Source organism: Streptomyces sp. NPDC043878 (assembly GCF_056435735.1).
On the sequence record NZ_JBWKDW010000036.1, the window covers coordinates 1 to 56,752 of the forward strand.

Sequence of the window (56,752 nt, forward strand, 5' to 3'; positions counted from 1 at the left end):
CCTCTCTCCCCCCACACCCTCTTTCCGGGGTGGGGGGGGGGGGGAGGGGGCCCGGGGGGTGTCGGGGGGGGGGGGCCCCGCCGGGCGCGGCCCCCCCCCCCCCCCCCCCCCCCCACTCGGGGGAGACCGGCCCCTTCACCGCGGGCTGGGACCGCGCCCGTGGAGTGCGTACTGTGGCGGTCGATGCCGTGGGGCTTCGAATGTCACCGTTTCGTCGCAGCGCGCTCGGTGCTACAACCGCGTGGGCCGGTGACCGGTCTAGGTGACAGAGGTCGCAGACCGGACCAACAGCGTCGTATGAAGGGAAATGACCCACCATGGGGGACATACGCAGGCGGGGAGCCGTCGTACTGGGGATCACCGGACTGGTGGCACCGCTCACTCTCGCGCTCGGCACGGCTCCGGCCCAGGCCGCGAGCTGCACCACGGCGGCCGGGCCGTACCAGAAGCAGGTGGAGAAGTTCCTCGGCCGGCCGGTCGACGGAAAGCAGTCCGCCGCCGACTGCACCGCCATCCGTGCCTTCCAGAACAAGCACGGCATCACGCCGAACATCGGCTACGCGGGTCCGGTCACCTGGGGCGTGATGGACCTGATGAACAAGCAGAAGGCCGTCGGGAACAACCCGAACAGAGACGGCAAGTGCCCGGTCAACAAGGGCCGGATCGCCTGCGTCAACCTGACGCTCCAGCTCAGCTGGATCCAGGACGGCAGCCGGCTCGTCTACGGCCCGGTGCCGGTGCGCACCGGCCGCGACGGCTACGAGACCCGTACCGGCCTGAAGAAGATCTACTGGCGTGACATCGACCACGTCTCGGACATCTACAACGTGCCGATGCCCTACAGCCAGTTCTTCGACGGCGGTCAGGCCTTCCACTCGGTCGGCCTCAGCATGTGGAACCCGCCCGGCTCGCACGGCTGCGTCAACATGACCACCACCACCGCCAAGAAGTACTGGTCGCTCCTGAAGAACGGCGACGACGTCTTCGTGTACGGCCGCAAGCCGGGCACCTGAGAGGGCTGAGGCACCCGGCCCGCCGGGTCACGCCGTGGGCGCGTCCCCGAAGTCCGGGATCCGCAGCCTCGCCCCGCCCTGCCGTGCCGAGTCGTGCGCGACGATGCCCGGCAGGGTGTAGCGGGCGGCCACCCACGCGTTGACGGACGGCAGCGTCCGGGTGGTGACGGCGGTCACGAAGTCGTCCACCAGGAAGTGGTGGCTTCCCTCGTGACCGTTGTGCAGCTCGTCGAACTCGCGGGGCAGCCGCGCCCGGTCGTGCACCGGCGCCGAGCCGGACGTGAAGGCCGCCCGCAGTTCCGGCGCGATGTGCTGGAGCGAGGGGTCGGACGGCGACATCGTGGGCTTGGGTTCGAGGAGTTCGCTGATGTCCTTCACCCCCTTCTTGTCCTGCCACAGCGCCACCGTGGCCAGCTGCTCCATGCTCGCCTCCGTGCCGAAGAAGCGGAAGCGGGACTCCCGGATGTGGGAGGGGTAGCCGACCCGCCGGAACTCGTTGGTGCGGAACGAGCCGCCGCCGGCGACCTCGAACAGCGCGCTCGCGTTGGAGAAGTCGTTGCCGAACTGGCTGACGTCCTTGTCGAAGACGCCGTCACCGCGCTCGTCGACCACCCCGATCGCCGACACGCTCACCGCGTGCGTCTGCCAGGCGCCGAGCACCCCGCCCACCGAGTGCGTCGGGTAGAGCAGCGGGGGATAGCTGGCGGTCGCCTTCCAGTTCTCGCCGCCGCTGTACTGGTAGGCGTCGTAGAAGCCCAGGTCCATGTCGTGGACGTAGTCGCCCTCGGCGTAGAAGATCCGCCCGAAGGCGCCCTCGGCGATCTGGTTGCGGGCGTGCACGGTCGCCGGGTTGTACTGGCTGGTCTCGCCCATCATGTACGTCAGTCCGGTCGCCCGGACCTTGTCGATGATCGCCGCGATCTCCTCCGTGGTGATCGCCATGGGGACCGCGGAGTAGACGTGCTTGCCGGCGTCGAGCCCCTGGAGCACCAGCGGCCCGTGCGTCCAGCGCTGGGTGAAGATCGCCACCGCGTCGACCGCGTCGGACGCCAGCATGTCCTCGTACGACGGAAACGTTCCTGCGAGTCCCTGGGCGGCGGCGAGCCGTTCGGCCCGTTCCGGCAGCAGGTCGGTGACGTACACCTCGCCCACGCCGGGGTGGGCCTGGAACAGGGTGGCGAACTGTCCGGAGAACTGGCCGGCGCCGACGATGCCGAGTGTGAATGTCATGGAACGCGAGTCCTTCTGTGGTCGAGTACCGGGAACGCGGCCGGTGCGGCCGCGATGCCGTCGGGCGTGGCCGGGAGGGCGATGCCGCCCACTTACTTTTGTTGCGGAACAATCCAGCCGTCAAGAGGGCGGCACAACTCTTCTCGGACGGGTTTCCGTCCTGAGGAGTGGCACGGTTCCTTTCACGGTGAAAGAAAACATGTGGGAGTCTGACCTCCATGACCGCAGCCGCCGCCAGCTGGCTTCCGCTGAGCCGACAGGAGCGCTCCGTGGCGATCGAGGTGCTCGTCCACGGGCCGCTGTCGCGCACCGACCTCGCCCGCCGACTGCTCCTCTCGCCGGGCAGCCTCACCCGGCTGACCAAACCACTGATCGAGTCCGGCCTGCTGGTCGAGGTCCCGGAAGCGGGCACCACCCCGGCGGAGACCCGCCAGGGCCGCCCCTCGCAGCCGCTCGACGTCGTCGCCGACTCCCGCTCCTTCATCGGCTTCAAGATCACCCAGGACACGGTCTACGGCGTCGTCACCACCCTCAGGAGCGACATCGTCGCCCGGCACGACCGGCCGCTCTCCACCCACGACCCGGCCCGGGTCGCCGACCTGCTCGCGGAGATGGCCGCCGAACTCGCCGCCGCCCACCCGCGCTTGGCCGGTATCGGCATCGGGGTCGGCGGCCTGGTCGAGGACCGTGCCGTCGTGGGGGAGTCACCGTTCCTGCTGTGGCGGGACGTGCCCCTGGCCGAACTGGTCGAGGAGCGCACCGGTCTGCCCGTCGTCGTGGAGAACGACGTCGCGGCCTTCGTGGAGGCCGAGACCTGGTTCGGCGCAGGCCGCGGACTCGACCGCTTCGTCGTCCTCACCATCGGCGCCGGACTCGGCTACGGACTCGTGCTGGGCGGCCGGCGGGTGCCCTGCGCCGAGGAGGACCGGGGCTTCGGCCGGCACTGGATCCTGCGGCCCGACGGACCCCTCACCCCCGACGGCGAGCGGGGCAGCGCCGTCTCCCTGCTGACCATCCCCAGCATCCGCTACCAGATCCGGGCCGCCACCGGCCGCGACCTGAGCTACGAGGAGATCCTCGCGCACGCCGCCGACGGTGAGCCCATGTCCGCCCGCGTGGTGGAGGAGGCGGCCCGGGCGCTGGGCATCCTGGTCGCCCACATCGCCAACTTCGCCATGCCGCAGAAGATCCTGCTGGCCGGAGAAGGGGTCGGTCTGATGGACGTGGCAGGCGGGACGGTGGCCGACACCCTGCGCTCCCACCGCCACCCCATGGCGGCCCCGGTCGACCTGGAGACCAAGGTCTCCGACTTCCACGACTGGGCCCGCGGCGCCGCCGTACTGGCCATCCGTGTCCTGGTCCTCGGTCACACCGAGGTGTGAACCGCGTTACATACCTTGACAGATGACGTGATCAGCAACACGGTCCGAAATGTCTGTATCGCTCCTACTTACTCACATCGCCTTCACCCGTCTCGCCGTATGCTTCACGGCATGTCCACCACTGTTGAACCCGCCTCCGATCGCTCGGCTGACGAGGTCAACGAGGAGATCAGGGCCCTGTGGCGCCGGTCGGGCGGGACACTGAGCGGCGAGCAGCGTGAGGAATACCGACGCCTCGTCCTGGAGTGGGCCGCCGCCGTCCACCGGCCGGTGCACGCGGCCTGAACGACCCGGAGCCCACCGGCTTCCGGCCCGCCCCGGTGCCCGCCACCGGACCGGTCGTCTCCTCGCACCGACCTCCGTCCCCGCGACACACAGACCGTCGGCCTCGCCGGCGGTCTTCGTCATGTCCGGTCACGGGGGGGCCGTCCCGCTCAGCCCCAATTCGTCGAGTAGTGGCGGCGGTAGGCCTTGCGGTCCTGCTCCGCGCGGATGAACCGGGTGGCCACCAGGGCGACCAGACTGCCCGCGAGGACCAGCAGACCCGGCCCGATGTTCCGGGGGTCGGTGAGCCGCGACAGCAGCGTCGACGTCTCCGCGCCGCCGGTCACCGTCGCCGACGAGCCGGGCGAGGCGGCACCGGGAGCGATGGCGCTGTGCGTCGCGGACGCCGCAGGCGCCGGAGCGGCGCTCTGGCCGGCCGCCGACCCGGCCTGCGCCGACACGATCATCCGGACCCCGAGCGCGGACAGCGCCTTCGTCACCGGCTGGAAGAACGTCGTGCCGCCGGTCGTGCAGTCGCCGCTGCCGCCGGAGGTGACCCCGAGGGCGACCCCCTCGGAGAACATCGGGCCGCCGCTGTCGCCGGGTTCGGCACACACGTTCGTCTCGATCAGGCCGGTGACCGTGCCCTCCGGGTAGTTCACCGTCGCGTTGAGACCCGTCACCTGGCCGTTGCGCAGCCCGCTCGTGCTGCCGCTGCGGAACACCCGCTGGCCCACCGTCGGGTCGGCCACGCCCGTGATCCGCACGCCCTTGCCGCCGCCGACCGCGACCACGTCGGCGCCGTCGCCCGCCTTGCCGCTCGCGTACTGCACCAGGGACCAGTCGTTGCCGGGGAAGCTCTGCTGGACCGTCCTGCCGATCTGCTGGGTGCCCTGGTTGTCCGCGAACCAGATCGAACCGGAGGGCCCGCAGTGCCCGGCGGTGAGGATGAAGTCGGACTGCCCGTTCGTCACGTTGAACCCCGCCGAGCAGCGTCCGCCGGTCGACAGGATCGGCTGCGCGCCGTTCACCCGGGTCGTGAAGGAGCCCTTGACGCGTTCCGTGCGGACGAAGCTGCCGATGCCGTCCGCGACCCGGGTCATGCCGGACCAGTCCGAGGCCGAGACGGAACTGTCCGCCTGGACCACCACCCGATTGTTCCGGTAGTCCATGACCCACGCCGTGCCGGCCACCCGGGGCGCGGAACGCAGCGTCGAGGCAGCCGACTTGAGCTCGTTCATGCTGTGGGAGACCAGCTTCGCCCGGGCGCCCGCGCGGCGGACCTCGGCAGCCGCGCCCTGGTCGGTGACCGCCACGACCGGCCGCCCGTCGGCGCCGAGCCAGGTGCCCGCGGTGCGGGAGGTGCCGAGCTTCGAGACGAGACCGGTGCCCATGGCCGCCGAGGACTGCGCGAAGGTGCGGGGCGCGGTGGTGGCGGACGGTTCGCTCGCCACGGCCCGTGTGACCATGGCTCCTCCGAGAAGGAGTCCGCCGACGGCCGCCAGCCGTGTCACTCGCCGGACGGCCCGTCGTCGTGCGTGCCTCATGCATGGCTCCCGAACCCGAACGCGCGGTGTCAACACCGCGGGGCCCTCCGGTCGTTGAGTGCCCTCCTCCCATACGCGGCAGGGGGCGCCCGCGTTCAGCGTGCGGGTGATCTCCTCGCCTCCGGCCGGGCATCGCGTCGTACGAGAGCGCGGCGGGGTGCGGTGCCCGGCCCGGCGGGCCCGTCCCGATCCGGGCGACACTAGACTGGTCGTCATGGACGGCACCCAGCTGGAGCGGCTCGGCGCGGGCAAGTACCTGCTGATCACCAGCTACCGCAAGAACGGCACCCCGGTCTCCACCCCGGTGTGGGTGGTGCGCGACGGCGACACCCTGGGCGTGTGGACCGTCGCGGACTCCGGCAAGGTCAAGCGGATCAGGGCCCGCGGCGACGTCCTCGCGGGGCCATGTGACGTGCGGGGCAATCCGACCGGCGACCAGTTGCCGGCGACCGCCGAGCTCGTCGACCAGGCCACCGCCGACCGCTACCGCCGGCTCCTCGCCGCCAAGTACGGCGTCACCGGCCGCCTGATCCTGTTCGGCAGCAGGCTGCGCCGGGGCAGGAAGGGAACCGTGGGTCTCCGGGTGGCCCTCACGCCCTGAGCGGGGGGAGCGGCAACCGCGCGGCCCGGCCGGCGGCCGGTCAGGTCCAGGCCCGGTAGGGCTCGTCGAGGAGCTGGAAGACCGGCTCGCCCCGGACCGGGTCCTTCGCGGTGGACAGGCGGACCCGGTCCCCGCTGTGGATGCCGATGGGCGGGCCGATGACCCGGCCGCGCACGACGAAGCCCTCGGTCATCTCGATCAGGGACACGTTGCGGGCGGCGGGGGTGTTGCGGTGCACCACGGTCGAGTGCCGGACCGTGCCGGTGCCCTCGCTGCGCTCGGTGCGCAGTTCGCTGCCCTGACAGACCGGGCACAGCAGCCGGTGGTACATCGCGGTCCCGCACCAGGCGCAGCGCTGGAAGAGCATCGCGTCCGAGTCGGTGGTCCTGGGGTCCAGCAGGGCCGCCGCGAAGCCGGCCGTCTCCCGGACAACGCTTCCTGAGTGGTGGTACACGCTGGTCAACTCCCTGCGCTCGGCCCGGAATCCCGTGTGCGTGCCGCAGCGGCGCACGCACGTGCCCGGCTCACCGTGCAACCGTGCACGCCCACAGGGTATGGCACTCAGTGTCATGCGTAAAGGCACTCCGTACCCCGAAAATTCCGTGAGACGGTCCGTACCCGGCCTCCGGCCGGCCGGCCGGAGGCCGTCGGGTTCAGTCGCGTCCGAGCGTGGTCTCGATCTCCTGGACGACCCGCCACAGCGGGGCGCCGCGCCGGGAGACGACCACCACGACGTCCTCCGGCTGCTCGGCGGGCGCCGGTGCGGGCGCGGGCGCGGGCGTCGGCGGGGTGCCGCCGAAAGCGGCCTGCACGTATCCCAGCGCGTGGTCCACCGTGAGGGTCGCGTCGTCCTGTCCGTCCGAGCGGAGCCAGGACCGCAGCGCGTTGTTGTGCGCCGCGACCACTGCCGCGGCGATCACGTCGGCCTGGAGGGTCCCGTCACGCCGGTCCGCGAAGCGGCCGCGCAGGTAGTGGGCGAGGGCCCGCTCGTAGCGCCACACCACCGACAGCTCGTAGGCCCGCAGGCCCGGCACCTTCTTGGTGAGCCGGTAGCGCTGCACGGAGAAGGTGGGGTTCTCGGCGTACATGCCGAGAACCAGCCGGGCCGCTTCGCAGACCCGCCGCACCGGTTCGTGCGTGTCGTCGCCGGCGGACAGGAAGGCCGTCATGTCGGCCAGGCATCGCTCGTGGTCGGGGAAGACCACGTCCTCCTTGGACGGGAAGTAGCGGAAGAACGACCGCCGTCCGACCCCGGCGAGCGCCACGATGTCGTCCACCGTGGTCTGCTCGTAGCCACGTTCCGGGAACAACTGGAAGGCCGCCGCCACCAGGGCGTCCCGCATGGGCGGCTTGGTGGCCGCGGCCCGTGCCTTCCGGCCGTCGCGTGGGGTCGCGCTGCTGGAGCTCATGCCCCGGAACGTAGCACCCGGCCGGAACCGATGGCACTCGGTGCGCTCCTCGGAGGGAACTGAGTGCGCTCGGCCCGTCGGCGGGCACCCCTACCGGGCGTTTGCTGACGTGGGGCCGCCGCATACGATCGGCGTCCCGCCGCCGAGGAGAGCCGCATGCCGTCCGTACGACCCCGTCTCCTGTACGTCACCGACCTCGCGTACCCGGCGCGCGGCCGCCGCTACGGCGACGAGGACGTCTTCCTGACCGCCCGCCTCCGCGAGGACTTCGACCTCGCGCTGTGCCATCCGCGGGACACGGTGGCTCTGATGGACGCCTTCGACGCCGTCGTGGTCCGCAACAGCGGCCCCGTCCTCGGCTACCAGGCCGCCTACGACGCCTTCCGCGCGCGTGCCGCCGAGCGCGGCACGCGCGTCTACAACCCGCTGACCGGCCGGGCCGACATGGCCGGCAAGCAGTACCTGCTGGAGCTGAGCGCCGCCGGACACCCCGTCATCCCCACCGTGGACCGTCCGCAGGACGTGCGCCTGCTGCCCGGCGCGGACGCCTACGTCGTCAAGCCGAAGCTCGGCGCGGACTCGGCCGGCCTGCGGATCGTGTCCGCCGGCCGGGCACGCGAGCTGGCCGACGGAACCGTCCTGGTGCAGCCGCGCGTCGACTTCCTCCACGAGGTCTCCCTCTTCTTCGTCGACCACGACTTCCAGTACGCCCTGTACGCCCCGCGCCCCGACCGGCGCTGGCAGCTGGAGCCGTACGAACCCTCCCGCGCCGACCTGGAGTTCGCCCGCGGGTTCATCGACTGGAACGGCCTCGGCCACGGCATCCAGCGCGTCGACGCCTGCCGGACCCCGGACGGGCGGCTCCTGCTGGTCGAGCTGGAGGACCTCAACCCGTACCTGTCCCTGGACGCGCTGGACGAGCCGCGCCGGGACGCGTTCGTCGACGCGCTGAGGGCGTCCCTGCACCGGTTCCTGACGGGTCCGGCCGTGGGCTGAACCCCGCCGGCGCCGGCCACGTATCTCTCCCCGGGGGACCACGCAGACCCTGCGCACGGGGTCGGAAGGAGACCAGCGTGCCGACACGTCCCGACCGGGAGCAGCCACCGGACAACCCCGTGCTCGAACCGATCCGCGTGCTGCGCCCGCGCCGCACCGACGCCCTGGCCGAGTTGTTCCGGGAGTTCGAGCAGGACGGCCTCACCTACGAGTCGGTGCCGCTGGACCCGCCGTCGCCGGGGGCCGAGGACGCCACACAGGAACTGCCGCCCGTCACCGCCGGGCGCGGGCGCCCCGCGCGGACCGGCCGCTCGACCGGCCGGGTCCGGGGCCGGCCGTACACCGCCGCCGTGGCCGTGGTGGGCGCGGCGGCGGTGATCGGCTTCGGCTGCGCGCTGCTGCTGCCCGGCCGCGGTGCCGCCTCGGCCGCCCGGCCGCCGGCGGTCTCCGCGGTGCCCAGCCCGGCCGTCACGACCGCCCCGGCTGCCTCCGCCGCGGCCGACCCCGACGGCGCCGGCACCCTGCGCGAGGGGGACAGCGGCCCCGAGGTGAGCGACCTCCAGCAGCGTCTGCTGCGCATCCCGGACGTGTACAAGGACGGCGCCACCGACGGCCGTTACGACACCGTCCTGACCGAGGCGGTGGCCCGCTTCCAGCTCTGGTACGGCATCCGGGGCGACGAGAACGGCGTGTACGGCGACGACACCCGCCTCGCACTGGAGTCCCGCACCCAGGGCGACGGCTGAGACGGCCCGGCCCTCGCCGCGGTGCGGAGGCGACGCGGGCCCGCGGCGTGCTCGTCGTGGCGTCACTCGGCATGCAGCCCCGACTGGGCGGGCGGATAGGCGACTTCGACGCGCAGTCCGGCCGGCAGCACCGGCCGGGTGGGCAGCGGAAGCAGCGCGTGCTGCAACCGGGCGGCCACGCCCCGCTCGGCGGTCAGTGGGGACACGCCCGGCCCCCCGCGGTCAGTGCTCCGGCGGTCCGTGGTCCGGCGACCCGTGCGGCCACTGCCGGTACAGGCCGCTGAGCCGGGGCGTGACCAGGTGCGGCGGGCGGCGCGGGTCACGCCCGCCGCGGCTGCGGACGGCGGTGCCGGACGGGGTGACGGCGCGGGGTCAGCGTCCCTGGTTGTGTTCGGCCAGCGCCCGGCTCACCGCGCGGACGCTGCGGGCGATGTGCTGCAACTGGAGGACCTCGGCCGCGTACAGCTTGATGGTGTGCTCGATGACCGACTCCGGCAGACCGAGCCCGGGCAGATCCGCCCGCGCCGTCTGCAGGGCGGTACGCGCGACCCGGATCTCCTGCTGCACCTGGAGCTGCGCGTGCCGGGCGAGGAGCACGGGGTGGCGGATCAGGGCCGGGTAGCCGGCGTAACGGGCCGGTACCAGCTCGCGCAGCCACTTGGCGGCCGAGCGCTCCCAGTCGTAGCTGCCGGGAATCTTGACCTGGCAGGGCCAGTCCTGGGTGATGCGCGTGGTCGTCAGGGGCATGGTCATCGCTTCCGGGGTGTACGGCGTCGAGCGGGGTGGTCCGACGGGGCTGGGCGGCCCCGGTCTAGGGGATGACCGGGGCCGCCATGGGCGCTCGCGCAGGCGAGGCCCGACCGAACGCCCTGGGCGCCGACGCGGGTAGGAGACGGCGGCTTCGGGTGTTCGTACAGGAGCCCGGGAGGGGTGACGGGGCCCGCGCGGCGGTGGGAGCTTTCGTGCGCATGGGCGGACCGTCGGCTTTCTCCGGGCGGATGCGGGGTGTGAGGACGGGGGTGCGGAACGTGTCCCGGAGCGGCCGGGGCGTGATCCGTGAGCAGTATTTATATATGCCGAGCCGTTTGCAAGGCGTATGAAAACATTCATGCGTGATTGATGATGCCTTGTCCCCGCGTGAACCGTTTGGCCGAACCGGTCAGTCGCGCAGGAAGAACTGGTGTTCCTCGGAGATCTGCTCGTAGTCCTCCAGCCGTGCCTGGGTGCGCTCCGGATCGGCGTCGGTCATGGCCTGCAGCAGCGCGGCGGCCATCACCCCGGGCGCGGCGTAGGAGTCGAAGACCAGCCGGGACCCGGTGCCGGTGGCGAAGACGACGTCCGCCTCGTCGGCGACCGCGCCGAGCGCCAGGTCGGTGATCAGGGCCACGCGCAGTCCGGCGCCGCGCGCCACCCGCAGCGCGGTGAGGGTCTCCTGCGCGTGCCGGGGCATGGAGAACGCCAGCACCCAGGTGCCGCCGGCCTCGCGCGACTGGAGCAGGGCGTCGTAGGCGACACTGCCGCCCCGCGTCACCAGCCGTACGTCGGGGTGGATCCGGCGGGCCGCGTAGGCGAAGTACTCGGCGAGGGAGACGGAGATGCGCAGCCCGAGGACGGTCAGCGGGGTCGACAGGGACAACTGGCGGCCGGTGTCGATGACCTGGTCGGGGTCGGCGAAGTCCCGCCGCAGGTTCTCCAGGTTCTCCATCTCGGCGTCCACCGCCGCCTGGAGCTCGTTACTGCCGTTCTCCTCGGTCGCCCCGGGGCCGCCCGCGAGGGTGCCGAGCGCGATGGACTGGAGCTTCTCCCGCAGCGCGGGGTAACCGCTGAAGCCGACGGCCGCGGCGAACCGGGTCACCGAGGGCTGGCTGACACCGACGCGCTCCGCGAGATCGGTGATCGACAGGAAGGCCGCCTCGGTGATGTGCTCGATCAGGTACTGCGCGATGCGCCGCTGGCCCGGCGACAGCCGCGGCCGGTCGAAGAGCGTCCTGAGCTGGGAGGCAGGAGCGGCCTCCGCCTCCGGCGCGGTCTTTCCCGAGGTGATCGATGACGCCTGTGCGCGTGCCTGTTGCGACGATGGCACCGACGCGCCTCCTTTGTCTCCCACGGGAAGTCAACATAGCCCACGCCACCGGCGTGACCAGGGGTTGTGGCGGATCGTCCGACGACCCGCGCCGGGCGTGGATATCCGCCCGCCGACCGGGAACCCGCCTCTGCGGCGACGGGGACGCCGTCCGGAGCGTCCCGGCACACGACACCAGATCTCTCGGCAGGTGAGACGGAATGAACGCACTGAGCGCGCTGGAACAGGCTCTCGAACGACGGTGGGACTCGCTGTGGGCGCGGGTCTGCGGCAAGGGACCCGTGGAACTCGTCGACGCCCTGCGGCGGGAGTGCGACAGCCACGCCGTCGTGTGCAGCGGGAGCCTGGTCGTGGTGCCCAACGCCTACGACGTCGAACTCGCCGACGAGGTGCACGACGAACTCACGCGCCACGACAGCCGGGTGGGTCAGGCCCTCACCGACAGCCTGGCCCGGCACGGCGAACGCAAGGGCTACGAGTGGGCCGGCCCGCTCACCGTGCACCTCACCAGGTCCGCTCACGTGCCCAACGGCCGCTACCGGGTGGCCAGCACCGTGATGGCGAACGTGAGCGCGCGGGCGTTCCAGCAGGCCACGCGGTAACGGGCGGCCTGCCGGGCATCCGGGCGACCGAGCGGACACCCGTGTCACCTGCGGTAGATGGTGATGGAGTGGCCGACCTCGTCGACCGGCCGGCTGCCGGCGATCAGTTCCCTGAACCGCCCCTGGGCCTTGGCCACCGCCGAGTCGGACACCACCAGCAGTCCGCGCACCTCGGCCGCGGGCACCCGGCGCGGGTCGGACGCCTCGATACCGTAGTAGGACGGCACCCCGCTGCCCTTGTACACGAGCCAGACCCGCTCTCCCGGATATCTCTCGCGCAGCCGGTCGGCGAGCCGGCCCAGGTCCTGGCCCCAGTCGACGTTGGAGTCGTGCAGCCGCAGGTGCGTCGTGCCCGGGCCGCCGAACGCCTCGTTGGAGTACGGCAGGTAGTAGGGGTACGCCAGCAGCGAGCTGACCGCGACGAACAGGGCGAGCGCCCCCGTCACGACCGTCGCCCACCGCCGCCGTACCGTCAGGACGCAGCCGGCCGCCACCGCGAGGAACATCGGCAGGAAGACCACGTAGCGGGTGCCGAAGTCGCGTGAGCCGTCCATGGCCGCGGCCAGCAGCACACCGGAGGGGACCAGCAGATACGGCGCCGCGGGCCGCAGCCGCCGCACCGCCACCACCGCGACGGCGCCCGCCGTCCACAGTACGAGCAGGCCGAGCGGGGTCTTCACCAGCAGCGCGGCCGGCAGGTAGTACCAGAGCGACCCCGTGTACAGCCGGCCGAAGAGGAAGCCCTGCCACGGGTAGTTCTCCAGGGCGAACTGCACCCGCATCCCGTCCCGGTACGCCTCCGGGAACGGCAGCAGGTCCACGAGCAGCCCGCGCAGCCCGTGCACGGCGGGTACCGGCTGCTGCGGCGACCACCGCAGCCGCGGGTCCACCACGAGATACGTCGCCCATACGACGGCGACGGCGGCCAGCGCCACCACGCACGCTCCGGCGGCCGCCCGCAGCAGCCGTCCGCGCCGCTCTCCCGGAACCGCGCACCACACGGACACCGCGGCCAGCGCCGTCAGGACCGGCAGCGCGGGCAGCGCGCTCATCTTCGTGGCCAGCGCCGCCCCCAGGGCCGCTCCGGCCAGCGGCACATGGAGGCGGGGCCGCCGCCGGGCCCGCCACACCAGCCACACCGACGTCAGCAGGAACCCGGCGGTCGGCACGTCGAGCGTGGCGAGGGAACCGTGGGCGATGAGGTCGGGGGAGAAGGCGTACAGCGCGAGGGCGGCCACCGCGCCGAGCGGTCCGGCCAGGTCACGGGCGAAGGCGAAGACGACCAGACCGAACAGCAGCGTCAGCACGATCACCGGGAGGCGGGCCCACAGCATCAGGCGCCACGGGTCGTTGCCCGACTCGTACAGCAGATGCCGGCCCAGCGCGCCCTGGTCGCCCTCGAAGGACGGGTCCACGTGCGGACCGGCCAGGGCCACCCCGGCGGCGATCACCAGTTTGCCCAGCGGAGGATGCTCCGGGTTGTAGCGCACCTCGTGCGCGTGCAGGTAGTCCGCGGCCGTGCCCACGTAGACGGGCTCGTCGATGGTCGGCGTCTGCCGGACAGCCGTGGTCACCATCGCGAAGGCCATCTGCCCGAGCAGCAGGAACACCAGCAGCGCCACCGGCCATCGCCGGGCGGCGCGGCGGCCCGGCCCGGGGGCGGCCGCCGGCGGCGGCGCGCCGCCGCCGGGCGTCGCGGGGTCGAGGACCGAGTGCAGTTCGCGCGTCATCTTCCGCACCGCGGTGACACCCGCCGCGTAGCGGCGGAGGCGGCGCGGAGGACACCCCGGGGGTTTCCGCGCCGGCTTCCGCCGCTCCGGGCGTCACCGCTTCAGGAGTCGTACCGACAGACCTTCCGCCGTACAGACGGGTACGGCCCGCAGCCGGTCGGAGTTCAGCTCGACGCGGTCGAACTGGCCGCGCAGCACCGGCGCGCTCACGACGCGTACCGTGCTGCCCGCCGCCGGCGGCTTGTCGGGGTCCAGCCGCAGCGACAGTACGCTGCCCTGCCCGAGGACCGCGCGCCGGGTGACCTCCAGGGCCGGCTCGTGGCCCGCGCGCAGGGTCACCTCCAGCCCGGCGGACTGCTGGGTGTACGTGCCGTGCACCCGGACCGGCCGCGCGACCCGCAGCGTTCCGCCGGTCACCCGCACGTCGCCGTGGCCCAGGGCGTGCGGGGAACCGGCGACGAGGACACCGTCCGCGACGAGCGTGCCGCCCGTGTAGCGGTTGTGGCCGGTGAGGGCCAGCGTGCCGGTGCCCCGCTTGGTCAGTCCGCCGTCGCCCTCGATGTCGTTGCGCCAGCTGTCGGCGGCACCGAAGCCGCCGGCCGCCGCGTCGAGGGTGACCGTCACGTCCGCGTCGAACGCGGCGTAGCCGTCCGCCGCGGCGAACAGGTTCAGCCGCCCCCACTGCTCGAAGCCGTCCAGCAGGACGTACCCGGAGGGCAGCGCCGTCGTCCGCAGCACCTCGCGCCGCTGCGCCGCGTCCAGGTACGGCAGCCGGGTCTCCAGGAGCACCTCCGCGCCCTTCGGCGCGGTCAGGGGCTCGCTGCTGCCGCGCCGGGTCAGCACGTACGTCAACCTCGGCGCCACCGCACGGGCGTTGGCCTCGCGGTCGGCGTACGGGTCGGTGCCCGGGCCGGCCGCGTGGGCGTACGCGTACAGGGTGTCGGCCGTGGTTCCGGTCTGCTGCTGGAAGTAGGCCAGGGCCTGGGCGCGGGCGGCGGCCTTGAGGGCCGCGTTCGCGGGGTCGGCCAGAGTGGCGGCGGCCAGGGCGGTGGCCATGATCCGGCCGCCGAGGACGTCGACCGTGGAGTGCATGCCGGCCATGATCCGCGTGTGGCTCAGTTCCAGGGCGCGCGTCACCAGCTCCTGGAAGCGCTCGGGAACCGCGTACGCGTAGGCCAGTGCCGCCAGGTGGAAGGCGTTGGTGTGGCCGCTGGGGAAGCCTCCGTCGTCCACCGGGGACATGCTGCGCTGGCGCAGCAGTTGCGGCGCGACGACCACCCGCGAGTCGTAGACCGGGTAGCCGAGGGAGTCGGTCCTCCCGGTGTCGACGACCTCGCTGTCCTCGTTCATGCGCCACGGGCGCGGGTACTGGAAGGCGTACTTGCCCGGGTTGCCGGAGGCGTAGGGGCCGCGCACGGTGTCGACCAGCCTGGCGACCTGGCCGAGCGCCGAGTCGTAGGAGCCGGCGCCGAGCGCGGAGCCGGCGGGCGCGTCGGCCGGGACGGCGTCGCTGACGGTGGTGGCCGGGGTGGAGTCGGGCGCGGTGGTGATCGAGGTGACCGCCCTGGCGCCGGACCGGTACAGGTCGGCCAGCGGGCCGAGGCCGGCGATCATCGCGTAGCTCTGGTGCTGGCGGTCGTAGACGAACGCCTCCTTCGCCTGCGCGTCCGTGCGCGCGGAGGTGAGGCGGGCGCAGTAGCGCATGTTGGCGCGCAGGACGTCGGGGCGCAGGGGCGTGCCCGTGTTCCAGGCGGCGCCGGTCCGCCACACCTGGGCCATGCCGCCGAGGGCGCGGACCACGGCGTTGGTCTCGGGCGTCAGGTTGGTGGCGACGTTGGACCTGTAGTCGTCGACGAACGCGGCGAGGCCGGTGGCGGCCTTCGCGTCCGCGGCGGCGAGCCAGGTCACGAGGGTGGGGGCGGCCAGTACACCGGCCGAGGCGCCCAGTGACGTCTTGAGGAACCCCCTTCTGTCGACGGCGCGTTCACGGACCGGCGCGGGGGAGTGGTGCCCGGCTGGAGACGGCATGCGTCTGCCTCTCTCGAGTTCTGTGGCTGGGTTCCCCGGCCCTGTGGCCGGGGGAGTTCGTGCGAGCGACGGTGCGGGAGGCCGCACGTCGCACACGAGCCGAGTGGGGGACCCGTGGTCCGTGGTGCGTACGAGTGAAGATCTACGGCCGGCTCGTGTCCCGTCGGCACTGGTCCGGCGGCCGGGACGTGTCCTGCGGGTGAACGAGGACCGCACGGCCCACGGGCACCGGCCGCCCGGCCCGGCCCGCGGGGCCGTGCCGGGCGGCACGGCCGAGGGGAAGCGGTCGACTTCCGGCGGCGCCCGCGACCCGTAGATGTCCGGCGGCGCCCGCGCCCAGTCGACGTCCGGCGGCGCCCGCGCCCCGCCGATGTCCGGCGGCGCACGCGACCCGTCGGGCGGCAGCGCGCGGCTTCACAGGAGCGACCGCGCCAGTGCCACCGCGCCCTCGACCGGTGCCGTGCGCAGGGCTCTGGGCCGGGCGCCGGGTACCGCTTCGGCGAGGGAGGACACGAAGGCGTCGTAGAGCGCGGGCTGGGCGAGGACGGTGCTGCCCGCCACCACCACGTCGTCCACCGCCACGCCCCGCGCGGCGAGCCGTTCGACGAGCGCGGACAGCGCCCGGCCCCCTTCGGCGATCACCGTGCGGGCGAGTTCCGAGCCGGCCCCGGCGGCGGCGAACACGGCCGGCGCGTGCCGGCCCCACTCCGCCGAGATGTCCGTGGCGCTCTCCAACGCGGCGCCGAGCGCCGGTACTTCGCTGACACCGAGCGCGGCGACGAGCCCTTCGGCGAGTGCGTCGGGGGCGGCTCCGCGGTCGTGCGCCGCCCACACCGCGCGGGCGGCCTCGCGGACCAGACCGGCCGAGCCGCCCTCGTCGCCGAGGACCGCGCCCCAGCCGCCGACCTGGACGAGGCCGCCGTCCGCGAGCCGGCCGACCGCCACGGAACCGGTGCCGGCGACCAGGCCGACGCCCTTGTCCAGTCCGGCCGCGGGAACGAGCAGTTCGGCGTCGCCCACGACCAGCGCGGGCACGTCGAGACGCGCTCGGAGTGCGGAGCGGATGCCGGAACACTGGCGGGGAGTCTCGCAGGCGTGCCCGCCCACGGCGACCGCCGCCGGGCGGGCGCCCGGCGGCAGGGCGTCGGCGATCAGGGCGGCCAGCCGGCCGGCGGCGGCCTCGGGGTGGTGCGGCCGCCAGCCGCTGCTCGGTCCGACGTGGTCGGCGACGAGGTCACCGCCCGCGTAGGCGCGCACGTGGGTCTTGGTGCCGCCCACGTCGATGCCGACCACGAGAGGGCACGAGGGGGAAGTGTCCTGCACGGATTCTCTTTCGTCGTTGCGCGCGGGGCTGCGACGGGTGGGCGAACCGTGTCTGAGAAGGGGGATCGAGAGCTAGGGAAGCCCCGGGACGGGCCTCGTGCGGAGCACGGCAGACGCGTACCGTGCCCTTCGTTAGGAAGTTAACTAACGAAGTACAGTGCGTGTCAAGAGGCTTCGCGCACCCACCTCCGGGACGGCCACAGCAGGGCCGCCGGGCGGAAAACCGCGACGCCAGGGCATCCCATCGCCGCCTCCCGCCGAGCCGACCGACTCGGGAGCGCGGCCCCCGACCTGTGTGGGAGAACTGTGGAACACGACGTGGCGAACGCCCCCCGCCTGACCGAGAGCGCCAGTGCGGTGTTCGCCGTGCTGGCGCGGGCGGGCACGGCGACCCGGCCGCAACTGGCCGGCCTGGCGGGCCTGTCGAAACCGACGGTGTCCTCCGCCGTGGCGGAGCTGGAGCACGCCCGCCTCGCCGCCTGCTCCGGCACCGCGTCCAGCGGCACCGGCCGCTCCGCCGCCGTGTACACGCTCGGCCGGGCGGCCGGCACCGTGCTCGCCGTCGACCTCGGCCCCGTCCTCACCCGGGCGCGCGGCTGCGCCCTGGACGGCACCCTGCTCGCCGAGGCCACCGGCCCCCGCGAGGACGCCGCCGACGTGGTGCGCGAGGCGCTGGCCGCGCTGCCCGCCGACGCACCCCTGCGCACCATCGTCGTCGCCATCGGTGACGTGACCGCGCGGGCGGAGGGCGCCGGGGTGCGTCCCGCGACCGCCAAGGCCGGACCCGTCTTCGACGCCATGGCCGTCGCGCTGCCGCCGGGTGTCCCCGTCCACCTGGAGAACAACGTCAACTGCGCCGCGCTCGCGGAACTGCACGAGGGCGCGGCGCACGGCCGGCACACCTTCGGCTATCTGCGCATCGGCGTGGGCATCGGCCTCGGCATCGTGGTCGGCGGCCAGGTGCTGCGCGGGGCCAACGGCGCCGCCGGTGAGCTGGCCCGGCTGCCCTACCCCTGGGACGACGGCCGCGAGCCGCGCCACGAGGCGCTGGAGGAGTACATCGGCTCCCGTTCGCTGCTGCGCCGGGCGGCGCGGGTCTGGCCGGACACCGACGGGCCGCGTCCCGACACGGCCGAGCGGCTCTTCGCCCTCGCCCGCGAGGGCGGACCCACCGCCCGCGCGCTGGTCGCCCGCCATGCCGCGGACGTGGGCCGGCTCGCCGCCGCCGTGACCGCCGTACTGGACCCGGGACTGATCGTGCTCGGCGGCAGTACCGGCGCGGACCCGCAGGTCCTGCCCGGTGTGCGGGCCGAGCTGGCCCGGCTCAGCTGGCCCACCGAAGTGGTCAGCAGCACGGTCGGGGACCTCGGCACGGCCGTGGGGGCCGCCCGGCTCGCGGTCGCCCGGGGAGTCCAAACCGTGACCGAGGCCGCGCGGACCAAGGATTGACGGCCCGCGACTCGGTCTGCCAATGTCCGGACAAGCGCTTTCTAAGTCGGTCGGGACGCCGGCTTGGGGTGAGCGTCCCGACCGTACGAGACGTACGGCAGCCACGCGAGGGCGTGCTTGCGCGGCATCGGCCGTGGTGGCCGGGGACCGCACCCCGTGAGGACGACGCGGCCGGGCGAGGCCGTGCCCCCGGAAAGCAGAACTCGAACAGAATGTGCCCGTGCCGCATCGACCGGCCGGGAAATCCGTCACGCACATCCAGGGAGGACCCGGTGGGTCACCAGATCTCGCGCAGAACCCTCTTCCGCACCGCGAGCGGGCTGGCCGTCGCCGGCGCGCTCGGCAGCGCGCTCAGCGCCTGCGGCGGAGGCACCGGCGCAGGCAGCACCAGCAGCGACCTGACCATGACCTGGTGGGGCAGCGACGACCGGCACAACGCCTACAAGAAGGCGCTGAAGTACTTCCAGACGAAGAACCCGAAGATCAAGATCCGGGAGACCTACTCCGGCTACGACGGCTACTTCGACAAGTTCAACACCAACATCGCCGGCGGCAGCGCCCCGGACCTGCTCCAGATGGACACCGCGCTGGTCGCGCAGTACGCCCGCAAGGGGGTGCTGGCCCCGCTCGACGAGTACATCGGCAAGACCCTCGACCTGAGCGGCTTCTCCAAGACGAACCTCGCGGCCGGCACCGTCGACGGCAAGTTCTACGGCGTCCCCTCCGGTATCGGCGTCAACCAGCTGACGGTCAACCGCAGCGGCCTGGAGAAGCTGGGCCTGAAGCTGCCCGACCGCGAGTGGACCTGGGCCGACCTGAGGAAGATCTCCACCGACGTCCACAAGAAGAGCGGCGGCAAGGTCTACGGCGTCGACGACGGCGGTGGCGGCACCCTCCAGTGCTTCGAGATCTTCGCCCGTGAGAAGGGCCAGCAGTTCTTCTCCGACGACGGCAAGAAGCTCGGCTTCACCTCCGACGTGCTCCAGGAGTGGTGGGAGTACTGGGCCGACATGCGCAAGGCCAACGCCTGCCCGCCGCCGGCGATCACCTCGGCCGCGCACAACGACCTCACCAAGAACGCCGTCGTCATCGGCAAGGCCCTGTTCACCTTCGACTCCGGTGTCTACGGCGCGGGCGGCTCCATCACCGACGCCCAGCTGGACTTCCTGCCCACCCCGCAGGGCGACTTCTCCGGCGCCCGCGAGGGCAACTTCGTCAACGGCGGTGTGCTGCTGAGCGCCACCAAGGCCAGCAAGAAGGTCGCCGACTCGGTGAAGATCATGTCGTTCTTCGCGCAGGACGCCACGGCGATCAAGGACATGCAGCTGCTGCGCGGCATCCCGCCGACCCAGAAGGCCCGCGACCTGATCGTCTCGGGCCTGACCGAGACCGACAAGCTGAACATGGAGAACGCGGACTACATCTCCCAGCGGGTCTCCAAGGCGACCAACGCCCTGCCCGCCCCCGTGCCCCCGCCGCAGGGCGCCGACCAGATCTGGGACCTGCTGTTCCAGTCCAACCTCGCCATCGCCTTCGGCAAGAAGTCGATCAAGGCGCAGCTGGGCGCGTTCTTCGACCAGGCGGCGGGAATCCTCGGCGGCTAGGCACCGCACGTACGCACCACCGGGAGAGGCCAGGGAGAGATGAGTATGACCACCACCAGGACCGACGAGGTCGTGAAGGAGCCGCCGGCCCCGGCGACCCCCTCGGACCAGCGGGAGCGTGACCGTATGCGCCGCCGTCTCGCCAGACGGCGGGGCGGGGGATGGTGGCCGTACCTCTTCCTGGCCCCCTGGTTCGTGGGCCTGTTCGGGCTGACGATCTACCCGATGCTCGACTCGCTGTACCTGTCGTTCACCAACTTCGACCTGCTGACCCCCGCGCAGTGGGTCGGAGTGGGCAACTACGACCGCATGTTCACCGAGGACCCGGTCTTCTGGGACTCGGTGCACGCCACCCTGATCTACGTGGTCGTCTCGGTGCCGCTGAAGCTGGCGCTCGCCCTCGGCGTCGCCATGCTGCTCAACCGCGACATCCGGGGCATCGGCCTGTACCGGGCCGCCTTCTACCTGCCCTCCCTGCTCGGCGGGGCCGTGGCCATCGCCATCGTGTGGCGGCAGGTGTTCGGCGGCGACGGCCTGTTCAACGACTTCCTCGCCTGGTTCGGCATCAAGGGCCAGGACTGGATCTCCAGCCCCGACACCGCGCTCTACACGCTGGTCCTGCTGGCCGTCTGGCAGTTCGGCACCCCGATGGTGATCTTCCTGGCCGGCCTCAAGCAGCTGCCCAAGGACGTCTACGAGGCGGCCGCGATCGACGGCGCCTCGCCCGCGACCCGCTTCTTCCGGATCACCCTGCCGTTGCTGACGCCGATCGTGTTCTTCAACGTCGTGCTCCAGATCATCGACGCGTTCAAGACGTTCACGCCCGCCTTCGTGATCAGCAACGGCTCGGGCGGGCCGCTCAACTCGACCATGCTCTACTCCCTGTACCTGTACAAGAAGGGCTTCACCGACCTGCAGATGGGATACGCCTCGGCACTGGCCTGGGTGCTGTTCCTGGTCATCGCGGGGTTCACGGCGGTCAACTTCATCGCCAGCCGCTACTGGGTCCACTACGACGACTGAGCGAGGAGTCCTTCACCCCATGTCCGTCTTCACCCCGTCCGGACCGTCGACGTCCCTGCTGCACAAGCTGCGTTCGGCCACCGGCTCCCGCCGTATCCTCCTGCACACCCTGCTCGTCGGTGTCGCGGTCGTCATGCTCTACCCGCTGCTGTGGATGCTCAGCAGCTCCTTCAAGCCCGACACCGAGATCTTCACCCACCCCGGGCTCATCCCGACCGCGCTGCGCCCGAAGAACTACTCCGAGGGCTGGAGCGGTTCCGGCAACTCCTTCTCCCTCTACATCACCAACTCGCTGATCGTCACGATCGGCGCGGTGATCGGCAACATCATCTCCTGCTCGCTGGCCGCCTACGCCTTCGCCCGCTTCGAGTTCCGGGGCAAGAAGATCTGGTTCGGCCTGATGCTCGGCACGCTGATGCTGCCCACGCAGGCCGTCCTGATCCCGCAGTACGCGATCTTCTACAACCTGACGTGGATCAACACGTATCTGCCGCTGATCGTGCCGAAGTTCCTCGCCACGGACGCCTTCTTCATCTTCCTGATGGTCCAGTTCATCCGCTCCATCCCGCGCGAGCTGGACCAGGCGGCCATGATGGACGGCGCCAACCCCCTGCAGATCTACTGGAAGATCATCCTGCCGCTGATGAAGCCGGCCCTGGTCACCACCACGATCTTCACCTTCATCTGGACCTACGACGACTTCCTGCACCAGCTCGTCTACCTCCAGCAGAACGACAAGTTCACCGTCCCCCTCGGCCTGACCCTGTTCCTGGACCAGACCAGCGGCTCGTCCTACGGCGCGATGTTCGCCATGTCGACACTCGCTCTCCTGCCGACCCTCATCTGCTTCCTCGTCTTCCAGAAGCGACTGGTGGAGGGCCTGGCGACCTCCGGCCTGAAGGGCTGATCCCGCGTGCACCTCCTCCACCAGCGCGGCCCGCTGCACGACCTGCCGGACACCCCGCAGGCGTACGACGCCGTCCTCGCCGACGTCACCGAACAGGCACTGGCCCGCCTGACGGCCGACGGCAACCTCGAACACCCGGACTGCCTCGACGACATCGGCGACACCTCGCTCGGCGTCACCTCCCTGCTCGCGCTGACCTGGCACCGCAACCAGGACCCGCGGCTGCCGGCGGCGGTGCGCCGCAGCCTCGCCTTCCACCTTCGGGAGCGGGTCCACCGCGAGGACAACCCCGGCTACCCGAACCTGCGGATCCGTGACTCGGGCCTGCCGTACGCCCGTTACGTCCTGGCGCCCGGCGCGCACCCCGTCGGCGACTGGCCGAGCACGGTATGGGCGCTGCTCCAGGCGGTGAACGTGCTGGAAGCGGCGGACGGCCTGGTGGACGAGGGACAGCGCGCCGAACTGCTGGCGGTGGCGCGGGGCTACTGGAGGTGGCTGACCGAGGCGACCTTCTTCAACCCGCAGGAGGCCGGCAACCAGGCGATCGGCTGCGTGGTCGGCGGCCTGATGCTGGCGCGTCTGCTGCCGCCCGGGCAGGGGAAGGCGGTCCGGGCGCGGGCGCTGGCCCTGTACACGGACGAGATCCGGGCCCACCGGGTGCGTGACCGCGGCGCGCTGCTGCCGCCCGAGCACGGCGGCGCCTACGACAACAACTACGGCCCGATCTCCCTGTCCTTCCTCGCCCAGGCCCACCGCGTCAGCGGCGAGGACGTCTTCGCCGAGGACGGCGACGCCCTCGCCCGGTACATCGACGCCCGCCTCACCGGCGGCGGCTTCGACACCGGCGGACCCCGCTACAGCGAACAGCACTCCGCCTTCGAATCGGTCCTCGGCCTGCGCTACTTCAGCCACCGCATCGGCTCCGACCTGGGCCGCTACCGGGGCGACAGCCGCTGGTCCCGGCACGCGGTGAAGGCGGACGGCGGTCTCGACGGGCACTTCGCCTGGATGCTGGTGTGGCAGATCCAGGACACCACCTCCTGGCACCGCGAGCCGTCCCGCACACCGGCCCGGCACCAACTGCGCGCGGGCACCGTGTCGGTGGCCTTCGACGACCGGATGACCCCCGCCGTCGTCGAGGCGGGCGGCACCTACTACCTGCCCGCCGCCGTCAACCGCCAGCACGGCTTCGGCCCCGTCACCGACGGCTTCCTGCTGTGCCGCCCGATGGGCGAGGTCCGCGTCCGCGATGTCAGCGCCGAAGGACTGACGGCCAAACTCGTCACCAAGCCCGTCGTCGGCCGCGACCACGTCCTGCGCCACGTGCGCTCCCTGTACGTCACCGACGGCACGTGCCTGTGGACGACGGTGGCCGTCGAACGCCTCGCCGGAACGCCGTACCTGCTGGCCGGGCTCCCTTACGCGGAGGACGACGGCGACCGCGTGCGGCGCACCGCCGACGGGGCCGTCGCCTCGGCCGGCACCCTGCGCCTGACCCACCCCGACACGCCTGGCGCCGAGTACTTCGACGCCCGCGCGGACCTCACCCAGGAACAGGCGGCCTTCGCCCTGGCCGCCGACCCGCGCGGCTACGGCAACCCCGACGAGGGCTGGCGGCACCTGGTGGGCTCGACCGCGCTGGAGGCGGGACCTGTCCCGGACGCGCCGGACGACCTGCACGTCTTCGCCGTGCGCTACGGCTCGCGGGAGCCGTTCACCGTCATCGCCGAGCACGGGCAGGACGGCCTGACCCTACGGACGGAGGCGTTCACCGCCGTACTGGGGGACATCGCGGGCGACGCCCGCGGTGAACCGGAACTCACCCTGCGCGGCTGAGGCCCCACCGCCGCGGACGGGGAGGCCGCGCCACCCGGCCGGCCCTCCCCGCGGGCCTCACGTCCCGGCGCCTGCGCCGGGCATCGGGCTTCGGGTCCCGGAGCCCACGCCGGGCATCGGGCTTCGGGTCCCGGAGCCCACGCCGGGCACCGGGCCTCGGGTCCCGGAGCCCACGCCTGGCATCGGGCGTCAGGTCCCGGAGCCCACGCGGGGCATCGCCGTCACCGGTACGACGAGATCCGCAAGGTCCCGCGTCGCGGCGACCAGTTCCGCGTTGGGCCGGTCGCTGCGGTCGACCCACGCCACCGCCTCCGCGTGCCCCTTGCCGAACGCCTCGTGCCGGGCCACCAGGCGGCGGACCCGCTCCGCCTCGTCCAGCTCGCAGAACCACACCTCGTCCAGCTGCGCCCGCACCCGTGCCCACACGCCCGTGCCAAGCAGCAGGTAGTTGCCCTCCGTGACGATCAGCCGGGCGGCAGGCGGCACGGGGACGGCACCGGCGAGGGCCTGCTCCAGGACGCGTTCGAAGCCGGGCGCGTACACGACGTCGCCCGCCTCGCCCTCGTCGCCGGGCTCGCGCAGGCGCCGCAGCAGCGCCGCGTACCCCGCCGCGTCGAAGGTGTCCGGTGCGCCCTTGCGGTCCCTGCGGCCGAGGCGCTCCAGCTCGGCGTCGGCCAGGTGGAAGCCGTCCATGGGCACGTGCGCCACGCGGTGCGTGCCGTCCGCGCCGAGCGCGCGCACCAGGTGCTCCGCGAGGGTCGTCTTGCCCGAGCCGGGGCCGCCGGCGATCCCCAGGACGGCGCGGCCCCGTCCGGGGGTCAGCGCCCGGGCACGGGTCAGCAGATCGTCGAAGGTAAGCGGCACAGAGCAGAGTGTGCCACCCACCGGTACGGCTCCGGCACGGCCGGGCACCGGACCCGGAGACCCTCCGGGCCCTCCGTGTGGCGTGCGCCACTCGCTGGACTCGCCGTCATGGGGAACGGTGTCCTTATGACGCAGCTCGGTCTCCCCGAAGAAATTGTGGCCTGCCTGTTCGACCTCGACGGGGTCGTCACCAAGACTGCCGTGGTCCACGCGGCCGCGTGGAAGGAGACGTTCGACGCGTTCCTGCGCGAGCGCGACGGTGCGGACTTCCGGCCGTTCACCTCCGCCGACTACGACGAGTACGTCGACGGACTGCCGCGCGCCGACGGCGTCCGCAGCTTCCTGACCTCACGCGGTGTCGAACTGCCCGAGGGCGATCCGGGCGACGCGCCCGACGCCGCCACGGTCAACGGGCTCGGCAACCGCAAGAACGACCTGGTCCTGGCGAAGATCCGGTCCGGCGGCGTCGAGGCGTACGACGGCACCCTGCGCTACATCGAGGCGGTCCGCGCGCGGGGGCTGCGCACCGCGATCGTCTCCTCCAGCGCCAACTGCCGGGACGTACTGCGGTCGATCGGCGCCGAGGACCTCTTCGACGTACGCATCGACGGCGTGGTCGCCGCCGAGCGGCATCTGCCGGGCAAGCCACACCCCGACACGTTCCTGGCCGCCGCCGAGGACCTCGGCACCGACGCGGCGCACTCCGCGGTCTTCGAGGACGCGCTGGCCGGCATGGACGCGGGCCGGGCCGGCCGGTTCGGGTACGTCGTCGGCGTCGACCGGGTCGGACAGGCCGACGCGCTGTCCGCCCACGGCGCCGACCGGGTCGTCAAGGACCTCGCCGAGCTGGGAGGCAGGGCGTGATCACCCAGAGGTCGTACACCGTGGAACCCTGGGCCGTGCGCGAGACCGAGCTGAACCTCGACGTCCTGGCGCAGAGCGAGTCCGTGTTCGCGCTCTCCAACGGCCACGTCGGCTGGCGCGGCAACCTCGACGAGGGCGAACCCCACGGCCTGCCCGGCTCCTACCTCAACGGCGTCTACGAACTGCACCCGCTGCCCTACGCGGAGGCCGGCTACGGCTACCCCGAGTCGGGCCAGACGGTCATCAACGTCACCAACGGCAAGGTGCTGCGGCTGCTGGTCGATGACGAGCCCTTCGACCTGCGCTACGGCCGCCTCGTCGCGCACGAACGGACACTGGACCTGCGCCGGGGGGTGCTGGAGCGGGTCTGCGACTGGGTCTCCCCGGCCGGCTCGCGGGTCCGGGTGCGCTCGACCCGGCTCGTCTCCCTCACCCAGCGGGCGATCGCCGCCGTCTCCTACGAGGTGGAGGCCGTCGACAGCGAGACCCGCGTGGTGATCCAGTCGGAACTCGTCGCCAACGAGACGCTCCCCGGGGCGAACGGCGACCCGCGGGCGGCCGTGGCGCTCAAGTCGCCGCTGGAGCCGGAGGACGACTTCGCGGCCGGCCGCCGGCTGCGCCTGGTGCACCGCACCCGGCAGAGCGGTCTGCGGGTGGCGGTGGCCGCCGACCACGTGGTCGAGGGGCCTGAGGGCACCGCCACCGGCGCCGAGAGCAACGTGGACGTGGCCCGGCTGACCGTCACCTCGGTGCTGGCGCCGGGGCAGCGCCTGCGGGTGGAGAAGCTGGTGGCCCACGGCTGGTCCGGCGTGCGGTCGCTGCCCGCGATGAGCGACCAGGTCGACGCGGCCCTGGCGGCGGCCGCGGTCGGCGGCTGGCAGGGGCTCGCGGACGAGCAGCGGGCCGCCCTCGACGACTTCTGGGCGCGCGCCGACGTCGAGGTCGACGGGGACGAGGAGATCCAGCAGGCGGTCCGCTTCGCCCTGTTCCACGTGTTCCAGGCCGGCGCCCGGGCCGAACAGCGGGCGATCCCCGCGAAGGGCCTGACCGGCTCCGGCTACGACGGCCACGCCTTCTGGGACACCGAGGCGTTCGTGCTGCCCCTGCTGACCTACACCGCGCCCGACGCCGTGGCCGAGGCGCTGCGCTGGCGCCAGGACACACTGCCGGAGGCCCGCGAGCGCGCGGCCCAACTCGGCCTGCACGGAGCCGCGTTCCCCTGGCGGACCGTGACCGGCTCCGAGGGGTCCGCGTACTGGCCGGCCGGCACGGCCGCCTTCCATGTGAACGCCGCCGTCGCGGACGCCGTGGTGCGCTACACGGCCGCCACCGGCGACGAGCGCTTCGAGCGCGACACCGGGGTCGAACTGCTGGTGGAGACGGCCCGGCTGTGGCGCTCGCTGGGCCACCACGACCACCACGGCGTCTTCCACATCGACGGCGTCACCGGCCCCGACGAGTACAGCGCGGTCGTCGACGACAACACGTACACCAACCTCATGGCGCGGGCGAACCTGCTGGCCGCCGCCGACGCCTGCGAACGCCACCCCGACCAGGCCGCGCGGCTCGGTGTGGACGAGGAGGAGAGCGCCGCCTGGCGGGACGCCGCCCTCGCCGTGCACGTCCCCTACAACCACGAACTCGGCGTCCACGAACAGCACGCGGGCTTCACCCGCCACCAGCGCTGGGACTTCGCCGGCACCCGTGCCGACCAGTACCCGCTGCTGCTGCACTTCCCCTACTTCGACCTGTACCGCAAGCAGGTCGTCAAGCAGGCGGACCTGGTGCTGGCGATGTACACGTGCAGCGGCTGGTTCGAGGAGTTCAGCGACGAGGAGCAGATCGCCCGCAACTTCGCCTACTACGAGCCGCTGACCGTGCGGGACTCGTCCCTGTCCGCCTGCTGCCAGGCCGTCGTCGCCGCCCAGGCCGGCCATCTGGACCTCGCGTACGACTACGCGTCCGAGGCCGCGCTGATGGACCTCGCGGACCTGGAGCACAACACCCGCGACGGCCTGCACATCGCCTCCCTCGCCGGCACCTGGACGGCGCTGGTCGCGGGCTTCGGCGGACTGCGCCGCGACGGCGACACCCTGGGGTTCGCGCCGCGCCTGCCCGAGCGGTTCAGCCGCCTCGCCTTCACGCTCCAGATCCTCGGCCGCCGCCTGCACGTGGAGATCGACCGCGACAAGGCGACGTACACCCTGCGGGCGGGCGGTCCCCTGACGATCCGTCACCACGGCGTGCCGCTGACCCTGCACGACGACAGCCCCGCCGTCCGCGCCGTGCCGGCGCCCAAGGGCCGCCCGGCACCCGGCCAGCCCCCGCACCGCCGGCCCAACGCCCGCTGAGGGGACGGGCGGTCGCGCGCCGGTGGCGTGCCGCGACCGCCCGTCGCGCGGCGGTGAGGAGCCGCCGCCGCCCGCCGCCGTCACACGCGCAGGCGCAGCTCCTTGCGCCACCTGACGAACTGTTGCTCCGGATCTCCCGTGTACGACCAGGGAATCCGCGTGGCCCGTGGCCCGAGCAGCCGCGGCATCGACACGGCGACGTCCGAGACGCCCGCCTGACAGGCCGCGTGCGCCAGGTAGTTGAGGTCGCGCAGCTCGCCGGGCCGGACGTCGTCGCGGTCCCGGCTCACGATCCAGCGCTGCCAGGTGCGGCGGGCGTCGCTGACGGCGCCGTCGTGCCGGAAGTGCTGGCCCAGTCCCACCGCCGCCGGGCCCCCGTTCGTGGCGTCGACCGCGTGCCGGTACTCCTCGACGCGCGCGTACTGCACCAGCACCGGCAGCGCGCAGCCCGGCGGCGCCACCCCCGCCGCGTCGCGCGCGAAGTCGTACATGAGGCCGTGCGAACCGTGCCAGCGCGAGGAGTAGTAGTACAGCACCTGGAGGTGACCCTCCGTGTTGTACGGGTCGCGCTCCTGCAACTCCTCCCACCAGCGGGCCAGTTCCTGCCGGCGCACCCCCGTGGGATAGAGCCGGGCCACGGAGATCAGGGAGGTCCACGGCGTCGGGTCGTCGGGGCACGCCTCGGCTGCCTGGAGGAAGGACGTCACCACGGTGTCGACGCGGTGCGGGGCGATGGGCACGCCCCGGCCGGCGGCGATGGCCAGGTTGAACGCGCGGGCCGTCTCCGTCGCCGCGCGCAGCACCAGCGCGTCGGCGTCGCCGGGCTCGGCGGTCAGCCAGGACTCGGCGGTGGAACTCCCCGCGCAGGTGTGCGCCAGGAGCCGGACCCGGTGGCCGCGGGAGACCCAGTCGGGGCCGGTGGCGCGCAGCAGCGCGCGCAGGCCCTGCCAGCGGCCGATGACGATGTCCTGGCGGGCGGAACTCAGGTCCGCGTCCCCGCAGTCGGGGTCGAAGTCGGGAGCGAAGGTGTCTCGCGCCATCGGGTGCTCCCTCAGAAGTCGGTGGAGAGACCCTGGTGGACCGGGGAGTCGGGCAGGGTCGCCCCGGTGGGGACGTGGTCGGCGGCCACGGTGCGGGTCGCGTCGAGTCGGGCGGGCCGGTAGTAGTCGCTGCCCTGCCGCCAGTACCGGAGCATGGGGACCAGGCCGACGGCGAGTCCGCCGAGGCCGATGGTGATCGCCGTGGTGCCGAGTTGGCCCAGGGACTCGAAGAAGAGGCGGCGTGGGGGCGGGGGCGAACCCGTCCGCAGCCGGAGAGGGGTGGCCTCGGGCAGGGGCGGTGACGGGCGAGAACGGGGTGGATGCGTGTCTCGTTGTCGACAGCCGGTCACGCCGTGTGTGCGAGTGATGATAGCCGTACTCATTGAGCTTTCAAGATTGACCGGAGAGTAATCTTCCGGGCCGCGGTATGCCCTTCGCCACGTGCTCGTGAGGTTGGGGAGCGTGTATGGGGAAACGCGCATCAGGACACCGCAGACACACGATCCGCGCAGCGTGAGGGAGGCAGCCCATGGGCACCGAGCCGATGGCCGACGACGCTTACCAGCCCACCGGCAGCAACGAGGAGCAGGAGGACGCGGCGCCGCTCGACCTTCAGGACGCCGTCGACGAGCGGAACTACGACGACATCCTCGACGAGGGCTACTCGCCGCCGGAGAAGCCACTGGGCGTCACCAGGCACGGCGTCACGGCCGCCGAGCAGCAGGAGGGCGAGACCCTCGACGAGCGGCTCGCCCAGGAGGTCCCCGACGCCGGGGTGGCGGCCGGGGACGGCATCGGCGACCTGGCCGGGGGCGAGGGCGAGCGCGTCGACCCGGAGGCGGGCGCGGACCGCGCGGGCCGTCTGGTCGCCCCGGACGAGGGCGCGCACGCCGACACCACGAAGGAGGCCGTCGCCGCCGACGTGGGTATCGACGGGGGCGCCGCCGGCGCCGAGGAGGCCGCCGTGCACGTCGTCGAGGACGACACCTGGCTTCCGGAGGACGATCCGGGCACCCCCTGAGGACTCGGCCCGGCCGACGCCCGGTCCGCCGCTCCCGAAACGGGCGGCGGGCCGGGCGGTGACCGGTGTGAGCGCGGGGCCCGCCGGGTCCCGTAGCCGCGATGGCGGGCGCCGTTCGCGTCCGTCCGCTCAGTCCGCGATGTGGTCGATCTGGCGGAGCTTGTTGGTGGCGTCCAGGGCCGCGACCTTGTACGACTCCGCCAGCGTCGGGTAGTTGAACACCGCGTCGACCAGGTAGTCGACCGTGCCGCCACAGCCCATCACGGACTGCCCGATGTGGATGAGCTCGGTCGCGCCGGTGCCGAAGCAGTGCACGCCGAGCAGCGTGCGGTCCTCGGGGGAGACCAGCAGTTTCAGCATGCCGTGCGAGTCGCCGATGATCTGCCCGCGGGCCAGCTCGCGGTAGCGGGAGATGCCCACCTCGAACGGCACCCGGTCGTCGGTGAGCTGGTCCTCGGTCCGGCCCACGAAGCTGATCTCCGGGATGGTGTAGATGCCGATGGGCTGGAGGTTGTGCATCTGCCCGACGGGCTCCCCGCAGGCGTGGTACGCCGCCGAACGCCCCTGCTCCATCGAGGTCGCGGCCAGCGCCGGGAACCCGATGACGTCGCCGACGGCGTAGATGTGCGGCACCTGCGTGCGGTAGTGCTCGTCGACCGTGATGCGGCCGCGCGGGTCGGCGGACAGGCCCGCCTTGTCGAGGTCGAGGTCGTCGGTCAGGCCCTGCCGGCCGGCGGAGTACATCACGGCGTCGGCCGGTATCTTCTTGCCGCTCGCCAGGACGGTGAGCGTGCCGCGGGCGTGCCGCTCGACCGCGGCGACCGTCTCGCCGAAGCGGAACGTCACGGCGAGGTCCCGCAGGTGGTACTTGAGCGACTCGATGACCTCGACGTCACACATGTCGAGCATCCCGGCCCGCTTCTCCACCACGGTGACCTTGCTGCCGAGCGCGGCGAACATGGAGGCGTACTCCATGCCGATCACGCCGGCCCCGACGATGACCATGGAACGCGGCACCCGTTCGAGGGCCAGGACGTTGTCCGAGTCCATGATCGTGCGGTCGTCGAACTCGACGCTGTCGGGCCGCGCCGGCCGGGTGCCGGTCGCGATGACGATGTGCTCGGCGCTCAACTGCCGTTCCTGGCCGCTGATCTCGCGCAGGGCGATGGTGTGGTCGTCGACGAAGCGTCCCGTACCGCCGTACAGGGACACGTGGTTGCGGGAGAGCTGGCTGCGGATGACGTCCACCTCGCGGCCGACCACGTGCTGGGTGCGGGCGGTCAGGTCGGCGACGGTGATGTCCTCCTTGAGCCGGTAACTCTGGCCGTAGAGGTCGCGCTGGGTCAGGCCGGTGAGATAGAGCACCGCCTCCCGCAGGGTCTTGGAGGGGATGGTCCCGGTGTGGATGGAGACCCCGCCGACCATGTCGGGGCGGTCGATGACGGCCACCCGGCGACCCAGTTTGGCCGCGGCGATGGCGGCCTTCTGGCCACCCGGACCGGATCCGAGGACGAGCATGTCGAAGTCGGGCACTGCAGGAGTCTGTCAGCCGTGGGGCCCACTCCGGAAGAGTGAACCGGCAACCACCGGCCACGGCTTGCGTTCCGGCGCCGCCGATCACACCGGACGGACGTCCGTGAGATCCCTCCGGGGTCTCCCGCACCCGCCGCGAGAGACCCGGGTCCGCCCGTGCCCGTCCCCGGCCGGCTCGGTGTCGCCCGTGCCCGTCCCCGGGCCGCTTCCGGGCCCCGGGCCGGCTCTGTGTCGTCCGTGCCCGCCCGCCAGAGACCCCGGTGCGCTCGTGCCCCTCCCCGGTCGGCTCGGTGTCGCCCGTGCCCGTCCCCGGGCAGGCTCCCTGTCGCCCGCACTCGTCCCCGGGACGCCTCCGTGTCGCCCGTGCCCTGACGGGACAGGGGGCGCGGCGCGATACTGGGGGCATGGGTCCTCGACTCGGTGACGCGAGCACTCCCGCACGGCTGGCCGCCCCCGACGAGGGCATCGGCCGGGACGAACTGGCGCTCGCCGCCCGCAACCACGGCCTCCCGCTGGAGGCGTTGCGCTACGACCTCACCCCGCCCGGCCTGCACTACGTCCTGACGCACTACGACATGCCGTACGTCCCCGAGGGCTCGCCGTGGCCGCTGACCGTCGACGGCCGGGTGCGCCGCCCGCTGCACCTGGACGCGGCCGGCCTGCGGGCGTTCCCCCGGGTCACCACGCGGGTGACGATGGAGTGCGCCGGCAACGGGCGGGCCCTGCTCAGCCCCCGCCCGGTCAGCCAGCCCTGGCTGGTGGAGGCCGTCGGGACCGCGGAGTGGACCGGCGTTCCGCTGCGGCTGCTGCTCGCGGAGGCCGGCCTGGAACCGGACGCGGTCGACGTGGTGTTCACCGGCGCCGACCACGGGGTGGAGCGCGGCGTCGAACAGGACTACCAGCGCTCCCTGCCCGTCCGGGTGGCCACGGGCACCGAGCCCGAGGTGCTGGTGGCCGACGAGATGAACGGTGCCCCGCTGCCACCGCAGCACGGCAGCCCGCTGCGCCTGGTGGTCCCCGGCTGGTACGGCATGGCGCACGTGAAGTGGCTGCGCACGGTGACCGTCACGGACGCCCCCTTCACCGGCTTCCAGCAGACCGTCGCCTACCGGCTGCGGCAGCACCCCGGGGAGGAGGGCGAGCCGGTCACGCGGATCGCGCCGCGCGCCCTGCTCGTCCCGCCGGGCTTCCCGGACTTCATGTCCCGGACGAGGGTCGTACGGCCGGGTCCGGTGACGCTGGAGGGACGGGCCTGGTCGGGCGCGGCACCGGTGGTGCGGGCCGAGGTCAGCACGGACGCGGGCCGCACCTGGCACGAGGCCCGACTGGAGCCGGACGGCGGACACCGGTGGGCCTGGCGGCGCTGGCGGTTCGCGTGGACGGCGCGGCCCGGGGAGCACGTGCTCTCCGCGCGGGCCACCGACGCGGAGGGACACCGCCAGCCGCTGCGACAGCCCTGGAACCGGGGCGGGTTCGCCAACAACCTGGTCCAACAGGTCCCGGTCGTCTGCCTGGAACCCGGGGACGGGGACTGAGCGCGGCTGACCGGACCGCGCGACCCCCGCACCGTGACGGGGGCGCCGGAGGCCGCGCGGACGGGTCGGTCAGGGCAGGATCTTGTCGAGGGCGGCGGGCCCCTCCGCCTCCAGCTTGCGCCTGGCCCATTCCAGGCTCTCCGGGGTGAGGTCCTTGCCGGAGGCGAGCACCAGGTCCTCCGGTGACACATCGGTGCCGGTACGGGTGTGGAGCAGGGCGTCCGGGGTGGCACGGTCCTCGGGCGGCCCGGACTCTTCGGGCTGTGACGTCGGCATGGTCTGCTCCTCGGATCCGGGTCGGTCTTCGGGCCCGGTGCGGTCATCGGGTCCGCTATCACCATTCAACGCCCGAGCGCGGCGTGCATCCCGAGACGTCCCGCGGGCGGGACGGCCGGTGCCGCGCAGGGCCGGAGTGCCGTCCCCGGGCGGGGCGTAACCCTCCCCTGGCCCCGGCTCCGCGCCGGGATGCCCGGACGACCCGGCGGGCGTCTAATGGGGATATCGAGCGACTCGGCCGACAGGGAAAACGAGGGCCATGTCACCCACCCGCGGCGGCACAGGGGGCGGGGGGAACGAGACTCCGGGGGGACTGCGACGACTGGGCGAGTGGTGCGCCCGGCACTTCGTGATCGTCATCGTGGCCTGGCTGGTCGCGCTGGTCGCGCTGCAGGTCGTCAACCGCGCCTTCGGCGGCACCTATTCCGACAACTTCTCCCTGCCCGGCGTGCAGTCCCAGCAGGGCCTGGACATCCTCAAGCAGCACGACCCGGCCGCCGGCGGCTACAGCAGCCAGATCGTCCTGCACGACGGACAGAAACAGCTCACCTCGCTGAGCTCGCAGATGTCCACCACGGTCACGGACCTGCAGAAGCTGCCGCACGTCCTGTCGGCCCAGAACCCGCTGACGGCAGCGTCTTCGTCTTCGTCGTCTTCTTCGTCTTCATCCCAGTCCTCGCAGTCCTCGCCGAACGTGGGACCGCTGTCCACCGACGGCAAGACCGCCTACATCACGGTCCGTTTCGACGTGCAGCCCTCGACCCTGGGCGACGGCTACCTGCACGGTGTGGACGACTCCGTGAAGCCACTCCGCTCGGCGGGCGCCGACGTCGAGTACGGCGGACCCCTCGGCGAACTGGCGCGGCCCGCCGCCGACGACCGGGTCAGCGAACTCATCGGCTTCGCCGTGGCGATCGTCGTCCTGCTGATCGGCTTCGGCAGCGTCATCGCCGCCGGCCTGCCCCTGGTGACCGCCCTGATCAGCGTCATCTGCGGACTCGCCGGGCTCGGGCTGCTCGCCGCCGCGTTCACCTTCGCCACCGTCTCGCCGACCCTGGCCACGATGATCGGACTCGGCGTCGGCATCGACTACGCGCTGTTCCTGATCACCCGTCACCGGCAGAACCTCATGAACGGCAGGGATCCGGTGCGCTCGGCGGGCCAGGCCACCGCCACCAGCGGCCGCGCGGTGCTCGTCTCCGGCTGCACGGTGATCATCGCCCTGGCCGGCCTGTACGCCTCCGGTGTGTCCTTCATCGGCAAGCTCGGTCTCGCCGCCGCGGTCACCGTCGTCTCCGCCGTGCTGGGCGCGCTGACCCTCGTACCCGCCCTGCTGGGTCTCATCGGCCGCCGGATCGACCGCTTCCGGGTGCGCCGGCCCGTCGCCGAGACGGACGCCGCCGAGGGCGAGCCGGCCCACGGGACCTGGCACCGCTACGCCCAGCGGGTCGAGCGGCGGCCGTGGCGCTACCTGGCCGCGGGCGTGACGACCGTCGTGATCCTCGCCATCCCCGTCTTCTCCATCCAGCTCGGCCACATCGGTGACGGCGCCGATCCCACGTCCTTCACCGACCGGCGGGCCTACGACCTGATGACCAACGCCTTCGGACCCGGCTCCAACGGCCCGCTCACCGTCGTCATCGACCAGACCTCGGCGTCCTCCTCGCAGCGCTCCACGCTCTCCTCCCAGGCCCAGAAGACGCTCGACGCGGTGGCGGGCGCCGCGAAGGTCACCCCGCTGACGCCGACCCAGGACGGGGACCTGCTGATCTCCACCGTCTACTCCAAGCGGTCCCCGCAGAGCGCCGCCACCACGGACCTGACGAACCGGCTGGTCGACGACACGCTGCCCGCCGCGGTCGCCGGTACGGGTGCCAAGGGCTATGTCACCGGGACCACGGCCGCGCAGGTCGACTTCCGGGACATCGTCGCGAGCCGGCTGCCGCTGATCATCGGTGTGGTCGTCGCCCTGGCCTTCCTGATCATCCTCGCCGTCTTCCGCGGGCTGCTCGTCGCCGTCAAGGCCGCCGTGCTCAACGTGCTGTCGATCGCCGCGTCCTACGGCGTGGTCGTGGCCGTCTTCCAGTGGGGCTGGGGCGGTCCCGCGCTCGGCGTCAACGGCAAGGTGCCCATCGAGAGCTACGTCCCGATGATGATGTTCGCGATCATCTTCGGGCTGAGCATGGACTACGAGATCTTCCTGCTCTCCCGCGTGCACGAGGCGTGGACGCGCACCGGCGACGCCAAGGCGTCGGTCGCCCACGCCCTGGAGATCACCGCCCGGGTCATCACCTGCGCGGCACTGATCATGGTGAGTGTCTTCGCCGCCTTCATCGTGAGCGACAACATCGTGATCAAGATGATGGGGCTGGGGCTCGCCGTGAGTGTCCTCATCGACGCCACCGTCGTCCGCCTGCTGATGGTGCCGGCGGTGATGACCCTGCTCGGGCCGCGCGCCTGGTGGACACCGCGTTGGCTCGACAGGGTCCTGCCGCACATCGACGCGGAGGGCGAGAGCGCGGAGCCGGCGGGCGTCAGTGACGCAGCCGAACCGCGGGCCTCAGGACGAGCATCGTGACGTCGTCGTCCAGGGCCGCGCTGTAGCGGACCAGGTCCGTCCACACCCGCTCGGCGAGCCCGTCCGGACCGTCGCCGCCCCCGTCGCCCCCGTCGACCTCGCCGCCCCCGTCGCCCTCGCCGCCCCCGCCGCCCCCGCCGCCCGCGCCGACCTCGCCGGCGAGACGGGCGAGCCGCTCGGTGAGGGGGTAGAACACGCCGTTGCCGTCCCGGGCCTCCCCGACGCCGTCCGACGCCAGGAAGAGGCGGTCCCCGGGGCGCAGCCGCACGGTGCGTCCGGTGGCCGGCCGGACGTCGGACAGGCCGAGGCCCAGCGGGACGCACGGCGGGACCTCCAGCGTCACGGCCGTGCCCCGGCGCAGCAGGACCGGCGCCGGGTGCCCGCAGGAGACGATCCGTACCGTGTCGGCGTCGGGGGAGAAGTCGAGCAGCACGGCGGTGGCGAACAGTTCGGAGTGCCGTGCGTCCGCGGAGTCCACCACGAGCCTGCGGTCGAGGCGCTCGGCCACCGACTCGGGGTCCGGCTGGTCGAGCACCGCCTCCCGGAACGCCCCCAGCAGTGCGGCGACCGTCGCGACGGCGGCCAGACCGTGGCCCCGCACGTCGCCCATGACCACCCGTACGCCGTGCGGGCCTTCGCGCACCTCGAAGAAGTCGCCGCCGACCAGCGTCCCGCGTTGCGCCGCCCGGTACAGGCCCGCACAGCGCACCGCCCCCACCCGGTCGGGAAGGGGCGGCAGGACGGCTCGCTGCGCGGCCTCCGCGACCGCGCGTTCGGTGACCAGCTGGGCGTCCCGGCGGCTGCGGACGAAGGAGACCCCGACGCTCAGGGCCGCGACGAAACAGACGGTGAGCAGGTCGGTGTCGCCGGGATCGTTCAGGTGGAAGAGGGGAACGGTCAGCACGGCCACGACCAGGCCGCCCAGCACGGCGGTTCCGGCGACCCCGTACGACAGGACGGCCAGCGGCGGGATCGAACCCAGCAGGAACCCGATGTCGAGCCGGTGTCCCCAGGCCAGCGTGGCGGTGCACACGCCCAGCAGGAGGGCGACGGGCAGCGCCCGGATCCACACCGGCGGCGGCGCGCCGCGCAGCCAGCTCTGCCGGTCGCGGTCGCGCACCGCCGCTCCGCCGCGCTCTCTGCTCACCCCTCCACGCTGCTACGGCCGACCGGTGGCCGCACGCGGGGAGCTGCCTAAGTCACTATCGTGTTTGCCTAACACCTTTAGGCAAGCGCATAATCGAGACCGCCGACAGGGAGGACGACGATGGCACGCGTGGGGCTGACCACGGAACGCCTGGTCCGGGCGGGCGCGGAGCTGGCCGACGAGGTCGGCTTCGACCAGGTGGCCATCTCGGCACTCGCCCGGCGGTTCGACGTCAAGGTGGCGAGTCTCTACTCGCACGTCAGGAACTCCCAGGACCTCAGGACGCGGATCGCCCTGCTCGCCCTGGAGGAACTCGCCGACCGGGGCGCCGCCGCGCTGGCCGGCCGGGCCGGCAAGGACGCCCTGGCCGCCCTCGGCAACGTCTACCGCGACTACGCCCGCGACCACCCGGGCCGCTACGCCGCGACCCGGCTGCGGCTCGACCCCGCCGCGGCCGCGGCCGGCGCCGGCGGCAGACACGCGCAGATGGCGCGGGCGATCCTGCGCGGCTACGACCTGACCGAGCCCGACCAGACGCACGCCGTCCGGCTGCTGGGCAGCGTCTTCCACGGCTACGTCAGCCTGGAACTCGGCGGCGGGTTCAGCCACAGCGCGCCCGACTCGCAGGAGAGCTGGTCGAGAATCCTCGACGCGCTCGACGCCCTCCTGCGCACCTGGCCGCCCGCGGCCTGACCGGCCCCGTACCGGCCGTGGTCCGCCTCCACGACGGCCCGTGCGGCCCGCGGCCCGCAGCGGCCGGCCGGAGCGGACCCGGCCCCGAAACACTCCGATCGACAGGTTGAGGCCATGCACACCAAGGACGACTGGATCACCACGCCCCTCACCGCCGACCTCCTGCGCGGAGCGCTCGACGTGGAGCACACCGAGCACGGCATACTCCCGCACCGGCTGCCCGCCCGGGCCCGCGCCCAGTGCGCCGACGCGCAGCTCGCCACGGCCGAGTCCCAGCCCTCCGGCGTACGGCTGGTCTTCCGCACCCGGGCCACCGCCCTCGAACTGGACACCATCCCCACCAAACGGGTCTACGCCGGTGCCCCGCCCCGTCCCGACGGCCAGTACGACCTGCTCGTCGACGGCCGCCTGGCCGGCCGGGCCGCGGTGACGGGCGGCCACACCCTGACCGTCGACATGAGGACCGGGGCCACGGAGCGCAGGCCGGGCCCGCCCGGCACCCTCCGCTTCACCGGCCTGCCGGAGGGCGTCAAGGACATCGAGATCTGGCTCCCGCACAACGAGACCACCGAACTCGTCGCCCTGCGCACCGACGCCCCTGTCGAACCCGCGCCGGAGTCAGGCCGCCGGGTGTGGCTGCACCACGGCAGCTCGATCAGCCACGGCTCCGACGCGGTGGGCCCCACCGCGACCTGGCCCGCGCTCGCCGCCTCCCTCGGCGGCGTGGACCTGATCAACCTGGGCCTCGGCGGCAGCGCCCTGCTCGACCCGTTCACCGCCCGCGCCCTGCGGGACACCCCCGCGGACCTGATCAGCGTCAAGATCGGCATCAACCTGGTCAACGCCGACGTGATGCGCCTGCGCGCCTTCGGCCCCGCCGTCCACGGGTTCCTCGACACCATCCGCGAAGGCCACCCCGACACACCCCTGTTGGTCGTCTCACCGATCCTGTGCCCTATCCACGAGGACACACCCGGCCCGAGCGCCCCGGACCTCACCGGCCTCGGCGACGGACAGCTGAAGTTCGTGGCCATGGGCGACCCGGCGGAGAAGGCGAGCGGGAAACTCACCCTGGGTGTCATCCGGGAGGAGCTGTCCCGGATCGTCCGGCAGCGGGCGGCCGAGGACCCCCACCTGCACCACCTCGACGGGCGCGAGCTGTACGGCGAGCGGGAGTTCGCCGAACTGCCGCTGCCCGACCAGCTCCACCCGGACGCCGCCGCCCACCGCCGGATCGGTGAGCGCTTCGCCGCGCTGGCCTTCGGGGGCGACGGTGCCTTCGCCGACGGCGCGGCACCTCCCGCCCGTTGACGTCATCGTCAACAGCGTTGCCGTGCCCGCTCGTTGATCGGTCGCCGTACGCGTTCGTCAAGCGGTGGACGCGGTCCGGCAGGCGACCCTAGGGTGTGAGGCCACGCCCCAGACCGACGGAAGGAGGCGAGTGCCGTGCCGTTCCCCTCGTTCCCGCGCTCCCCTCCCGTCGACCCGGCGTGCACGATCACCTGACCGGGAGCGCCCCCGCAGTACGCATCCCGGAGGAACCCGTGACCGATCTGGTCATCCGCGCGCTCGACGCGAGCGACGTCTCACTCTTCGACACCCTGCCCGACCCGCTGGACGCCCGTACGGCGCACCGCACCACCCGGCACCGCCCCGACTGGAAGCGGGTCGCGCTGCGCGACGGCCGCGTCGTCGCGCGCGGCGCCTGGTGGGGCGGCCCCGACGACACCGAACCGCTCGTGCTCAACTGGTTCGACGTGGCGGAGGGGGAGCAGGAGGCGGGCGCCGAACTTCTGCGCTCCGCGCCCTGGCAGGTGGAGGTCGAGATGAACCTGCCGGCCGGCTGGCGCGAGGACCTGTCCCTGCGTGCCGCCGCGGACACCCGCTTCGCCGCCCTGCGGGCCGCCGGGCACCGACTCCTCGTGGAACGCCACCTCTACCGGTGGACTCCCGGGTGCGGCCTGCCCGAACGGCCCGGACGCCTGGTCTTCGCCCCGGAGCCGGACGACGCGGTGTTCCTCGACGCGCTGCGCCGCATCCACTCCGCCACACTGGACGCCCACGCGCTCGCCGCGATCGAGCAGGGCGGGGTCGAACAGGCCGCCCGGGAGGAGCTCGACTTCTTCAACTGGTGCCCCTCGCCACGGGAGTGGTGGCAGGTCGCGCGCACCCCGGCCGGAGACCCGGTCGGCATCCACATCCCCGCGCACAATCCCTCGGGGCCCTGCGTCGCCTTCATCGGGGTGCTGCCGCACCAGCGGGGACACGGCTACGCCTATGACCTCCTCGCGGAGTGCACCCACTTCCTCGTGGAGCACGGCGCGGAGTTCGTCGCCGGCGCCACCGACCGGGGCAACATCCCGATGGCCACCCAGTTCGCCCGGGCCGGCTACCCGGTGGTGAGGGAACGCGTCAACTTCCGGCCGTCCGGCGCCGTATAGGGCGGCCGCCGGGGCCGCGACGGGACGAACGTCGCCCGTCGCGGCACCGGGCCCACCCGCGGGGGCCGCCGGGCCGGTGCGCGCCGGGCCCCGGGACCGGCGCGGCGCGGGCCGTCCGAGACGAACGGCGGCGGCCCGAAGCACGGGACCGCCCCGCCTCTGACCCGCCGCTTCTCTTATTTGAGGTTTATCTTCGCCGTCTCGGCGCATTCGGCTTGTGAACGCAATTCCAGATGTTCGAGGAGGAGACGTGGGCATCATCGCCTGGATTCTGATCGGCCTGCTGGCCGGTGCCATCGCCAAGCTGCTGCTGCCCGGCAAGGACCCGGGCGGAATCATCGTCACCATGCTGATCGGTATCGTCGGCGGCCTCCTCGGAGGCTGGCTGGGCAAGGTGATCTTCGGAGTCGACTCCATCGACGGTTTCTTCGACCTGTCGACCTGGATCGCCGCGATCGTCGGTTCGCTGATCCTGCTCGTGCTCTACCGGGTCGTCACCGGGAACCGTCGTTCCCACCGCCACGCCTGAGGCACCCGCCTCAGCCGGCCTCGCCGTTCAGGGCGAGATCCGCGCAGGCGAGGATCTCCGTGACGCGCATACCGAACGCGGCGTCACACGAGTGCGGCCGTCCTCCACGGGCGGCCGCACTCAGTGCGTCCACGGCCCGCATCAGGGCCGGTACGGCGCCCTGCGCACGCTCCGGGAGCAGGGTCACCCCGGCCTCACCGCGCAGCTCGACGGCGACGCCGGCCGCAGCCGGCGGAGCCGTCAGACTGAGGGTGAGCGTGCTGTACGCGCCACCGTCGTGATCGAGGACGAGATGGACGGTGTCCCGCGGGCCCCGCGCGGCGGCCGCCACCCGTCGCACGTCACCCAGCACCGGCAGGAGCACCGACAGCGCGTGCGGACCCACGTCCCACAGCGCCCCGCACTCCTGCCGCCAGGGTGAGTCCGCGAAGGGGCTGTCGCCGGCGAACACCGAACCCAGCCACTGCGCCCGGGCGGTGAACCAGCCCGGACGGGCCGCCTGTTCGGCGATCCACGCCTCGGCCTCCGGCTGGAAACGGGTGGTGAAGAACACCACCGACGCCACCCCGCTCCGCCGCACCGCCTCGACCACGGGCCGCGCCTGCGCGACGGTCGGGGCGAGGGGCTTGTCGAGCAGCAGATGGCAGCCGGCCCGCGCGGCGCGGGCCGCGAGACCGGCCTGGACCGCCGGGGGCAGGGCGACGGCGACGGCGTCGACGTCGGCGAACAGGGCGTCGGCCTCGTCGTAGGAGCGGGTGCCGTGCCGTTCGGCCAGTTCCCCGGCGGCCTCCGGGCGGCGGCCCCACACACCGGCGAAGTCCACCTCCGGGTGCTCGCTCAGAGCGGGTGCGTGAGCCATCCGGGCCCAGGGCCCGGTGCCGAGCAGTCCGATGCGCATGCCGCCGCCTTCCCCGCCGCCGAGTCCGTGGGCGGCCGTCACCGTCAGGGCCGTCCGCCCCGCAGCGTTTCACACGCGCCCGGTTCGCGGTCACCCCGGGCACGGCAAGCGGACCAGGCCCCTGCGCCGGTGGCGGGGGCCCGCGGTCGTACGTCGCCGCGGCTCAGGCCGCCCGGTGCCGCCGGACGCCGTGGTCCGCGGACGCGTCGCCTGCCTTGTCATCGTCCTGCTGCTCCGGTCCGGGTGCCGCGTCGGCGCGGCCGCCCCGGATCAGGCGCAGATGCCGCTTGTGGACGGCGTGCCTGCGCCGCTCGGACCCGGGGGCGAGGAGGCGGTCCTCCAGACGGTCCGTGACCATCAGCAGCGCGGCGAGCAGGGGGAGCAGGAGAACGGCGACGACGACCACGACACACCTCTCGACCGGTCCGGGGGTTCCCGGGTGCTCCGGCGGCGGCAGTTCATGGGTGAGGGGTGCGTGAAGAACAGGTCACGGCTCGCTGACACACGCGCGTCCGCCGGCCCACGCACCCGGCCCGCGCCGGAGACCGGTGAGATTGCCGGTCCCATGAGGGCGCCCGGGCGCCCACAGTGGCACCGCCAGCCCAACGGCGGCGGCTCCCGGCCGAGTTCACGGATGTGTACCGCGCCCCCGTGCACTGCTCCCGGCCGGGCCGCTCAGCCACGACAGAGAGGACGACTCGTCGTGCGACCCCCACACCCCGGCGTTGCCCCCCGGCACTCCAGCACCGTGCGTCCCACCGGCCCCTCGCCGGCCACACCCCGCCGAGGCCGTCCGGGCCGTCTCGCGGCCCTGGTGACAGCGCTCGCCGCGGCCGCCGGCCTCGGCACCCTCGTGAGCCCCGGCGCCCACGCGGCGGACAACCCGTACGAGCGCGGCCCGGCCCCCACCACCGCGAGCATCGAGGCACAGCGCGGCCCCTACGCCGTGTCCCAGACGGCCGTCTCCTCCGCCGCCGTCACCGGGTTCGGCGGAGGGACCGTCTACTACCCGACCAGCACGAGCGACGGAACCTTCGGCGCCGTCGCCGTCGCACCCGGCTACACCGGCACCCAGTCGTCCATCTCCTGGCTGGGCCCGCGCCTGGCGTCCCAGGGCTTCGTCGTCTTCACCATCGACACCCTCACCACGCTCGACCAACCGGACTCACGCGGCCGTCAGCTTCTGGCCGCCCTGGACTACCTCACCGACCGCAGCTCGGTGCGCGGCCGCGTCGACGGCAGCCGGCTCGGCGTCATGGGGCACTCGATGGGCGGCGGCGGCACCCTGGAGGCCGCGAAGTCGCGTCCCTCCCTCCAGGCCGCGATTCCCCTGACCCCGTGGAACACGGACAAGACCTGGCCCGAGGTCAGCACCCCCACGCTCATCTTCGGCGCCGACGGCGACACGATCGCCCCCGTCGCCGGCCACGCCGAGCCCTTCTACACCAGCCTGCCCAGCTCCCTCGACCGTGCCTACCTGGAGCTGAACAACGCCACCCACTTCACCCCCAACTCCTCGAACACGACGATCGCGAAGTACAGCGTGTCCTGGCTCAAGCGGTTCATCGACAACGACACCCGCTACGAGCAGTTCCTGTGCCCGTTGCCGCGGCCGAGCCTGACGATCGACGAGTACCGGGGCAACTGCCCGCACACGTCCTGACCCCACCGGCCCGACAGGCGCCGGCACCCAGCGAGGCGGTCGCGCGGGTGCGCGACCGCCGTCCGCGTTGTGCCGGCGCACGGCCCGGGGCCGCCCGGACTGGGCGGCGGCACAAGCCGTACCGCCGCCGGGCCGGCGAAGACGCTGGTGGCATGCCGGTCGGTCACCCCGGCCCCGCGGACGCACGGCTTCCGGGTCGCGTTACGCGCGCGTAACGTCGCGGAATGACCCCCCACAGGACCGAACCGCAGGCGACATCCCGGACGCCCGGCGACGACACGCCACGACGGGCCGTGACCGAACTGCTGGACCGGATGAGGACCGGCAGCGCGGTCCTCGTGCTCACCGGCGAACCGGGCCTCGGCCGAACGGCACTGCTCGACGAGACCGCGCGTCGCTGCACGGCCGGGCCCGTGCTGCGGACCAGGTGCGAGCGGCCCGGGTACGGCCGGCCGTACGACGGGATACGCGCGCTGGCCCGAGCGGTGGCCGTCCTCACCGGAGACCCGCCGGCCGACCCGCCCGGGTCCGGGGCGAGAGCGGACGACGTGCTCGCGGCACTGCGGACGGCCGCCGCCGAAGCCCCCCTGCTGGTCTGCGTCGACGACGCGCACCGCTGGGACCCCTCCTCGCGCGCCGTGCTGCGGCACGTGGCCGACCGCCTCCACACGGCCGGACGCGTGGGCCTGATCCTCTCCGTCGCCCGACACGGCCGTCCGGACGCCGAGTTCACCGGTCTGCCGGTGGCCGAACTGGAGCCGCTCGGCCCGTCCCGGGCCGCCGCCCTGCTGGACCAGGCCACGGGCGACACCATCGCCCCGGGCGTCCGGGACGCCCTGGTGGAGGAGGCCGAGGGCAATCCGGCGCTGCTCCAGGCCCTCGTACGCGGGCTGTCGTCCGCACAACTGCGCGGCGGGCGGGCGCTGCCGTCCCCGCCGGCCGACGCCGACACGCTGGCGAGCGTGCTGGGCGAGCCCCTCGGCGCGCTCGCGCCCGCCCGGGACGACGTGCCGCTGACGGCGGCCGCGGCGCTCCGGGACACGGAGGACACGGACATCGACGCGGAACTCGTCCTGCGGGCAGCCGGGTTGATGACAGCAGGCGCCGTGCCCGGCGCCGGCTCCGGGTCGCTGTGCCACGGGCTGAGCCTCGACGGCGGACGGCTCCGCTTCACCAGCCGGCTTCTTCGCAGGGCCGTGTACGCGGGGGCGGCCCCGGACCGGCGGCGGCGCGCGCACCGCGCGCTCGCGCACCTGCTGCGGGCACGGGGGGAGGAACTGCCCGCGCTGCTGCACCGGGCCTGGTCCCTGTCGGGCCCCGCCGCCCGGCCGGCGGCCGAACTGGCGGCCGCGGCGGCCGACGAGAGGGCCGCGGCCCCGCACCGGCTGCGCTCGGCGGCCTTCGCCCGTGCCGCGGAGCTGACGGCGGACGGCGCGGCCCGGGCCGAGCGGTACACGGCCGCGGCCGAACAGGCGCTGCTCGCGGGGCGCCCGCACCGGGCGCTGCGGCTGCTCGCGGCGGCCCGCACCTGTGCCGCTCCGGCCGCGGTGCACGGCCGCGCCGAACTGGTGCGGGGCCGGGCGGAGTTGCGCGACGGCCCGGTCGCCGACGCCCACGCCTCCCTCCTGCTCGCCGCGCACCTCCTCGACACCGGCACCGATGCCGACACCCACCGCCTGGCCGCCCTCGCCAGGCTCGCGGCCGGCGACGCGGCCTGGTCGGCGGGCGACCGCGAGGCGTGCCTCACCGCGCTGGGCGAGGGCGGCGCGCGCGGCCCGGGGGAGCGGAGCGGGTCGGCCACCCCGGCCGGCCCGGGGGCCGCCCCGGTGGCCCTTCCGGCCGTAACCGTTCCCGCCGCGGACGCGTCGGGCGGCATCCCCGGGACGCCCCCGGCGGGGGCCGCGGGCGTGAGTGAGAACGCCGCCGGCAGTCCCGCGCGGGCCGAACCCGACGCCGTACGGGACTACCGCCTCGGTATGCGGGCCGTGCTGGAAGGACAGTCGGCCCGGGCGGCCGGCCCACTCGGACGGGTCGTGAGCCGCGCCGGCGGCGAGGACGACCCCGAGCGGCTGCTCCGGTCGGCGTCCGCGGCGCTGGTGCTCGGGCGGATCGGCGCCGCCCGCCGGTTTGGGGCACACGCGCTCGCGGCGGCCCGCGCCAGGGGATCGGCCGTCCTGGTACCGCAGGCCCTGGAGTACCTGGCCTACGCGGAGCTGCGGGCCGGCCGGCACGCGCAGGCCCGCACGCACGCAGAGGAGGGACTGCGTGCCGCGTACGCCACCGGGCAGCGGAACACGGCGGCGCATCACCACGCGGTGCTGGCGCTGGCGGCGTCGATCGAGGGACGCACGGACGTCGTCGCGGAGCAGGTGACGGCCGCGCTGGCCACCGCCCGGCGGCACGGGCTGGCCCAGGCGGCCACCCTGGCCGTGTGGGCGGCGGCCCGCTTCGACCTGGGCCGCGGCCGTCCCGTCGACGCCGCCGACCGGCTCGGGCCCGAGGTGCGCCCCGGCCCCGGCCGCGGTCACTTCGCGGTCTGGATGCTCGCGGCGCCCTGCTTCGTGGAGGCCGCGGTGCTCGCCGGCCGGCCCGGCGACGCCCTGACGGTCGTGGCGGACTTCGCGGCGTGGGCGGAGTGCGGCGCCGACCCGCGGGCCCCCGCCCAACTCGCCCGCTGCGCGGCCCTGCTGGCCGAGCCGGACCGGGCCGGCGCCCTGTACGCGCGGGCGCTGGCGCTGCACGAGGTGGCGGGCGGCAACTTCGAACGGGCCCGGACCGCCCTGCTGTACGGCAGGTGGCTGCGGCGCCGCCGCCGGCTGCGCGAGGCCCGTGGCCACCTCGGGGCCGCACTCGTCGGCTTCGAACGGTGCGGGGCGGCCGTGTGGGCGGAGCAGGCACGGGCCGAGCTCCGGGCGAACGGCACCGCTCCGCGCGCGACGGACGCGGGCTCGCTGCGCCGGCTGACCCCGCAGCAACAGCGGATCGCGCGGTACGTCGCCCAGGGCGCCACCAACCGGGAGGTGGCCCTGAGCCTGGCCGTGAGCACCCGCACGGTCGACTACCACCTGCGGAACATCTTCGCCGTGCTCGGGGTCAGGTCCCGGATGGAACTGGCCCGCATGGTCGAGCAGGCCGAAAAGACCGCTGCACAACCCTAGGGACCGACCGGACGGTATGTCATCCTTCGGGGCAGGACGACTCAGGTGGCGGGCACCGCGCGGGCACACGCGGCCGACCGGGCGCCGTACACGGCCCGCGCCGGGGCACCACCGCGAAGCCGAGCTTGGGAGGACCGCGATGCATCCCGCCGTACGGTCACGAACAGCGATCCGCCTCGGACCGGCGCCCGTGCCGCAGCCGCGGACACGGCGCGTGCGGTCGCTGATCGACGCGGACGCCCTGCGGGTGCTGCACCGGGCGGCCCGCGTGCTCCTCCAGGACCTGCCGGAGCTCACCGACCGGCTGCTGGCCGTCCTCCAGGAACAGGAACCCGCCTACCGCGCGGCGGTGGAGAACGACACCGCCGGCACCTGGCAGGAGGTGCACCGGTCGCTGCGGTACAGCGTGACCTCGCTGCTCGACCCGCGTGGCGCGCGGGACGCCGCCCGCCGCTGCTCGTGGAAGATCGGCGCCACACGCGCCGAACAGGGGCTGCCGCTGGACGCCCTGCTGCACGCCTTCCGGCTGGGCGGCTCGCTGGTGTGGCAGGGGCTGGTCGAGGAGATCTCCCGGACGGCTCCCGAGGACGTACGCCTCCTCGTCCATGTGGCCGCCGACGTGTGGAACTTCGTCGACGAGCACTGCACCCTCGTCGCGGACGCCTACCGGCAGGTCGAACGGCAGCTGGCCTGGCGGCGCGAGAACCGGGTACGGCTGCTGGCCGCCGCCCTGCTCGACGGCACCAGCCGCATCGCCGACCTGCCCGAGGCGGCCGAGGTGCTGGACCTGCCCGAACAGGGCCGCTACGTCGTCGTCGCGATCGCCGGCGGCCACCCTGCGGGGTGCGCGGGCGCCAGGGCCGCGGTCGTCGCGGACGGTGGACGCGTGCACTGGCACACCGGCGTCGAGGTGGACTACGGGATCGTCCTCGCGGGCGGCGGCGACCCGCCCAGACCGCAGCCCGGCCCGGCCGGCCTGGCTGCGGGCACCCGGATCGGCGTCGGCAGCGTCGTGGAGGGGCTGGCCGCGGTCGGCGAGGCCCGCAGGCTCGCGGACACGGCCCTGAGCATCTGCCCCGGGGACGGCGGCACCGTCGTCCTCACCGATCACCTCCCCGCGGCCCTGGTGGTGTCGCGCCCCGAACTGGGCAGTGCCCTCGCCGACCGGGTCCTCGGCCCGCTGCTGGCGCTGGAACCCGCCGACCGGGAGGTGTTGCTGGACACCCTGGCCATGTGGCTGGCCTGCGACGGATCGGCGCAGCGGGCCGGGGAACGGCTCTACTGCCACCGCAACACGGTCCTGAACCGGCTGCGCCGCTGCGAGCAGCTGACCGGGCGCTCGCTGGCCCGCCCTTCGGACGTCGTGGAGATCAGCCTCGCCCTGACAGCCCACCGCCTGCTGCCCCACTGACCCCGGCCACCTCCCCCTCTTCGACACCGCCCACCTCTGCCGTCGTGCGACGGGTCCGCTCCCGTCCACGCGGCCCGGGCCGTCGGGCGGCCGCTGCCCGGCGCGCCCTCCGCCCGACCGCCGCGGTGGCGGGGCCCGTCCGCCCGCCCTCACCAGCCCCTTGGGCGGCCGCACAGACCCGCCGGGTCCGGGTTGGGACGGCGCAGCGAGCCCGCCGTGGGACCTGTACCGGTGCCCGGCGTCCGTGTTGTCGTGAGCGTCCCTTCCCCCGACGCGCCGAGCCCGCCGGCACGGCCCCGAGGAGCCGCGATGCCCGCAAGACCACCGGACGACGAGTCCGCCCTGCACGTCGAGGGTCTCGACGTGACCTACGGCCGTGCCCTGTCCGCCCTCCGGTCGGTGTCCCTGACCGTCCCGCACGGGGGTGTCGTCACCCTGCTCGGCGCGAACGGCGCCGGCAAGACGACCCTCCTGCGGGCGGTCTCCGGCACGCTGCGCCTGCACCGTGGCAGTGTCACGGCCGGCCGGGTCCGCTACGGCGACACGGTGCTCGACGGCCGGGATCCGGTCGCCGCCGTACGGGCCGGAGTCGTCCAGGTCCCCGAGGGCAGGCGCGTGTTCGCCGGGCTCACGGTCGAGGAGAACCTGCGCAGTGGCGGACTAGGTCTCGGCCGGCGCGGCCCCGCACTGGTCCGCGAGTCCCGGGACCGGGTGTTCACCCTGTTCCCCCGGCTCGCCGAACGCACCCGGCAGGCGGCCGGCCTGCTGTCGGGCGGCGAACAGCAGATGCTGGCCATCGGCCGGGCCCTGATGGCGGCGCCGCGCCTGCTGCTGCTCGACGAGCCGTCGCTCGGCCTCGCCCCGCAGATGGTGTACCGGATCGCCGAGGTGATCCGCGAGATCAACGCCCAGGGCACCGCCGTCCTGCTGGTGGAACAGAACGCCGGCATGGCGCTCTCCCTCGCCGACCACGCCTACGTCCTGGAGGTCGGCGAGGTCAGGCTGTCCGGGCCCGCGGACGAACTCGCCCGCACGGACGCGGTCCGCCGCCTCTACCTCGGCGAGGAGACAGGCGAGACCGGGGAGGCGGGAAACACCCCCGCCGACCACCCGCCCCTCCCCGGACAGGGGGCCGCGTGAACAGCCCGCGCCTCCGCGCCGGTCACCCCCGGACCGGCCGTACCGGCCCGCCGCCCGTGCTGCGGGTCCAGGACGTCACCGTGCGTTTCGCCGGCCTCACCGCGCTCGACGCGGTGTCCTTCACCGTCGCGCCGGGCTCGGTGCACGCCCTGATCGGGCCCAACGGAGCCGGCAAGTCGACCTGCTTCAACGTCCTGTCGGGCCTGTGCCGGCCGGCCGGCGGCACGGTGCGGCTCGGCGACGACGAGCTGACCCGGCTCGCCCCGCACCGGATCGCCGCCCTCGGCGTGGCCCGGACCTTCCAGAACATCGTCACCACCGGCGGTACGGTCGCCGACAACCTGATGCTCGGCCGGCACGCCCTGTCCCGGGCCGGCTTCGCCGCGAGCGCGCTGCGGCTGCCGGGGGCCGTACGGGAACAGCGGAACCACCTGGTCCGGGCCCGGGAGATCGCCGAACTCGTCGGCTTGGAGCGGCACTTCGACAGGCCGGTCAGCCTGCTGTCGTACGGCGACCGCAAACGCGTGGAGCTCGCCCGCGCCCTGTGCCTGGAACCCGCCGTACTGCTCCTGGACGAACCGGTGGCCGGCATGAACGCGGCCGAACGGGCCCGCACGGCCGAGGTCGTCCGGGACGTCCGCGCCCGGCTCGGCCTGTCGGTGCTGCTGGTGGAGCACGACATGGGCCTCGTCATGCGACTCGCCGACGAGGTCACCGTCCTCGACTTCGGCCGGCCCATCGCCCACGGCACCCCCGACGAGGTCCGCCAGGACCCCGAGGTGCTCCGCGCCTACCTCGGCACCGAGACCCCACGAAAGGACGTGGCATGACCGGCGTCCTCGACAACCTCCTCGACGGCCTGGCCCTCGGCAGCGTGTACGCGCTGGTCGCCCTCGGCTTCGTCGTCATCTTCAAGGCGTCCGGCGTACTGAACTTCGCCCACGGCTCCCTGCTCCTGCTCGGCGGCTACCTCACCGCGGTCCTCCACGACGACCTGGGTTTCGCCGGGGCGCTCGCCGTGGCCGCCCTGGCGACCGCGGCCGTGGCCGGGGCCCTGGACCGGCTGCTGCTCCAGCGCGGCGAACAGGACGCGCACGGCCCCCATGTGCAGACCATCGTGACCATCGGCGTCGACATCGTCCTGCTGACCGACCTGTCCCGGCGCATCGGCGGCGACCTGCTGTCCCTCGGCGACCCCTGGGGCGACTCGGTGAGCCGTCTCGGTCCGCTGACCGTCGCCGACAGCCGGCTCGCCGCCGTCGTGGTGTCGGCCGTGGTCATCGGCGCGGTCTTCGCCCTCTTCCGGTTCACCGGCTGGGGCCTGTCCCTGCGGGCGTCGGCCGAGGACCCGGAGGCGGCCGCCCTGATGGGCATACGGCAGGCCCGCGTGCGGACCCTCGCCTGGTGCCTGGCCGGCGCGCTGGCCGCCCTGGCCGCCGTCTTCCTCGCCGCGTTCCCGGCCCCCGGACTGGACCGGACCACCGGGCAGATCGCGCTGAAGGCGTTCCCCGCGGCGATCCTCGGCGGCATGGGGTCACCGGGCGGCGCCCTCGCGGGCAGCCTCCTGATCGGTGTGACCGAGGCGCTGGTCGCCGGCTACCAGACCGAACTGCACGTCCTCGGCGAGGGGTTCGGCGACGTCGCGCCGTACGCCGTGATGGTGCTGGTGCTCCTGGTGCGGCCCGCCGGGCTGTTCGGCGGGAAGGGAGCGGTCCGTGTCTGACCTCGTGTCCGGGCGGCCGGCGGTGCGCCGGGCCGCGGTGGTCGTGACCGTCCTGGTCCTGGGCGCCCTGCCCTTCTACCTCGACGTGTTCTGGCTGCGGATCGGCCTGTTCTCCCTGGCGGCCGCCATCGGCGCCGTCGGTCTCGGACTGCTGACCGGAAGCGCCGGCCAACTCTCCCTCGGCCACGCCTTCTTCCTGGCCGTCGGCGCGTACGGCTATGTGTGGCTGGCGGGCGAACCCGGGCCCGCGCTGCCGCCCGCGCTCGCCGCCGTCCTCGCGGTGCTCCTCGCCGGCGCGGCGGGCGGACTGTTCAGTCCCGTCGCGGGCCGGGTGCGCGGTATCTACCTGGGCGTCGCGACGCTCGCCCTGGTCTTCCTCGGCCACCATCTCCTGCTCACCGCGGAGTCCGTCACCGGCGGCTTCAACGGCCGTTCGGTGCCGCCGCTCACCCTGGGCGGCTTCGGGTTCACCGCCGACGACCCCCAACTCGTCCTGCTGGGCGTGCCGTTCGGCGCCGAGGAACGCCTGTGGTACCTCGGTCTGGCCCTGTTCGCCCTCACCTGGTTCACCGCCCGCGGTCTCCTGTGCGGCCGGCCGGGCCGGGCACTGACGGCGCTGCGCGACAGCGAGACCGCGGCCGCCGTGATGGGCGTGCACGTGGCCCGCTACCGTTCGGCCGCCTTCGTCACGTCCTCGATGTACGCCGGACTCGCCGGGGTGCTGCTCGCGCTGGCCTTCCGCCGGGTCGTGCCCGACTACTTCGGTCTGGCCCTGTCCGTCGACTACCTCGCCATGATCGTGCTCGGCGGCCTCGGGTCCGTCGCCGGCGCCGCGGCGGGAGCCGTGTTCGTGACCGCGCTGCCCCTGCTGATGACCCGCTACGCCGACCAGTTGCCGCTGGTGACGGCTCCCGGCTCCGGAGACGGCGCGGTCGGCCCGACCGAGGCGGGCCGCTACCTCTACGGCGCGGCGATCGTCCTGGTGCTGCTGTTCGCACCCGACGGCCTGCACGGCCTGACCCGGCGCGCCCTGGACCGCGCACGCAGCCGCCGGCCCCGTATCCCGCCCCCCGCCCCGACCGCACCCCGACCACCCGCCGAAGCCGTACGACCCAGGGAGCACACCCCGTGACCACCACGCACCACAGACACCGCCCCTCCCAGCTCGTCGCAGCCGCGGCCCTGGCCCTGCTGCTCGCGGGCACCGGCTGCAGTTCCAAGGCCGGGAGCCAGGACGGCGGAAGCGGCGCCGACGGCGTCAAGACCGGGCCCGGCGTCACCGACAAGACCATCACGCTCGGCGCGCTCACCGACCTCACCGGCCCCTACGCCACCCTCGGCAAGAGCATCGTGCAGGCCCAGCAGATGTGGGCCGACGAGACCAACGACAGGGGCGGCATCTGCGGACGCCGGATCGAGATCGTCGTCAAGGACCACGGCTACGACGTGCAGAAGGCGGTGACCTCCTACGCCGACATCGCCCCGGACGTGGTCGCCCTGCCGCAGGTCATCGGATCGCCGGTGGTCGCCGCGCTGCTCGACGACATCGAGCGCGACCACCTGCTGACCTTCCCGCAGGCATGGGCCGCCTCCCTCCTCGGCAAGGACTCCGTCCAGGTCCTGGGCACCACCTACGACGTCGACATGCTCGCCGCCGTCGACTTCCTCATCCGCACCAAGGGGCTGGCCAGGGGCGACACCATCGGGCACGTCTACTTCGAGGGCGACTACGGCGCCAACGCCCTGCAGGGATCGACCTGGGCGGCCGGCAGGGCCGGTGTGAAGGTGGTCGCCCAGAAGATCAAGGCGACGGACACGGACCTGTCCGCGCAGGTGTCCGCGCTGCGCAAGGCGAAGGTCAAGGCGATCCTGATCAGCGCCGGCCCCGCCCAGACCGCCTCGCTGGCCGGTGTGGCGGCCTCCCGGGGGCTGCGCGTGCCGATCGTCAGCAGCGCACCGGGGTTCGCGCCGCAGCTCATGAAGACGCCCGCGGGGGCCGCCCTGGACGCCATGCTCAGCGTGGTGAGCGCGGCGCCGGCCGTCAGCTCCGACCTGCCGGGGATACGGCGCATGGTCGCCGCCTACGAGAAGAAGTTCCCGGGCTCTCCGGTGGACTCCGGGGTTCTGTCCGGCTACAACGCGGCCGAGCTGACCGGCGCCGACCTGAAGAAGGCCTGCGCGGCGGGCAGCCTCGCCCGGGAGGACGTGGTCGCCGCGCACCGGGCGCAGAAGAAGGCCGACACCGGACTCGGCAGCCCGCAGGACTTCTCCGACAACTCCCGGCCCGCGAGCCTGGAGACCTATGTGCTGCGGCCGGACGCGAAGGCGGCAGGCGCCCTGGTGAAGGTGGAGGACGCGCACCGCGCGCCCGGCGTGGAGGAGTACCTGAGGTCCCGCACGTCGTGAGGTCCGGTCCGGCCGGCGGGAGTGATTCAGTCGCGCCGGCACTGAATCCGTTCTCCTTCCTCTATTGGACCTGAGGCGACCGGCCAGCGAGGCTGGGGTGCGTCCGGCGTGCCGCCCGCACGGGGCATGCCGGACGCCAACGGTTCCGCACGACAAGCCGGAAGAGGTCACGCGCACATGCACACTCGCCGCATCGGTGACGTCGACGTCAGTGCCATCGGTCTGGGCGGCATGCCCATGTCCATCGAGGGCCGGCCGGACGAGACCCGCTCCCTTGCCACCATCCACGCCGCGCTCGACGCCGGCGTCACGTTCATCGACACCGCCGACGCCTACCACCGTGACGCCGACGAGGTCGGTCACAACGAGACCCTGATCGCCAAGGCCCTCGCCTCCCACGACCTGGGCCGCGATGTCCTGGTCGCCACCAAGGGCGGCCACCTGCGCCCCGGTGACGGCAGCTGGACGCTGGACGGCAGCCCCGAGCACCTCAGGCGGGCCTGCGAGGACTCCCTGCGGCGACTCGGCGTGGAGGCCATCGGCCTCTACCAGTTCCACCGGCCGGATCCCAGGGTGCCCTACGCCGAGTCGGTCGGCGCGCTGCGGGACCTCCTCGACGAGGGGAAGATCCGGATGGCGGGCATCTCCAACGCCGACCCGGACCGGATCAGGCAGGCCGCCGAGATCCTCGGCGGCAGGCTCGTCTCGGTGCAGAACCAGTTCTCCCCGGCCTTCCGCTCCAGCGAGGCGGAACTGCGCCTGTGCGACGAGCTCGGCATCGCCTTCCTGCCCTGGAGCCCGCTCGGCGGCATCTCCCGGGCAGGTGAACTGGGCTCCTCCTACGCCCCGTTCGCGCGGATCGCGGAAGCCCACGGAGTGAGCCCGCAGCGGGTGTGCCTGGCCTGGATGCTCGCCGCCTCACCGGTGGTCGTGCCCATCCCGGGCGCGAGCCGGCCCGAGACGATCCGCGACTCGGCCGCCGCCGCCGAACTCGTGCTGAACGCGGGCGAACTCGCCGAACTGGACGCTGTCTGAGACGTCCGGCGCCTGTGGTGACGGGCCGGCGGCCTTCCGGCCGCCGGCACTGTCCCCCGTCAGCCCGTCAGCCCGTCAGCCCGTCAGCCCGTCAGCCCGTCAGCCCGTCAGCCCGTCAGCCCGTCAGCCCGTCAGCCCGTCAGCCGTCAGCCGGAAGGCCGTCGGGCCGCCGGACGATGGCCGGGATCGTTCGTTGGCTAACACCGTCGAAGGACCGTTCCCTAGGATGGACTCCCTGTCATGCCAGTCCAGTTGGCGCGGCGCGCACCAGGGGGAACGATGACCACCGGCAAACAGTTGTCCACGTCGATCGACGCCACCGTACCGACGGCCGCGCGGATGTACGACCACTACCTGGGCGGCAAGGACAACTACGCCGCCGACCGGGCCGCGTGCGAGGAACTCGACAAGGTCGTGCCCAGCACGCGCCGGCTGGCCGTCAACAACCGGCGCTTCCTCCAGCGGGCCGTGCGCACGCTGTCGGCGGAGTACGGAATCCGCCAGTTCCTCGACCACGGATCCGGCCTGCCCACGCAGAACAACGTGCACCAGATCGCCCAGGGCATCAACCCCGACACCCACGTGGTGTACGTCGACAACGACCCGATGGTCCTGGTGCACGGCCGGGCCCTGCTGGAGCAGGACGAGCGCACCGCCGTCATCCACGCGGACATGCGGGAGACGGACGCGATCTTCTCGCACCCGGAGACCCAGCGCCTGATCGACTTCTCCCAGCCGGTCGCCGTGCTCTTCAACTCGGTGATGCACTGCATCCCCGACAGCGAGACGGACGGCCCCCTCGCCCTGGCCCGCAGGGTGGCCGACCGGCTGGCCCCCGGCAGCTTCATGCTGATGTGCCAGCTGGTCAGCGAGGACCCCGAGGTCCGGAAGTTCGTCACCGAGTTCATGGACCAGGTCACCCAGGGCCACTGGGGGCGGGTCCGGCAGGAGAAGGACGTCGCCGAGCTGTTCGAGGGCCTGGAGATCCTCGACCCGGGCCTGGTGGAGGTGTCGACCTGGCGGCCCGACTCCGAGGTGGCGCCCCGTCAGCTCACGCAGGAGTGGATCGAGTTCGGCGGAGTCGGCCGCATCCGCTGACCGGCCGATCGTCGCGCGGCCCGTCCGTGCGGACGGGGGGTCCCCCGGACCTCTGACGGCCTTTCGGGCCGGTCACGGGCCCGGCCCTCGTGCCGGTCAGGGATTGGGGTAGCGCTGTTCCATCGTCTCCCGCAGCAGCTCCAGGGACGCACGCGGGGTGAGGGCCTCGTCGGCGAGCCGGTCGAGGGCCACCCGGTACTCCTCGGTCTCGTCGCGGTCCTCGAGGAAGTTGGCGCTCTTGATGTGCTCCAGGTAGACGACGTCGGGCAGGTCGAGGCCGCCGAAACGCAGGTAGGTGACCGGGATGGCCGGTGCCGACGCGTTCGTCACGTCCAACGGCACGATCTGCACGGTCACATGGGACCGCTCGGCCATCATGACGAGGTGCCCGAGCTGTTCCCGCATGACCTCGCGGCTGCCCAGGACACGCAACAGCACCGACTCGTCGACGACAGCCCACAGCTGCGGGGCGTCCGCCCGATGCAGCAACTGCGCCCGGCGGGTGCGTAGTTCCACCCGGCGCCGGACCTCGCTCGCCGGTGCCGACGGCAGACCCCGTCGTACCACCGCCTCGGTGTAGGCGGGGGTCTGCAACAGGCCGGGCACGTACTGGATCTCGAACGTACGGATCGCGGCGGCAGCCTCCTGGAGCCCGACCAGCCGGTCGAACCACTCCGGCATCAGCCGCTTGTCGTAGCGCTGCCACCAGCCCGGCTCGCCGGCGCGCTGCAACAGCTTGAGGAGCACCGACGCCTCGTACTCCTCGGTGCCGTACAGCCGCAGCAGCGCCTGGACGTCGGTTTCCGCGGGGGGCCTGCGTCCCTTGCCCGACTCGATGCGGGAGAGTTTCGCCGCGCTGAACCCGAGGGCGCGCGCCGCCTGGTCCTGGGCGAACCCGGCGTCCTCGCGGAAACCCGCCAGTTGCACGCCGACCAGCATCTTCAGCAGGGTCGGCGCTGGTTCGGGGCGGTCCAGGTACGGTTCCAGGCGGGAGATGCGATGCGATTCGGCAGACACCATGACTCCCAGCAGTCCGGCACAGAGACCATTCACCCTAGCGCACGGCGCCGCAGGCACCCCATCCCCCGTGGTAAACAGGGGAGTTGCCCTCCGCTTCAGCCGGGGCGACGGGCGCCGCCGTCACAGCAGATGATCGAACTCGCCGTCCTTGGCGCCGGCGAGGAACGCCGCGACCTCGGCCGGTGTGTAGACGAGTGCGGGACCGTCGGGATCGCGGGAGTTGCGCAGGGCGATGCCTCCGCCGGCCAGGGTGGCCACCTCGACGCAGTTCCCCTCGGCGTTGCTGTGCCGGCTCTTGATCCATCGGGCGTCCAACGAGCTCGCCCGCACTCCGTTGCGCACTGGTGACACTCCCTCTCCTCGCTGTTCACGTTCTCCGCCGGGCGCTGGGCCCGGCTCCCCGGGCGGACGGAGGGCGGTTTCGCCGGCCTCTTCCGCCTCACGCGTCTGGCGCGCAATTTCTCGTGCAATTGCACACGAGCGCCTTCAGCGTGGATAATAGCCGTGGCGTCAACCCCCGGTTGGGCGCTACGTATTGACGTCGCATCAGGGAGA

The 56,752-nt window shown here is 73.3% G+C and carries 50 protein-coding genes and 1 pseudogene; 31 read left to right on the forward strand and 20 right to left on the reverse strand.

Going from position 1 to position 56,752, the window contains the following annotated elements:
• Positions 1-317 precede the first annotated feature (317 nt).
• Entirely contained in the window at positions 318-1,013 is a 696-nt protein-coding gene (locus tag AC07AZ_RS34740) for a L,D-transpeptidase family protein (protein WP_478854732.1), read from the forward strand.
• 27 nt (positions 1,014-1,040) lie between these two features.
• Here the strand turns inward: AC07AZ_RS34740 and AC07AZ_RS34745 are convergent, their stop codons facing one another.
• On the reverse strand, positions 1,041-2,243 hold the full coding sequence (locus AC07AZ_RS34745; RefSeq protein ID WP_478854733.1) for a Gfo/Idh/MocA family protein: 1,203 nt from the start codon (positions 2,241-2,243) through the stop codon (positions 1,041-1,043).
• Between the two features lie 218 nt (positions 2,244-2,461).
• Here AC07AZ_RS34745 and AC07AZ_RS34750 point away from each other — a divergent pair, with 218 nt between their 5' ends.
• Complete coding sequence (locus AC07AZ_RS34750; protein ID WP_478854734.1) at positions 2,462-3,625, forward strand: ROK family transcriptional regulator; 1,164 nt, start codon at positions 2,462-2,464, stop codon at positions 3,623-3,625.
• A gap of 99 nt (positions 3,626-3,724) precedes the next feature.
• Positions 3,725-3,910: a hypothetical protein gene (locus tag AC07AZ_RS34755; RefSeq protein ID WP_478854735.1), complete on the forward strand. Its 186-nt coding sequence runs from the start codon at positions 3,725-3,727 to the stop codon at positions 3,908-3,910.
• A gap of 149 nt (positions 3,911-4,059) precedes the next feature.
• On the opposite strand, the gene AC07AZ_RS34760 is transcribed toward AC07AZ_RS34755, so the two are convergent.
• Positions 4,060-5,436 carry a S1 family peptidase gene (locus AC07AZ_RS34760; RefSeq protein ID WP_478854736.1) on the reverse strand — a complete coding sequence of 459 codons (1,377 nt, stop codon included), beginning with the start codon at positions 5,434-5,436 and terminating at the stop codon, positions 4,060-4,062.
• Positions 5,437-5,650: 214 nt separating this feature from the next.
• Between AC07AZ_RS34760 and AC07AZ_RS34765 the strand changes: the two genes are divergently transcribed.
• The gene (locus tag AC07AZ_RS34765) at positions 5,651-6,037 is read left to right on the forward strand and encodes a PPOX class F420-dependent oxidoreductase (protein WP_478854737.1); all 387 of its coding nucleotides are present in this window, start codon (positions 5,651-5,653) and stop codon (positions 6,035-6,037) included.
• Positions 6,038-6,077: 40 nt separating this feature from the next.
• Here the strand turns inward: AC07AZ_RS34765 and AC07AZ_RS34770 are convergent, their stop codons facing one another.
• Both AC07AZ_RS34770 and AC07AZ_RS34775 read right to left on the reverse strand, forming a co-directional pair.
• Positions 6,078-6,491: a Zn-ribbon domain-containing OB-fold protein gene (locus AC07AZ_RS34770; protein WP_478854738.1), complete on the reverse strand. Its 414-nt coding sequence runs from the start codon at positions 6,489-6,491 to the stop codon at positions 6,078-6,080.
• Between the two features lie 199 nt (positions 6,492-6,690).
• Positions 6,691-7,446, reverse strand: coding sequence for a TetR family transcriptional regulator (locus AC07AZ_RS34775; RefSeq protein ID WP_478854739.1), 756 nt, complete (start codon positions 7,444-7,446; stop codon positions 6,691-6,693).
• 156 nt (positions 7,447-7,602) lie between these two features.
• Here AC07AZ_RS34775 and AC07AZ_RS34780 point away from each other — a divergent pair, with 156 nt between their 5' ends.
• Positions 7,603-8,442, forward strand: a complete 840-nt coding sequence (locus AC07AZ_RS34780) for an ATP-grasp domain-containing protein (RefSeq protein WP_478854740.1) — start codon at positions 7,603-7,605, stop codon at positions 8,440-8,442.
• A 77-nt stretch (positions 8,443-8,519) separates the two neighbouring features.
• Positions 8,520-9,188 carry a peptidoglycan-binding domain-containing protein gene (locus AC07AZ_RS34785; protein WP_478854741.1) on the forward strand — a complete coding sequence of 223 codons (669 nt, stop codon included), beginning with the start codon at positions 8,520-8,522 and terminating at the stop codon, positions 9,186-9,188.
• Positions 9,189-9,250: 62 nt separating this feature from the next.
• On the opposite strand, the gene AC07AZ_RS34790 is transcribed toward AC07AZ_RS34785, so the two are convergent.
• The 3 genes from AC07AZ_RS34790 to AC07AZ_RS34800 all read right to left on the reverse strand — a co-directional run bounded on the left by AC07AZ_RS34790 (position 9,251) and on the right by AC07AZ_RS34800 (position 11,271).
• Complete coding sequence (locus AC07AZ_RS34790) at positions 9,251-9,394, reverse strand: hypothetical protein (protein ID WP_478854792.1); 144 nt, start codon at positions 9,392-9,394, stop codon at positions 9,251-9,253.
• Positions 9,395-9,560: 166 nt separating this feature from the next.
• Positions 9,561-9,941, reverse strand: coding sequence for a hypothetical protein (locus AC07AZ_RS34795; protein ID WP_478854742.1), 381 nt, complete (start codon positions 9,939-9,941; stop codon positions 9,561-9,563).
• Positions 9,942-10,347: 406 nt separating this feature from the next.
• Positions 10,348-11,271 (reverse strand): MurR/RpiR family transcriptional regulator, encoded by a 924-nt coding sequence (locus AC07AZ_RS34800; RefSeq protein WP_478854743.1) that lies wholly within the window; start codon positions 11,269-11,271, stop codon positions 10,348-10,350.
• A 200-nt stretch (positions 11,272-11,471) separates the two neighbouring features.
• Here AC07AZ_RS34800 and AC07AZ_RS34805 point away from each other — a divergent pair, with 200 nt between their 5' ends.
• Positions 11,472-11,873: a DUF3662 domain-containing protein gene (locus AC07AZ_RS34805; protein ID WP_478854744.1), complete on the forward strand. Its 402-nt coding sequence runs from the start codon at positions 11,472-11,474 to the stop codon at positions 11,871-11,873.
• A 44-nt stretch (positions 11,874-11,917) separates the two neighbouring features.
• Here AC07AZ_RS34805 and AC07AZ_RS34810 read toward each other — a convergent pair whose 3' ends face one another.
• The 3 genes from AC07AZ_RS34810 to AC07AZ_RS34820 all read right to left on the reverse strand — a co-directional run bounded on the left by AC07AZ_RS34810 (position 11,918) and on the right by AC07AZ_RS34820 (position 16,954).
• Positions 11,918-13,603 (reverse strand): phospholipid carrier-dependent glycosyltransferase, encoded by a 1,686-nt coding sequence (locus AC07AZ_RS34810; protein WP_478854745.1) that lies wholly within the window; start codon positions 13,601-13,603, stop codon positions 11,918-11,920.
• A 93-nt stretch (positions 13,604-13,696) separates the two neighbouring features.
• Positions 13,697-15,631 carry a phosphatase PAP2 family protein gene (locus tag AC07AZ_RS34815; RefSeq protein WP_478854746.1) on the reverse strand — a complete coding sequence of 645 codons (1,935 nt, stop codon included), beginning with the start codon at positions 15,629-15,631 and terminating at the stop codon, positions 13,697-13,699.
• A gap of 414 nt (positions 15,632-16,045) precedes the next feature.
• Positions 16,046-16,954, reverse strand: coding sequence for an N-acetylglucosamine kinase (locus AC07AZ_RS34820; RefSeq protein WP_478854747.1), 909 nt, complete (start codon positions 16,952-16,954; stop codon positions 16,046-16,048).
• 318 nt (positions 16,955-17,272) lie between these two features.
• On the opposite strand from AC07AZ_RS34820, the gene AC07AZ_RS34825 reads away from it, so the two are divergent.
• The 5 genes from AC07AZ_RS34825 to AC07AZ_RS34845 all read left to right on the forward strand — a co-directional run bounded on the left by AC07AZ_RS34825 (position 17,273) and on the right by AC07AZ_RS34845 (position 23,773).
• Positions 17,273-18,403, forward strand: coding sequence for an ROK family protein (locus tag AC07AZ_RS34825; RefSeq protein WP_478854748.1), 1,131 nt, complete (start codon positions 17,273-17,275; stop codon positions 18,401-18,403).
• Positions 18,404-18,675: 272 nt separating this feature from the next.
• Positions 18,676-20,007: an ABC transporter substrate-binding protein gene (locus tag AC07AZ_RS34830; RefSeq protein ID WP_478854749.1), complete on the forward strand. Its 1,332-nt coding sequence runs from the start codon at positions 18,676-18,678 to the stop codon at positions 20,005-20,007.
• 45 nt (positions 20,008-20,052) lie between these two features.
• Positions 20,053-21,030: a carbohydrate ABC transporter permease gene (locus AC07AZ_RS34835; protein ID WP_478854750.1), complete on the forward strand. Its 978-nt coding sequence runs from the start codon at positions 20,053-20,055 to the stop codon at positions 21,028-21,030.
• A gap of 19 nt (positions 21,031-21,049) precedes the next feature.
• A complete protein-coding gene (locus AC07AZ_RS34840; protein WP_478854751.1) occupies positions 21,050-21,937 on the forward strand; it encodes a carbohydrate ABC transporter permease in 888 nt (295 codons plus the stop codon).
• 6 nt (positions 21,938-21,943) lie between these two features.
• Positions 21,944-23,773, forward strand: coding sequence for a hypothetical protein (locus tag AC07AZ_RS34845; RefSeq protein WP_478854752.1), 1,830 nt, complete (start codon positions 21,944-21,946; stop codon positions 23,771-23,773).
• Between the two features lie 189 nt (positions 23,774-23,962).
• On the opposite strand, the gene AC07AZ_RS34850 is transcribed toward AC07AZ_RS34845, so the two are convergent.
• Positions 23,963-24,637 (reverse strand): nucleoside/nucleotide kinase family protein, encoded by a 675-nt coding sequence (locus tag AC07AZ_RS34850; protein ID WP_478854753.1) that lies wholly within the window; start codon positions 24,635-24,637, stop codon positions 23,963-23,965.
• 126 nt (positions 24,638-24,763) lie between these two features.
• Between AC07AZ_RS34850 and AC07AZ_RS34855 the strand changes: the two genes are divergently transcribed.
• Both AC07AZ_RS34855 and AC07AZ_RS34860 read left to right on the forward strand, forming a co-directional pair.
• Positions 24,764-25,501, forward strand: a complete 738-nt coding sequence (locus AC07AZ_RS34855) for an HAD family hydrolase (protein WP_478854754.1) — start codon at positions 24,764-24,766, stop codon at positions 25,499-25,501.
• On the forward strand, positions 25,498-27,852 hold the full coding sequence (locus AC07AZ_RS34860) for a glycoside hydrolase family 65 protein (RefSeq protein WP_478854755.1): 2,355 nt from the start codon (positions 25,498-25,500) through the stop codon (positions 27,850-27,852). Before AC07AZ_RS34855 ends, AC07AZ_RS34860 begins: the two co-directional genes overlap by 4 nt.
• A gap of 80 nt (positions 27,853-27,932) precedes the next feature.
• On the opposite strand, the gene AC07AZ_RS34865 is transcribed toward AC07AZ_RS34860, so the two are convergent.
• Both AC07AZ_RS34865 and AC07AZ_RS34870 read right to left on the reverse strand, forming a co-directional pair.
• The gene (locus tag AC07AZ_RS34865) at positions 27,933-28,892 is read right to left on the reverse strand and encodes a hypothetical protein (RefSeq protein ID WP_478854756.1); all 960 of its coding nucleotides are present in this window, start codon (positions 28,890-28,892) and stop codon (positions 27,933-27,935) included.
• 11 nt (positions 28,893-28,903) lie between these two features.
• Positions 28,904-29,128: pseudogene (locus AC07AZ_RS34870) on the reverse strand (APC family permease); the annotation flags it as partial.
• A gap of 293 nt (positions 29,129-29,421) precedes the next feature.
• Between AC07AZ_RS34870 and AC07AZ_RS34875 the strand changes: the two are divergent.
• Complete coding sequence (locus AC07AZ_RS34875; RefSeq protein ID WP_478854757.1) at positions 29,422-29,913, forward strand: DUF5709 domain-containing protein; 492 nt, start codon at positions 29,422-29,424, stop codon at positions 29,911-29,913.
• A 129-nt stretch (positions 29,914-30,042) separates the two neighbouring features.
• Here the strand turns inward: AC07AZ_RS34875 and sthA are convergent, their stop codons facing one another.
• The gene (gene sthA / locus AC07AZ_RS34880) at positions 30,043-31,446 is read right to left on the reverse strand and encodes a Si-specific NAD(P)(+) transhydrogenase (protein WP_478854758.1); all 1,404 of its coding nucleotides are present in this window, start codon (positions 31,444-31,446) and stop codon (positions 30,043-30,045) included.
• Positions 31,447-31,850: 404 nt separating this feature from the next.
• Here sthA and AC07AZ_RS34885 point away from each other — a divergent pair, with 404 nt between their 5' ends.
• A complete protein-coding gene (locus AC07AZ_RS34885) occupies positions 31,851-32,981 on the forward strand; it encodes a sulfite oxidase (protein WP_478854759.1) in 1,131 nt (376 codons plus the stop codon).
• A 69-nt stretch (positions 32,982-33,050) separates the two neighbouring features.
• Here AC07AZ_RS34885 and AC07AZ_RS34890 read toward each other — a convergent pair whose 3' ends face one another.
• Positions 33,051-33,257: a hypothetical protein gene (locus tag AC07AZ_RS34890; RefSeq protein ID WP_478854760.1), complete on the reverse strand. Its 207-nt coding sequence runs from the start codon at positions 33,255-33,257 to the stop codon at positions 33,051-33,053.
• Between the two features lie 259 nt (positions 33,258-33,516).
• Here AC07AZ_RS34890 and AC07AZ_RS34895 point away from each other — a divergent pair, with 259 nt between their 5' ends.
• Entirely contained in the window at positions 33,517-35,835 is a 2,319-nt protein-coding gene (locus AC07AZ_RS34895) for an MMPL family transporter (RefSeq protein WP_478854761.1), read from the forward strand.
• Here AC07AZ_RS34895 and AC07AZ_RS34900 read toward each other — a convergent pair.
• Positions 35,792-36,982 carry a PP2C family protein-serine/threonine phosphatase gene (locus AC07AZ_RS34900; protein WP_478854762.1) on the reverse strand — a complete coding sequence of 397 codons (1,191 nt, stop codon included), beginning with the start codon at positions 36,980-36,982 and terminating at the stop codon, positions 35,792-35,794. The two genes, AC07AZ_RS34895 and AC07AZ_RS34900, sit on opposite strands and share 44 nt — an antisense overlap.
• A 120-nt stretch (positions 36,983-37,102) precedes the next feature.
• On the opposite strand from AC07AZ_RS34900, the gene AC07AZ_RS34905 reads away from it, so the two are divergent.
• The 4 genes from AC07AZ_RS34905 to AC07AZ_RS34920 all read left to right on the forward strand — a co-directional run bounded on the left by AC07AZ_RS34905 (position 37,103) and on the right by AC07AZ_RS34920 (position 40,645).
• Positions 37,103-37,675 (forward strand): TetR/AcrR family transcriptional regulator, encoded by a 573-nt coding sequence (locus AC07AZ_RS34905; RefSeq protein ID WP_478854763.1) that lies wholly within the window; start codon positions 37,103-37,105, stop codon positions 37,673-37,675.
• A gap of 114 nt (positions 37,676-37,789) precedes the next feature.
• A complete protein-coding gene (locus AC07AZ_RS34910) occupies positions 37,790-38,986 on the forward strand; it encodes a GDSL-type esterase/lipase family protein (protein ID WP_478854764.1) in 1,197 nt (398 codons plus the stop codon).
• 233 nt (positions 38,987-39,219) lie between these two features.
• On the forward strand, positions 39,220-40,116 hold the full coding sequence (locus AC07AZ_RS34915) for an N-acetyltransferase (protein WP_478854765.1): 897 nt from the start codon (positions 39,220-39,222) through the stop codon (positions 40,114-40,116).
• 250 nt (positions 40,117-40,366) lie between these two features.
• Positions 40,367-40,645: a GlsB/YeaQ/YmgE family stress response membrane protein gene (locus AC07AZ_RS34920; RefSeq protein ID WP_478854766.1), complete on the forward strand. Its 279-nt coding sequence runs from the start codon at positions 40,367-40,369 to the stop codon at positions 40,643-40,645.
• A 10-nt stretch (positions 40,646-40,655) separates the two neighbouring features.
• Here the strand turns inward: AC07AZ_RS34920 and AC07AZ_RS34925 are convergent, their stop codons facing one another.
• Together AC07AZ_RS34925 and AC07AZ_RS34930 are read right to left on the reverse strand one after the other, a co-directional pair.
• Positions 40,656-41,543, reverse strand: a complete 888-nt coding sequence (locus tag AC07AZ_RS34925; RefSeq protein WP_478854767.1) for a Gfo/Idh/MocA family protein — start codon at positions 41,541-41,543, stop codon at positions 40,656-40,658.
• 163 nt (positions 41,544-41,706) lie between these two features.
• Positions 41,707-41,949, reverse strand: coding sequence for a hypothetical protein (locus tag AC07AZ_RS34930; RefSeq protein ID WP_478854768.1), 243 nt, complete (start codon positions 41,947-41,949; stop codon positions 41,707-41,709).
• Positions 41,950-42,246: 297 nt separating this feature from the next.
• Between AC07AZ_RS34930 and bdeA the strand changes: the two genes are divergently transcribed.
• The 10 genes from bdeA (at position 42,247) to AC07AZ_RS34980 (ending at position 55,177) form a co-directional block, all read left to right on the forward strand.
• On the forward strand, positions 42,247-43,206 hold the full coding sequence (bdeA, locus tag AC07AZ_RS34935; protein WP_478854769.1) for a bis(hydroxyethyl) terephthalate hydrolase: 960 nt from the start codon (positions 42,247-42,249) through the stop codon (positions 43,204-43,206).
• Between the two features lie 224 nt (positions 43,207-43,430).
• Complete coding sequence (locus tag AC07AZ_RS34940) at positions 43,431-46,364, forward strand: helix-turn-helix transcriptional regulator (RefSeq protein WP_478854770.1); 2,934 nt, start codon at positions 43,431-43,433, stop codon at positions 46,362-46,364.
• A gap of 139 nt (positions 46,365-46,503) precedes the next feature.
• Entirely contained in the window at positions 46,504-47,775 is a 1,272-nt protein-coding gene (locus AC07AZ_RS34945) for an RsbRD N-terminal domain-containing protein (protein ID WP_478854771.1), read from the forward strand.
• Between the two features lie 309 nt (positions 47,776-48,084).
• The gene (locus tag AC07AZ_RS34950) at positions 48,085-48,915 is read left to right on the forward strand and encodes an ABC transporter ATP-binding protein (protein WP_478854772.1); all 831 of its coding nucleotides are present in this window, start codon (positions 48,085-48,087) and stop codon (positions 48,913-48,915) included.
• Positions 48,912-49,745 (forward strand): ABC transporter ATP-binding protein, encoded by an 834-nt coding sequence (locus AC07AZ_RS34955; RefSeq protein WP_478854773.1) that lies wholly within the window; start codon positions 48,912-48,914, stop codon positions 49,743-49,745. Before AC07AZ_RS34950 ends, AC07AZ_RS34955 begins: the two co-directional genes overlap by 4 nt.
• Complete coding sequence (locus tag AC07AZ_RS34960) at positions 49,742-50,638, forward strand: branched-chain amino acid ABC transporter permease (protein WP_478854774.1); 897 nt, start codon at positions 49,742-49,744, stop codon at positions 50,636-50,638. Before AC07AZ_RS34955 ends, AC07AZ_RS34960 begins: the two co-directional genes overlap by 4 nt.
• A gap of 4 nt (positions 50,639-50,642) precedes the next feature.
• Complete coding sequence (locus tag AC07AZ_RS34965) at positions 50,643-51,770, forward strand: branched-chain amino acid ABC transporter permease (RefSeq protein WP_478854789.1); 1,128 nt, start codon at positions 50,643-50,645, stop codon at positions 51,768-51,770.
• Positions 51,767-53,044 carry an ABC transporter substrate-binding protein gene (locus AC07AZ_RS34970; RefSeq protein ID WP_478854775.1) on the forward strand — a complete coding sequence of 426 codons (1,278 nt, stop codon included), beginning with the start codon at positions 51,767-51,769 and terminating at the stop codon, positions 53,042-53,044. The genes AC07AZ_RS34965 and AC07AZ_RS34970 overlap by 4 nt, the downstream gene beginning before the upstream one ends.
• Before the next feature lie 177 nt (positions 53,045-53,221).
• The gene (locus AC07AZ_RS34975; RefSeq protein WP_478854776.1) at positions 53,222-54,079 is read left to right on the forward strand and encodes an aldo/keto reductase; all 858 of its coding nucleotides are present in this window, start codon (positions 53,222-53,224) and stop codon (positions 54,077-54,079) included.
• A 279-nt stretch (positions 54,080-54,358) separates the two neighbouring features.
• The gene (locus AC07AZ_RS34980; protein ID WP_478854777.1) at positions 54,359-55,177 is read left to right on the forward strand and encodes an SAM-dependent methyltransferase; all 819 of its coding nucleotides are present in this window, start codon (positions 54,359-54,361) and stop codon (positions 55,175-55,177) included.
• Positions 55,178-55,273: 96 nt separating this feature from the next.
• Here AC07AZ_RS34980 and AC07AZ_RS34985 read toward each other — a convergent pair whose 3' ends face one another.
• Positions 55,274-56,194, reverse strand: coding sequence for a helix-turn-helix domain-containing protein (locus AC07AZ_RS34985; protein ID WP_478854790.1), 921 nt, complete (start codon positions 56,192-56,194; stop codon positions 55,274-55,276).
• A gap of 123 nt (positions 56,195-56,317) precedes the next feature.
• Positions 56,318-56,548 (reverse strand): DUF397 domain-containing protein, encoded by a 231-nt coding sequence (locus tag AC07AZ_RS34990; protein WP_356041018.1) that lies wholly within the window; start codon positions 56,546-56,548, stop codon positions 56,318-56,320.
• Positions 56,549-56,752: the final 204 nt, after the last annotated feature.

Bases quoted from the DNA above. Each gene is read 5' to 3' on its own strand.
- AC07AZ_RS34740 (WP_478854732.1), top strand. From the start codon at position 318: ATGGGGGACATACGCAGGCGGGGAGCCGTCGTACTGGGGATCACCGGA.
- AC07AZ_RS34745 (WP_478854733.1), bottom strand. From the start codon at position 2,243: ATGACATTCACACTCGGCATCGTCGGCGCCGGCCAGTTCTCCGGACAG.
- AC07AZ_RS34750 (WP_478854734.1), top strand. From the start codon at position 2,462: ATGACCGCAGCCGCCGCCAGCTGGCTTCCGCTGAGCCGACAGGAGCGC.
- AC07AZ_RS34755 (WP_478854735.1), top strand. From the start codon at position 3,725: ATGCTTCACGGCATGTCCACCACTGTTGAACCCGCCTCCGATCGCTCG.
- AC07AZ_RS34760 (WP_478854736.1), bottom strand. From the start codon at position 5,436: ATGAGGCACGCACGACGACGGGCCGTCCGGCGAGTGACACGGCTGGCG.
- AC07AZ_RS34765 (WP_478854737.1), top strand. From the start codon at position 5,651: ATGGACGGCACCCAGCTGGAGCGGCTCGGCGCGGGCAAGTACCTGCTG.
- AC07AZ_RS34775 (WP_478854739.1), bottom strand. From the start codon at position 7,446: ATGAGCTCCAGCAGCGCGACCCCACGCGACGGCCGGAAGGCACGGGCC.
- AC07AZ_RS34780 (WP_478854740.1), top strand. From the start codon at position 7,603: ATGCCGTCCGTACGACCCCGTCTCCTGTACGTCACCGACCTCGCGTAC.
- AC07AZ_RS34795 (WP_478854742.1), bottom strand. From the start codon at position 9,941: ATGACCATGCCCCTGACGACCACGCGCATCACCCAGGACTGGCCCTGC.
- AC07AZ_RS34805 (WP_478854744.1), top strand. From the start codon at position 11,472: ATGAACGCACTGAGCGCGCTGGAACAGGCTCTCGAACGACGGTGGGAC.
- AC07AZ_RS34810 (WP_478854745.1), bottom strand. From the start codon at position 13,603: ATGACGCGCGAACTGCACTCGGTCCTCGACCCCGCGACGCCCGGCGGC.
- AC07AZ_RS34815 (WP_478854746.1), bottom strand. From the start codon at position 15,631: ATGCCGTCTCCAGCCGGGCACCACTCCCCCGCGCCGGTCCGTGAACGC.
- AC07AZ_RS34835 (WP_478854750.1), top strand. From the start codon at position 20,053: ATGACCACCACCAGGACCGACGAGGTCGTGAAGGAGCCGCCGGCCCCG.
- AC07AZ_RS34840 (WP_478854751.1), top strand. From the start codon at position 21,050: ATGTCCGTCTTCACCCCGTCCGGACCGTCGACGTCCCTGCTGCACAAG.
- AC07AZ_RS34855 (WP_478854754.1), top strand. From the start codon at position 24,764: ATGACGCAGCTCGGTCTCCCCGAAGAAATTGTGGCCTGCCTGTTCGAC.
- AC07AZ_RS34865 (WP_478854756.1), bottom strand. From the start codon at position 28,892: ATGGCGCGAGACACCTTCGCTCCCGACTTCGACCCCGACTGCGGGGAC.
- AC07AZ_RS34875 (WP_478854757.1), top strand. From the start codon at position 29,422: ATGGGCACCGAGCCGATGGCCGACGACGCTTACCAGCCCACCGGCAGC.
- AC07AZ_RS34885 (WP_478854759.1), top strand. From the start codon at position 31,851: ATGGGTCCTCGACTCGGTGACGCGAGCACTCCCGCACGGCTGGCCGCC.
- AC07AZ_RS34890 (WP_478854760.1), bottom strand. From the start codon at position 33,257: ATGCCGACGTCACAGCCCGAAGAGTCCGGGCCGCCCGAGGACCGTGCC.
- AC07AZ_RS34895 (WP_478854761.1), top strand. From the start codon at position 33,517: ATGTCACCCACCCGCGGCGGCACAGGGGGCGGGGGGAACGAGACTCCG.
- AC07AZ_RS34905 (WP_478854763.1), top strand. From the start codon at position 37,103: ATGGCACGCGTGGGGCTGACCACGGAACGCCTGGTCCGGGCGGGCGCG.
- AC07AZ_RS34910 (WP_478854764.1), top strand. From the start codon at position 37,790: ATGCACACCAAGGACGACTGGATCACCACGCCCCTCACCGCCGACCTC.
- AC07AZ_RS34925 (WP_478854767.1), bottom strand. From the start codon at position 41,543: ATGCGCATCGGACTGCTCGGCACCGGGCCCTGGGCCCGGATGGCTCAC.
- AC07AZ_RS34940 (WP_478854770.1), top strand. From the start codon at position 43,431: ATGACCCCCCACAGGACCGAACCGCAGGCGACATCCCGGACGCCCGGC.
- AC07AZ_RS34945 (WP_478854771.1), top strand. From the start codon at position 46,504: ATGCATCCCGCCGTACGGTCACGAACAGCGATCCGCCTCGGACCGGCG.
- AC07AZ_RS34950 (WP_478854772.1), top strand. From the start codon at position 48,085: ATGCCCGCAAGACCACCGGACGACGAGTCCGCCCTGCACGTCGAGGGT.
- AC07AZ_RS34960 (WP_478854774.1), top strand. From the start codon at position 49,742: ATGACCGGCGTCCTCGACAACCTCCTCGACGGCCTGGCCCTCGGCAGC.
- AC07AZ_RS34975 (WP_478854776.1), top strand. From the start codon at position 53,222: ATGCACACTCGCCGCATCGGTGACGTCGACGTCAGTGCCATCGGTCTG.
- AC07AZ_RS34980 (WP_478854777.1), top strand. From the start codon at position 54,359: ATGACCACCGGCAAACAGTTGTCCACGTCGATCGACGCCACCGTACCG.